Below are 40,753 nucleotides of genomic sequence, written 5' to 3'. Positions count from 1 at the left end.
TCAAACTCTCCATAAAAGAAAATTTGATAAAGCTCTAAATTTACACTGGCATCATAATGATGTCCAAAATTTTGTTTTAACTGTTAAGTTGAAACTGTATTTCATTAACGTTTTGTTGTTCAGTTTTCAAGGTTCACTTTAGTTGCCATCTTCCAACAGCAACTCTTGTATAATAACTCGTTATAGCATTGTTGTCAACAACTTTTTTAAAAGATAATTGTAAGTTGTAAAATCAACAAGACAACTATTATATTATATCAATATACTAAATGGAAGTCAACAATTTTAAATATCATTTAATATATTTCTAACGTCACATCAGCGACTTTTAATATACTACACTCTTATAGAAAAGAAGTCAATACTATTTCTCAAAATTATTCATTTATAAATCAAAATAACGATATTATAAGTTTTTCTTCCTATAGTATTCTTACATTGCCTTTAAAAAAAAAGCGCTTTTTAATTCAAAAAAATCCCCATCAATTGATGATGGGGACGATCTTAAAATTATGAGTAAATTTTTTCATACCATGCTTTAGCTGTTTGAATTTCGGACATCGTTAATTGATGTCCTCTATTTTCCCAATGATCTTGAACATTGGCACCGGCACTTTCTAAAAGTTCCTTTAGTTCAATTGACTCTTGTTGAGGACAAATTGGATCGTTCACACCTGCTGCAATGAAAATATTAATTCCTTCTAGATTTGGTAATTGAATACCTCTTCTCGGAACCATTGGATGGTGCAAAATTGCTCCTTTAAGAGTATCTTGAATATGAAATAGTAAACTCGCAGCTATGTTCGCTCCATTTGAATAACCGATTGCTACAATATTATGACGATCAAATTGATATTTATTAGCAGCATCATCCAAAAATTGATTTAGTTCATTTGTCCGAAAAATTAAATCCTCTTCATCAAAAACACCTTCAGCAAGACGTTTAAAAAACCGAGGCATTCCGTTTTCTAAAACATTCCCTCTAACACTTAATACAGAGGCTTCAGAGTCTATAATATCTGCTATTGGCAGTAAGTCATTTTCGTTCCCACCTGTACCATGCAATAGAAGTAATACAGGTTTATTTGGGTTTGTTCCTTCTTTAAATATATGTCGCATTCAATTTTCTCCTTTATAAACAATCACTTTGGTCTTTTAATAGAAAATATATCACCTAAAGTGGCATAGTTTTGCCCCGCTAAACGGCTAACTGCATCTAAACTACGTTCATCAATATATCTTTTATCCTGATCATAAATTGATTCATCTATATGAAATAACACAACTTCCCCTATAAACAAATCACTTCCAGGGTTTTCTTCATTAAGTAAAGGTAATGCTTGAACAAGTTTACACTCGAACCTTACCTTAGATTCTTTTACACCAGGAACGTTTATCATATCGCTTGGAACTTGAGTCAAATTTGCTATATCAAGCTCACTTTCATTATAAGGTAAGCTAGCTGCCGTTTCGTTCACCTGTTTTACATTGTTTTGGTCAACTATATGCACAACAAACTCTCCATTGTTGTAAATATTGCGAGCTGTATCCTTTAAATTCCCATTTGCTCTTTGTATAGCCACCGAGACTAATGGAGGATTTGAGGAAACAATATTGAAATAGCTAAAGGGCGCTCCATTTACAACGCCTTCATCAGAAATGGTTGTTACAAAGGCGATTGGTCTCGGAATAATCGTGCCTGTTAATATCTTATAATTTTCACGTTCACTATTGTTTTTCGGTTGAATTGAAATCATGTATTTCCCCCTTAATCAATCGGACGTACTTGAATTGGAATAAGTGACATTTCTAATCGGTCACGTAAATGTTCATATTGAGTAGGCAACATGAGTTGACTCCCCATCGTTTCGTAAGATTCATCATGGGCAAATCCAGGTAGGTCAGTTGCAATTTCAAATAAAATTTCACCCGATTCACGGAAATAAATGGCATTAAAATAATTTCGGTCTTTAATTTCAGTTACGTGCTGACCGTGATCCATAGCATACTCTTGCCATTCCATATGCTCTTGATCATCTTTAGCTCGCCATGCTAAATGGTGAACCGTGCCTACCCCCATTGTGCCTCTAACACCTGTAATCATTTTTAAATCAATAATATTTCCAATATCACCTGAAGCTTTAAATCTCGTATAATTTCCTTCTGTCCCTACTAATTCAAGTCCCATTACGTCTACTAAAGTTGACGCAGTTTCTTCTGGACGGGCAGAAAATAAGACTGCCCCGCCAAACCCTTTAATGGCAACATCCTTCGTCACGCCACCAAATGTCCAAGGGTTTAATTCTCCCTGTTCCCGTTCAACAATTTCAAGGTGCAATCCATGGGGATCATCGAATTGAAGAAAAGTTTCTCCAAATCTTTCATTTAATGTATATTCGATTTCAAATTTTGTTAATCTCTCTTTCCAAAACTCCATTGCACCGACAGGAACGGCATAAGTTGTAACCCCTACTTGCCCATCACCAATTTGTCCATTATAAGCGTTAGCCCAAGGGAAAAAAGTAATGATAGAACCTGGTTTTCCACCTTCGTTACCAAAATATAAATGATAAGTACCTGGATCATCAAAATTAATCGTTTTCTTTACTAGACGTAAACCTAGTACCCCAGCATAAAAATCAACATTTTCTTGTGGGTGACCGACGATTGCTGTAATATGATGAATTCCTGTTGTCTGTTTTTTCACTTCAGTTTCCTCCAATTTATGCATAACGTCTGAGCACATCCTTCAAAGGAAATAACTTCAAAGGATTTGCTCAAACTTCATACAACAATATTTTTCAACTTTAAGAGTCCCGCAACAACCTATTAATAGAGACATGTGTATGGATAGTCCATACACATGGTTTCTATTTTATTATCGAATTGTTTTTAAGGCAGTAGACCAAGAAATGACTTGATCTAACATTTGATTTACCGAGTCTGATTGAACAGCTTTAGGTTTGAATTCTGTACCGTTTTCGAAATCAGTGAATAGTGATAAAGCTGGATGTACACGTACGTCAGCAACTAATAACTCACCTAAAATGCCCCGTAAATGTTCCGCAGCACGAGCACCACCTACAGAACCATAAGAAACAATACCTGCCGCTTTATTGTTCCATTGTTCACGAAGTAAATCTAATGCATTTTTAAGAGCACCTGTAATAGAGTGATTATATTCTTGGACGATGAATACAAATCCATCTTGTTTTGCAATCGCTTCAGACCAAGCTGCTACACCAGAATTATCTGCACCAGCTTCACCTAAAAACGGTAATTTATAATCTGCGATATCGATAATTGTATAATTTGCATCGCCACGTTTATCTGCTAACTCTTTTACCCACGCACCTACTTGCGGGCTAACACGACCTTCTCGAGTTGACCCTAAAATAATACCAATATTTAAGTTTGCCATTGTTTCTTCCTCCTTTTGTTCAGTACCAAATAATTTATTTAAAAATCCCATTTCTCTTTTCGTCTCCTTATTCATATTCCTTTTCAAATGTTTTCGTACTACGAACTGTGTCGATAGGTCTTACTAAGCTCTCAATTTGCTCACGTTTTTCTTCAAAGAATGGTGGTAACGATAATTTTTCACCCAGTGTTTCGTATGGTTCATCGCCCATAAATCCAGGACCATCCGTTGCTAATTCAAAAAGAATCGAAGGAGCTACATTCGTATACAAAGAACCAAAGTAATAACGTTCGACATATCCTGAATTCGGTAATTTAAAGCCTTGTAAACGTTGTTGCCAATCATCTAATTCTGCCCGGTCATCCACCCGGAACGCTGTATGATGAACTGTTCCAAAACCTTGTCTCGCTTGTGGAAGAACTGTATTATACTCTACGACAACTTGAGCGCCATTTCCTCCTTCTCCCATTTCAAATAAGTGGAACGAATCTTCTTGAGCGATTTCTCTCATAAAGAATACTTTTTCTAACACTTCTTTAAAGTAGTCAAAGTAGGATGTTCGAACAAATATTGGACCTAATCCAGTGATGGCATATTCTAAAGGAATTGGACCTTTTTGCCATGGAGTTCCAGATGCAACTCCTTCATTAAACTCATCTGAAATAAGTTGGTATGCCTGATCGTCAAAGTCTACGAATGAGATAGTTTTCTTACCAAACTGTTCTTTTATACCAGTATGTTTTACTCCTAGACGATCAAAACGTTTAATCCAATAATCTAATGCAGCATCATCTGGTACACGGAATGAAGTTTTTGAAATTTCATTTGTTCCGTGTACCCCTTTCGGAATACCAGGAAAATCAAAAAATGTCATATCTGTCCCTGGACTACCGACATCATCGGTAAAATATAAATGGTATGTCTTAATATCATCTTGATTGACCGTTTTCTTTACTAACCGAAGTCCTAATGTATAAGTAAAAAATTCATAAATTTTTTCCGCACTACTTGTTATCGCTGTAACGTGATGTAGACCTTTTAATTCATTCATTATAGTTCCTCCAATTTATCTCGAATTCGAGATATTTTTTTTAAAAAATAGAATAGTTTTTTCAAACTATTTTTAGTGTGAATTTCTTTATTTAATTTATTCAAAAAAATTTACGTTTTTATTTTCTTTTTAAAATCTTTAATTCGAGATAATAGTAGCACTTTATTCGATTTATGTCAAACATCACCAAGTACACATTAGTATAACAATGGGTAACCCTTTTGATGGATTACCCATATTGCATACTATTTAAGCAGCAGGGTTAACCTCTAACTCAACTTTAATTTTAATATCTTTACCAACTAGTACACCGCCAGTTTCAAGAGCAGCGTTCCAAGTTAATCCAAATTCTTCACGGTTAATTTTCGCTTCCGCTTCAAATCCATAGACTTCAACGCCCCATGGATTCGTACCTTTACCACCAAATTCTACATCAAATGTTACTGGTTTCGTTACATCTTTTATAGTTAAATCACCCGTTACTTTGTAGTCATCTCCATCTTTTGTGATGCTAGTCGATTTAAAAGTAATTGTAGGAAACTTTTCTGTATCAAAGAAATCTGCTGATTTTAAATGATTATCACGGTCTTCACTGTGAGTATTCACACTTGCAACATCAAATTCAAATGAAATCGATGCAGTTGTTAAATCCGTAAGATCTGCCGCTTCTACATCAGCTGTATAACTATCAAATTGTCCTTTTACTTTTGACACCATCATATGTTTTACTTCAAAACCAACACTTGAGTGAGATTGATCAATTACCCATTTAGCCATTTTTATTTCCCCTTTTTTGTCTCGAATTCGAGATATTATTTTAAAAAAATAATCGGATAACTAGCTCAAATAAAATTTCGAACTAAATTATCTTTAATTCGAGATAAATTTAACATATATCCAAACTAGTTGTCAACGATTTGTTTTAAATTTTTTTAATTCAATAAAAAAGCTGTCTTTAAAAGACAGCCTCTTTACTTCTTCTGTTGTCTTGAATATTTTTCCCACTGTACAAGGGAAGGATATGGGTCGAATGCCCATTCTGTACGACCATTGAACTTGTACATCCCATAATGCAAATGCGGTGGGAATTTACCTGATGTTCCTTCTTTCCCATAACCTGAACTACCAACACCACCGAGCATAGTTCCTGGTTCCACAATATCGCCTATTTTTAAATCTTTATTGAAATAAGAAAGATGGGCGTAATAATGATACGTATTATGATTGTCCCGTATCCCTATACGCCAACCACCAAATTCGTTCCACCCCATTATTTCAACAACACCATAAGATGTTGATAATACAGGTGTACTATATCCTGCAAAAATATCTGTACCTTCATGTATACGTCTTCCGCCCCAGCCTCTATTGGCACCCCATGTTCCTCTATAGCTGTAGTTATATCCACGGACAGGAACAGGGAAAACATGTGTATCTATATTAATCGTATCAAAGTGTTTATATAGTTTAGCAATGGTTAAAATTTGATTTACTACTTGCTCACTTTGATAATATTCCCACAATGCAATTTTAAAATCTTCAACAGTTGGTCCGTATTGACTTAAATAGTTTGACATTGTAAACATAATATCTTCATCATCTTCTGGATTTGCTACACCATCACCATTTCCATCAAGTCCTAAACCACCAAAATATTTTATTGTTAACGGTGAGGTATCATCCGCTAACGGATTAAATGCACCAGCCCAATATTCTTTAGAAAATTGAATAGCTATTATACTGTCTCGTTTTGGTATATCAGGACGTACAGCTTGGATGTTTCTTTCATATTGGTCAATGGCAGCCAAGTGGTACCACGGTACGATGTGATCTTGGAATTGTATATAAATGGCCATTCGCTTGTTCATTATTTCTTCCTGAGATGGTGTTTCTTTTGCACTTCCAACATTCGAAAACATCGCATTAACAACAAAAACAATTAGAATTAAAGGAATTAATCGTCGGACCAAAAAGAAACCTCCTTTCTTCATTAGAATGTCCGAAAAAATTGAATCCATGAGTTTAGGAAATACAGTACTTAGATAAATAATTTGTTCGATTTGTGGAATATTATTTGCAGAAGTTTTTGTCAAATTCCTCAATTTCCGAACAGGAAAATAATACATATGTATGGTAAGATGAGAAAAAATTAATTTTGGGGGAATTATCTCGTGGAAAATTTACAATCGGTTGAACAATTTGAACAACTAAAATCTGAAGGACAAACGATTTTTATGTTTTCGGCGGACTGGTGTAAAGATTGTCGATTCATCGACCCGTTTATGCCATCCATTGAAGAAAAATACGCTTCTGAATATCAATTTATCAAAATAGATCGGGATGAATTCATTGATCTTTGTATCCAATTAGACGTTTTTGGTATCCCAAGTTTTATCGCCTATAAAGATGGTGAGGAAAGCGGACGATTTGTTAGTAAAGATCGAAAAACACAAGAAGAAATTGAGTTATTTATCGATGGTTTAAATTAACAATCATAACTTCTTCGATTGCGGGTATTCTAACATTACAATTAAATTTCACTTCCCTTTGAACGGATTCATTAAGGCAAAAAACAACATCCCCAACGCATTAGGCGAAGGGGATTTTTTGCGGATAGTATTAAATAACACTTCTAATCAACCAAGTAGCAGTCCGGGCTATAATCTCTGTTCTCAATTGCACTAACTCCTCAAATTGATAAAAAAATAATATCTTTTCTTCCTTTACATTGTCCCCCTTTGGTGTTTGCGTTAACACAAAGTGGGCAAATGATTCTGAAAAGTCTTCTTCCGGAGAATACATCGCATATTTTGAAACATAAAAGTCTTCCAATTTACCATGTCCTCCCGATTCCCAAAATTGTTTATAAAAATAGGTTAAATAGGCATCTTTATAAAAACATCCTGAATTTATTAAATAAAGGGACTGGCACCGTTTCTCAGGTACCCAATAGTTCACTTGGGTTTCATTTAATGAAAGGAAATGGGCATATTCATGTAAGTATGTAACAAGGGTTTCGGAGGCAAGTTCAATATCTTTTTGATTCATCCCGAGGGTCCAATACTTACCATACGGGTCATAAAGGGAAACATAAGCGAGGGTATCTCCACTGTCAAACACTTCAAAACGATTAATTTCTTTTCGTTTCGCTTCGGGAATTAACCAACTAAAGCTAGACCATAGGTTTTCATGATAAGTCCTCTCTTCAATGGAAATATTTTGATTAGTATAGATGACTTCCTGGCTATGATCGACATTATAAGTAGTGAGCACCGTTACTCCTTCATTACCAGTTGCAACAGATTCTTCATGAACAAGAGAGCCATAATCGGCTTCAAGACCTTTAATAATACGATTCCCCCATTCAATACAGGAATCATCATCTATACATTGAATCTCTAAGGCACAAATGTCCTCCCCTTCAATGTAAATCTCGTTACTATAGCAAGCATTATCTAGTAATTGAACTTCGTCACCGGAAGCCTCCAATTTTTTTGTATCTCCTTCAGAAACTTCTACAACTGAACTAGCTTCTACTAATGGTTTAGTTTCTATTGTTACAACTGGCTTTACTTCCACTGACTCTTCACAACCTACTAAAAAGAAAGTAAAGGTAACTAAGAGAAAGCGGAGAATTTTCAAAGAAATGCACTCCCCCTACCAAATAATGTCTCTATATATTACGAAACAATTGGAAATGAAATGAATGAATTGAAAAAGTTTTTGTCGCTTTCTTGTTACATTTTCCTTATTTTATCGACAACAAAAAAAGGGGCGTCTATATGTACAGCGCAACCCCTTCTCATCAATATTATATTTTATTAGTTATAACCTCGTTCACCAAAAGGCTTTAACTTTTCTAACCATTTTTGTTGTAATTCCTTCAAAGCTTCTTTTTCATTGAAATATGGGTCCTTCTCATCTTTTTTTAATGATTCTAATACCGTAACCGAAAAGGCATCTTTTCCAAATTGCGTCCAATCCGCTTGGAGCGCTTTGTTTTTAAAAACTTGATTGTCTAAACTAAATTTTACACCGTTAATGGTTTTTAAGTTACGTGTACTGTCAACAAACACTTTTCCATTTACATTGTTTTTAATTTCATACACACCTGCAACAATGGCAACCTCTTGGTATTGTTGCTTTAACTCTTTTTTTCTATCCATCCGTATCACCTACATTCTTTTAATCATGTTACTTCTTCAACCAATACATGCTGCCATCTAATTTCCGATCTAAAAACCCATACTCAATTAAATATCTTCGAATCAATACATAGTCACTGTAAATCATTTTTAATATGTCATTTAGTTTTTTTTCTGTATAAGTTGCATTGGGATTAAGACGGTTCGCAATTGCTCGTAATACTACAATGCGTTGCTTTTCCTTAGGAGGAAATTTCGCTAAAGGACCAGATAACCCTTCCTGAAAATACTTTTCCAATATTTTCGATTGTTCCTCAGTTGTTACCGCATAACGGTCGTCTACCATTGTGGCATGTTTATGAGGCTCCACAAATGCAGGTGCATATTGATCCTTTTCCTTCAACAACTCCATAATAGCTAGAAATGTTTTAGCTTGACGTTCCTTTTCCTTCAACATAAATCGATGATGTCGAATTGTAGAACTACTGCCAATTTCCATTTCTTGTTGAATCTCTTTATCATTTTTACCAGCGTAAAAATGGCGTAGCAACATCGTTTGATGCTCCGTTAAACCAGTTACTTTTTTATCTAATCCGATTAAATAATCAAATACAGAGCCATGATTTTTTTCAATGTGTAAACGAATAAATCGCTCTGCTTCATAGAAAACCTGTTCCTCAGGATATATAATCCCTTTTTCCACTTGTTCTCCGCATAATAAACATGAGTATCTATATTGATCTTCCGTATATCCCCTTTTAATTTCCTCTAAAGATGCATTCCAAAATGGTTCCAACTGGTTCACTTTTTCTCCCCCAATACTAACGTCAAACATAAATGTTTATAAATAGATAAACAAAACTAAAATTCGTTTATATTTATACAAACACTTTAATTGATTGTTTAGTTTTTGTCAATCTAACAAAAAACTTGTAAGGACGAAGAAATCCTTACAAGTTTTTCTACTTTCTTTTAAGTTTAATTTGCGACGATTAGTTTTGATGCAATATATTTGCGTGCTTCTGCAGTAAGTAATTGTAATTCTACAATTTCCCGTTCACCGGCATCATGACTTGTTACAAAGTCAACGAACGTACCACTTAAATTCTCGAAAATACTTACAATTTGATAGCCCTTATCAAAGTAACTATCAATTTTTCTCTTCTCCTCTAAATACTGCATATGCTCTGACACACGTCCACCTCACTTTTTCAATTGAAACTCTATTCCATATGACAAAAGACTTGAACTTTACTTTGCTACTTTATCCATTTTGAAGCGGGCAATGCTCGATTGTCTCTCATTCCATGTCATACTTGGTAAAGGTTGTTTCATTTCCACCATATTGATAGCACCTTCAACTGGACAAACAATCGCACATAAATTACATCCGACACAATCCTCTTCCCGTACTTTCAAATATGGTTCACCTTTTTCATTTTTCAACATGTCAATACATTGATGAGACGTATCTTCACAAGATATATGGCACTTATTACAATTGATGCACACATCGTTGTTAATGCGCGCTACCACTTTGTAATTTAAATCTAAGTCGCCCCAATCGGAATATTTCGGAACCGCTTTTCCGACGATATCCATTATGGAAGTAATTCCTTTTTCATCGAGATAATTGTTTAAGCCATCTATCATATCCTCCACAATGCTAAAACCATGATGCATTGCTGCTGTACATACTTGGACACCGGTAGCCCCCATTAAAATGAATTCAACGGCATCTTGCCAGTTAGAAATTCCACCGATACCAGAAATAGGGACATTAATAAGCGGATTTCTTGCACATTCGCCTACCATATTAAGGGCAATCGGCTTTACAGCGGGACCACAATAGCCTCCATGGGCTCCCTTTCCTGCAACATGGGGGATCGTGTTCCACGTATCCAAATCGACACCCATTAAACTGTTTATTGTATTAATCATACTAACAGCATCGGCTCCACCTTGAACTGCTGCTTCTGCTGTAACGGTAATATCCGTTATGTTAGGAGTGAGTTTGACGATAACAGGTGTTTTTGCTACTTCCTTCACCCAATAGGTTTGTTTTTCAACTAACTCAGGTACTTGCCCAGAAGCAGCTCCCATTCCGCGCTCAGCCATTCCATGGGGGCAACCAAAGTTCAACTCCAACCCGTCAACCCCTACTTCTTCAACCCGCTTTACGATTTCATGCCATTTTTCCTGTTTTGGTTCGACCATAAGGGAAGCAATAATCGCATGATTAGGAAAACGTTTTTTCGTCTCATATATTTCCTTTAAATTTACTTCTAAAGGGCGGTCCGTAATGAGCTCAATATTATTAAATCCCGCTACCCGTTGACCATTAAAGCTGAGGGCTGCAAATCGGGAAGTCGTATTAATAATTGGTTCGCCTAACGTTTTCCAAACAGCCCCTCCCCAACCAGCATCAAAGGCTCTTTGTACTTGGTATCCCGAATTGGTCGGTGGTGCTGAAGCAAGCCAAAAAGGATTGGGTGACTTAATGCCCGCTAAATTGATTCGTAAATCTGCCATTAATAGTTCCTCCTTTATTACGCAATTTCCGATTGCAGCACAAATGAACGGTGAATGGCTTTTGCGACTTCCTTCCCTTGCTGAGCAGCAGTCACAACCATTGCCTCCCCTTGACCATTTCCAAAAACGACATCACCACATGCATAAACTTTTTCTTGAGATGTTTGATAGGTTTCTGGATTTACCTCTACTACACCCTTTGAATGATCTAAACCGAACCTTTCTATTAATTGAATATGTCTCGATTGGCCAATCGCCTTAATGACCACGTCCGTTTCTAAAACAAACTCAGATTGTTGGATAGGAACTGGCTTTTGTCTTCCATCTAGACCTATTTCCCCTAAATCCATTTTTATACACTCTAATCCAACCACTTCATTTTGTTCATTTCCGATAATTTTCGTTGGTGCGGTTAACCATCGAAACTCTACACCATCTTGCTTAGCAAAGTCGTATTCAAACTGATAAGCCGTCATTTCATTTTTCGTTCTACGATAAACAATCTTAACGTTGGCAGCACCTAATCGAACAGCCGTTGTAGCTGCATCAATAGCCGTATTTCCCGCACCTATTATGATGACCTTTTTACCAACTAGCTCATTGGTTGGCTCTTCCATCTTTGTTCTTTTTACAAATTCAATGGCGTCATATACACCCTTTAATGTTTCCCCCTCAATCCCAAGATGGGGGACGTTGCCCATTCCGACGGCTACAACAACTCGATCAAATTGATTTAGAAGTTCCTCTGTCGTAATGTCGATCCCTACAACTGTATTCGTTTTAATGTCGACATTCAGTTGTTTTACTTGTTCCACTTCCCACTGAACAACTTCCGTCGGCAATCGGAATGAAACAATACCATAACGATTTAATCCACCAGCTTCTTTCTCAGCTTCAAAAATAGTTACTTGATAACCTAGTAAACTTAACTCTCTAGCTGCCGATAATCCTGCTGGACCACTGCCGATTATGGCCACTTTTTTACCGTTTCTTTCTCCTACTTCAAACAACGGTTTCCTTTGTTGCATTGCCCAATCCGTTGCATAACGTTGAAGATGACCAATTGAAATCGGTTTCGTTTCGTTATTTAAAACACAAGCTCCTTCACATAACTCTTCCGTTGGACAAACCCGCGCACAACTAGCACCGACAGGATTTGCTTCTAATATCGTTTTAGCTGAACCTTTTAAATTTCCCGATGCAATCTTTTTAATAAATTTAGGAATTTCAATGCTAGTCGGACAAGCCTTTATACAAGGTGCGTCATAGCAATATAAACAACGATTGGCTTCTTCGATAGCTTCCCTTTTCGTTAAACCAGGATGAATTTCTTTAAAATTATCAGTTAGGTTTAAAGAAATTTGCCCTCCAGTAAGTGAACTCATTTAATCCCCCCTAAAGTAAACTCAAGCTTAATTAGGTACTACAGCTTCTTCATCACTTAGTTTTTTTGCCAGTTTGCGTTTAATATATTTACCATAATCAAGGGAACCTACAAATTGCTTGTCTTTTATGACGTATTCGCCCCTTAGTAGCACACTAATCGGCTCACCCGTTACTTCCAAACCTTCAAAGGCGTTATAGTCAACGTTCATATGATGGGTTTGAGCAGAAATCGTTCGTTTTACACTTGGATCAAACAGTACAATATCTGCATCGGACCCAACTGCAATCGTTCCCTTTTGCGGGTATAAACCGAAGATTTTCGCCGCACTCGTTGAAATCATATCGACAAAATCATTTAAAGAAATGCGTCCCTTTGCGACACCCTCTGAATATAAAACAGAAAATCGATCTTCAATAAAGGGACCGCCATTAGGTATTTTAGAGAAATCATTTAATCCTAGTTGTTTTTTACCGTTGAAGTTAAAAGAGCATTGATCGGAGCCAATTGTTTGTAGTTGTTTTGCTTTTAATGCATTCCAAAGAGGTTCTTGGTGAGATATCGGTCTTAATGGTGGTGACCATACATACTTAGCACCTTCAAAATTAGGTTTTTCCAATGCCGTTTGGTCTAATGTTAAATATGGAGGACAAGTTTCACCATAGACGTCATAACCCTTTTCGCGGGCTTTTATAATTTCGTCTACTGCTTCTTTACAAGTTACGTGGACAACATAAAGGGTTGCTCCTGCTACATAAGCTAATTCGATTGCTCGTTTTGTCGCTTCTCCCTCTAATTCAGGAGGACGTGTTAGAGCATGGTAAATGGGTGCTGTATTGCCTGCTAATTTCGCTTGTTCAACGAGTTCATCAATTACTGATCCGTTTTCACAATGAACCATGACAACGGCGCCTGTTTCTTTTCCAATTTTAAAAGCTTTATATAAAGTACGATCCGTTGCTTGGAATTCCTTTGCATAGGCCATAAACACTTTAATAGACGTAATGCCTTCCTTTTCTAAAAGAAGGGGCAGCTCTTTTTCTGTTTCTTCATTTAAATCGCTAATCATTAAATGATACCCATAGTCAATCGCCGCTTTCCCCTTTGATTTTTCGTTCCACTTTTCAATAGCATTCGATAATTTTGTTTCACCTGCCGTTAAGCAAAAGTCTAAAATCGTTGTTGTACCACCAAACGCAGCAGCAATCGTACCTGATTCCCAATCATCATCGGTAACCGTATTATTAAAAGGCATATCTAAATGAGTATGCGGATCGATGCCCCCCGGGAAAACATATTTTCCTGTTGCATCAATTATTTCCGCTTCCGAGTCGATAATCTTCGCGGCAATTTGAGCAATCTTTTCATTTTCAATGAGGATATCCGCTTTATACGTATCAGTTGCTGTTACAATTGTGCCGCCTGTAATAATTTTCTTAGTCATTTACATTTCTCCTTTTCCCATTGTTATTAAACTAAATGAACGCTTCTTTCATCGCAATCTTCGTCTGAAGATTTAAAACGGTTTCTAAAAGAACATCCGCCCCCTTAACACAATCTTCAAAAGTTGTTTCCTCTTCTTCACAATGGCTTTTCCCTTTTATACTTGGAACAAAAATCATTGCCGAAGGAATATAAGACGCCATAAATTGGGCATCATGTCCTGCCCCGCTATATAACCGTTTAGATGAATATCCGTAACCATGGCAAGCTTGTTCAATTTGATTGCAAATGGACGAATCAAAATGGACAGTATCCCGATCCCATAATTTCTCTTTTTCTATCTTGCATTCCCCTGATTCTGCTGGAAGGGAATGAATGATTACTTCTACTTTTCTAATTTTTTCTGGCTGTTTATGACGGGCTTCAATAGTAAACACGACTTTGTCTGGAATAACGGTATGAATATTTGGGGTAACATTCATTCGACCAATAGTATAAACAAGCTCATCGTCAACCTTTGCTAAATCTTCTATAAGCTTTGTTATACATTTATTAGCTAAAAACAAAGGATCGTTTCGCATTTTCATCGGTGTTGTTCCCGCATGATTGGATTCACCAAATATACGAATTTCATAGCAAACCATTCCTAGTACGCCTTCTACAACGCCTATTTCAATTTGCTCCGCTTCAAGAACTGGTCCTTGCTCAATGTGTAGTTCTATATAAGCTGAGGCTTCTTTTAATCGGTTTTCTTCATCTCCCTCATAACCGCTCTTTTGCAAAGCTTGTTTAAAGGTGACTCCATCTTTATCTGTTGATTGCATCATTTTCTGTTTATCAAATTTTTTTGATAAAATTCCTGAACTCATCATAGAAGGTTCGAAACGCGCCCCTTCTTCGTTCGTAAAATTGACAATGGTTAATGGAACATCCAGTTCAATGTCATTCTCCTTAATTGTTTTTATTGCTTCTAATGCCGTAAGAATTCCTAGTACTCCATCAAATCGTCCCCCTTTTACGACAGAGTCAAGGTGAGAACCCATCACAATCGGAGGTAGATCGCTTTTTCCTGGGAGTGTTGCATACATATTCGCCAGATCATCTACCCGAATTTCCAATCCTAACTCTCGACAACATTCGTAAAAGTAATCTCGTGCTTGTACATCTTCTGCAGATAAAGAAAGTCTTGTTACACCGCCGTTTTTAGTAGCTCCAAAGCGACTAAACATAACAATCGATTCCTTTAATCGGGCTTCATTACATTTGTACATCAAACACCCCTCCAATTAACCTACGTTAGTATTAGTAACATATGGATTTATTGTTAATTTTAATGTAAAATTAATTCACAAAATATGGTCAATCGATATAAAAATTTTTGTGCAAATGCACTATTCTAATGTTAAAACTTCTAACAATCTATTTGATGAAAGGAGTTTCATATGGCTACAATAAGCGACTTATTATTAGAACCTGAATTTCGACAGCTTCATTTGATTGCAGGTGAAAAGGGAGTATATAGACAACTATCTGGTATTAATGTTATCGAAAGTGCAGATTTAATTCCCTTTTGCCGTCCAAATGAACTACTTGTCACTACAGGAATTCAAATGAAAAATAATGCCAGTCAATTAGAAGAATTAATAAGCAAGTCCTTTGAAAAGAAAGTGGCAGGTTTTATCATCAATACTGGACCTTACATATCTCAAGTACCATTAACAATCATTCAATTCGCCAATCAAAACCATTTCCCTATCTTTGTGATGGACTGGAACTACCGCATTGCAGATTTACTAAAAAATACCTTCCAATTTATCTCATTAAAACAACAATCGCTTCATGAACAACAAAGTGATGAAAAGCTTTTATACAATCTGATTTTCCGTTATGATCAAAATATTTTTCGAACATCTATCCCACAACAATTAGAGAAACGGGGATTTCCTAAAGGAGCAGAATTAGGAATCATAACTTGTACAACGTCATCTTCCTCCAAAAATAGCATTAATCGTTATACAGCTATTATTTTTTACGAATTTCAAAAACGCTATAATTATTTCCTAACTCTAAAACATAACAATCAACTCATCTTCTTAATAAATCGCCATGAAGTTAAAACAGAACAATTACCTTTTTCTAAAACAGTAGAAAAAATATACGAAAAAGTGGTCGACTTAAATGGACAACTGGATTTAATCATTGGTATGGGGAATTTTTCAGCTTCCTTGGAGAACGTATCTAAAAGTTACAACGAATCATTAACTGTCATCCATCTAGTACAACATCATAAAAATCCTTTTATTCATAAGTACAAAGAAATCGGCACGTATAAAATTATTATGGGTGTTGCAGATCAATCAATTATTAAACAATTTCAACAAGACATGCTTGGCCCCCTTTATATGTATGATCATTTGCATGATACAGATTTTGTTCCATTTTTACGCGTTTTTCTCGAAGAAGGTGGTAGCCCAAATAAAATAAGCCAAAAGCTGTTTATCCATCGAAATACTGTCACTTATAAAATTAAAAAAATAGAATCTTTACTAGATGTGGACTTAAATAATACCTTTACGAGAACAAATTTAAATGTTGCATTGATGATTGAGGATATTTTGAGTCAGAAAAGTTGAATGTAAATAGTGGATTTAGGTTTTATCTATTATATGCCCCTCTGTCTTCCTTAGAATTGTAAATGCCATGAACATGTTAATTTCAGCTATTAGAAACTTATGAATAAATGGGACCTAACGATATAATATTTGTTCCCCCATTATAAAATAATGGATATTTATCATTTTTCATCTTCATAATAGTAAATTTGCGCTAATAATTCCGAGTTTGGAAGAATAATATGAATAACACTAAGTTTACATGGGGGTTTACGGGTGGAAAACGTGAGGGCAATTGCTACTTTTCAGCTAATTGGCGAGGAAGTTTACCGGACAAATGCATTTATTCAATTTGGAACTTCCCGAAAGTCATTAGGTGCCGTTGTGATGTTAAATCCTGGTTCTGCTCATTTAAAAGGTGAGGCAAAGAAAAAACTCATTATGAATGGTTCCCATACCGACGAAACAACATTAGACAATACAATGAAACAACTAGTTCAATTTATGAAAGCTACCCATTCTGAATTAGATGGCAGGCTCCATCTTTACAATTTATTTTATGTACGTAATACAATAGGAATTGAAGCAATTGAGTTATTTGAGCATTTGAAAATAACCGGCAAATATCCAACGATTACTCTCCCTTCTTTACTAGAAATGTCCCAACATCCGTGGATTTTAATCGGTTGGGGAGTTGAAAAAAGAAGCCGATGGAGATTTTTTGAGGAAGAGAAAAAAGAATGGCTCCAATTGATCGAAGATAGCGGAATCCCATACTTCGGTATTCAATCAGATAATAACGAATACTATCACCCATGTCCAAATGGTCCTGCCAAAGCTGAACGACTTCAACAATTAATTGAATCTTTTAACACACACATATCCAATTACCTTCATTAAAAAAGAACTAATATCCCTAAGATAGTGAGATGATCTATCTCTGACCCTTTAAATTCAGTTTGTATTAGAACAAGAAAAGAGCTAGGATTCAATTCCTAGCTCTCTTTTTATTTCATTTTTGCTATTTTTCTCATACGGTCAACTAAAAAGCCACCTTTAAAGGATTTCGGCTCGTAAGAAATAATGAATGCCTTTGGTTCTATTGACTCAACAAGTTCAAAAAGCTCCTTTTCCCGGTTTCGCTTTGCCAAAATCTCATACTTATATCGATCACTATCTCGACCTTCTCCAACAAACGTCGTAATAGCAAATCCATTTATTCTCAAAGTATCGATGAGCTCTTGATTTTTATGTTGCGTATTAATGGTGACATAAACATATCCAATTGCTAATTTGTTTTCAATTTTTGTTCCTAAAAACATGCCTAGTCCAAAACCTACGGCATATACAATCATAGCCAATAAGCTTTGATCTCCATTAAATACTAAAGAAAGTCCAAATACATAAATCAGCATTTCTAATATCCCAAAAACGGCTGCAAACATCGTTAAATTCTTTACTAGAAAAATGGTCCGTAACGTTAATAACGGTACATATACGAGTTGTAACACTAGTATTAACAAAATATTGGTCATTGGAAACGCCTCACTAAAAATTAGAGTTTTACTACTATTCTTTACCCATAATTAAGTATTGTACTCGTGTGAATGAATATGTTCTAGCCTTATTTTCAGCCCATCTTTTAAACAAATTATTGAAAAAAACAGTACTTTAAGTTATTCTATCCACTTTAATTTTCCCTATTTTTCAAAAATCAAACAATGTTAACTTCTATCAGTATGACTTATACACCCAATCACTCTATACTAGTTTTACAACTTAATAATTAAAATTCAATAAAATTTTAAAAAACCCCTTCGAAAAATTCGAAGGAGTTTATGATATTTAATCGTTTATAATGGCCACCGCGCGTACTGGAGAGGCTGTTGCATTTTTTAATTTTAAAGGTAATGCACTAAAAGTGAAATGTTTGTCCTTTGGTAATTGATCTAAGTTAACTAAATTTTCGATGATATAAATAGGTACAGGTAAGATTTTCATATGCACTTCACGCGCCATATTATCATGGGTATCAATATTTGCTAGATCTAATCCGACACATTTTACTTGATTATCAATAAGCCAATCACCTGCACTTGGAGCAAACGCCCCCTCTTCAAAAAATCCTTCTTCTCCCCACTGGCCTGTACGAGTTCGTATTAGTACAATATCATTTTGTTGTACTTCAATTCCCTGTGCTGCTACTGCTTTTTCTAACATGTCATATGTTACTTCATCTTTTGCTTGTTTAAACGGTGTCACATCTAAGCAAACCGCTTCACCGTAACATCGAGTTAAATCCATTTCTGCTGTTGACTGACTGTTCCGTATAAAATGCAAAGGCGCATCAATATGTGTCCCACTATGATCGGACATTTCTAAAAAGCGAGATTCAAAGCCTTCACACGGTTCTACGTAACGATGGCCGGAATTTTCAAAAGTGGATTCTGGTCTTATAACGATTGGCGGATGGGATAAATAGGATTTCAATCCGTCATAAATTTCTAAAGTTAAGTCAATTATTTTCATAAGTAAGCCTCCTACATTGATATAACTACTTTTCCACTGACTTTATTTAATGCCTTTTCAAACCCTTTTGTACATTGGGTAAAGGGTACCTTTTCTGCTATTAACTTTTCAAATGGATATGATGGAATGGCAGCTAATTTTAATACTTCTTCATAATTTCTTCTTGTGATGCCATAGCTTCCATCTATAGAAATTTCACCTCGAACAATTTGATCCATTGCAATTGAGAAAGGGGCAGAGTTAATCCCAACAAGTACTAATTGACCACCACGTTTTAATAATCTCACCGCCATTTGAGGAACCGTCGGATGTCCAGAACAATCAATGATAGCATCGTAGCCTTTAAAATCTTTTGATAAAATTTCTTCTTCCGACATAAAGGTAGATTTTATTCCTATCAATTTTGATAACTTTAATCGATTTTCATCGACAGCTGTACCGAGCATATCTACTTGCTTGTTACCTGAACCGATTAATACAGCTGCTACACCAAACCCGATAGGTCCCGGTCCAACGACTAGTATACGCTTACTATGAAAATGCTCTACTTTTTTTACAGCAGTATAACTTACTGCAAGAGCTTCAGAGATTGCCGCTACACCGTCTGATACGTTTTGATCAATTGGAATAATATTCTTTATATCTACAACCATTAATTGTGCCATTCCACCAGCTTCTCTAAATCCATAACGTAAAGCTTCAATCGGTGTTTTGACTGTTCTAAACTCGTTAAAATCACATCGATTCGTTTCCCCGCGAAGACAAAAGTCACATTGTCCACAGCTTTTATAAGGGTCGATCACTACTCGTTTACTTAAATATTCAGTAGCATTATGGTTACCTACCGCGATTACTTCCCCTACCACTTCATGACCTAAAACTAATGGATAAGTGACCCAATCATATCCCCCATGGCCATCATACATATGTAAGTCACTTCCACAAATTCCAACAGCTTTTACCCGTATTAAACATTCATTGTCTTTTAATTCTGGTACTTCATATTCAACAAACTTCACGTCATGTTTGGCAGCTGAATTTTTTACTAATGCTTTATACTTCATTACGATCCCCCTCTGAGACGACTTCAATCACTCGATTTAAAATGTTGTTCTTCTTTGATTGATAGGCTTGTACATCGATTGTTTCCCAATTATAAAAACCTTTTTTCGTTTTTAACCCTAAAGAACCACTTGCACATTTCTCTTCAAGAATCGGTAAAGGAGTTGGACGATTTTCAAGAGTTGGATATACATATTTCGTAATTGCTAAATGGGTGTCTAATCCATTTATATCTCGCTGCTCAAGGGGCCCCGTATTCGCTAAGCGAATTCCAAGACTCCATTTCGCAATAAAATCCAGTTCCTCCGCAGATACAATTCCCTTTTCGACTAGCGACATCGCTTCCCTAGCAAGGGCGCTTTGAAGTCGATTAGCGACAAATCCTTCGATTTCTTTTTTTAATAAAACAGGCTTCTTTTTCATCGACTTTAATAAAGCCATTACATCCTCAATTCTAGATTGTTCCGTATACTCGCTTGGCACAACTTCCACTAAAGGAGAAATATTGGCTGGCGAGAAAAAATGGGTGCCGATAAGACGACCTTTTTGTTCCATTAATTTTGCTACTTCACTAATTAAATAACTCGAAGTATTTGTACATAACGTAATATTTGGCGGGAAAAGTTGTTCAAGTTTTGCAAATAAATGTTGTTTAGCCTCCAAATTTTCAGGAATCGCCTCGATAATAAAATCTAAATCTTCAATAGTACAAAGTTCATCCAGTATCTGAATATCGGAAAGTCGTATATCGTTCATTAATTCGATTCTTTTCTTTTCAAACGTTTCATAGATTGAAACTTTTACTCCGTGGGCATTAAAATAAGTCGCTAATGCGGTACCCATAAACCCTCCACCAATGACTAATATTTTCATCTATACTCTCCTTCCTACTTAATCAAGCGCAGTAGCCTTAAGACCAACTGCTAAAACACACAAATCTTTAACTTCGTACAGTAAACTTTGATCTGCGCCGAGTTGTAATGCATTCGTTTTATGAATCTCAATGCCCTTTGGATACCCATCACAAATATTAATTGCATATAAAAGCAGTTCTTTTAAAAGACGAGATACTAAACCGTCTCTCAATGAAGTTGTTCGTAGATTGCTATATTTAAGAAGAGTATCCGGTGCATAATCGACTAAATATTGAATCCATTTTGGTAACACATCAAATTCTGTTTGATAGTATTGAATACATTCTTCCTTTGTGGCAAAAGAAGCAATGTTTTCATCGTTCGGTAACGTTGCATTTTCATCAGTTAAGTCAATGGCCTTCGATATCGCCTCAATTCCCGATAACCACGTTGGTATGCCACGAGAAATAATTGCTGCTGCAATTAACTCCGCAATTTCGACTACCCCATTCCCTTTTATTACGGCTGCATCAACAGCCTGAAGCATCTCTTGTTCTTCACGCCTTGCAGCAAACAATCCAACTAATAATAAACATTTTTCCTTAGCTGTTAACCTTCCATCCTGTACAAATTTCAATATAGTTTCTTTCAACAAAAACACCCCTTATTTCTAAAGAAAAGCCCTTGTTACAAAACAAAGGCTTTCCTTTCTTAAAATAAATAAGACCAACATAAAATTGCAGCAATATAGAATACACCTACGAATAACATAATCATTACTAAATATCCCATAATATCTTTTAATTTTAGACGGGATAAAGCTAATGCTGGTAAAATCCAAAACGGTTGAACTATATCATTCCAGGCGTTCCCTAACATAACAGCCATGGAGTTTTGTGCAACGGATGCCCCTAATGATTGGGCAGCATCGATCATAAATGGACCTTGTACTGTCCAATGCCCACCTGCAGAAGGTGCAAAGAAATTAATAAAGAAAGAACTAATTAATCCCCAGAATGATAAAGTATGTTCCGTTGAAATGTTAACGAATAAATGGGCAATCGTATCAACTAAACCAGATGCAGCCATAATCGCCATAATCCCTGCATAAAACGGGAATTGTAAAATGATTCCTGATACTGTTTTAATACCATCATTAATATGTTCCACATAACGAGCAGGTGTACCAAGTAAAAGTATCCCTAAAAATAAAATAATAAAGTTAATAATGTTTAAGTTTAATGTATTTCCGTTTACAAAGTAGAAAATAGAGTAAACGATACCTAATATTCCAATGGTATAAGCTAAAATTTTACTGTTGTTTAGTTTTGTTGCAAACGTATTATCTTCTAGTAATTTAGGCTTTTCCCCTTGAGCTTCAGCATATAAATCCGGATTTATTTCAATAACATTATTCGGATCTTTTGGATGCAACATTGCATTAAAGAACGGTAAAACAATTAATAGGACGATCGTCAGAATAATCATCGGTAAACTAAAAATCGTTTCAGCTAAGTTAATAAGCCCCATTTCCCCTTCTAAGAAATGACCAGGTGTTGAAATTAAAATAGGAATAGAAGCTGATAAACCTAAACCATAAAATGTGAAACCAGAATAAGCTGCTGCAATAATTAAAGGATAGTGAACCCCTTTAACTCGTATAGCTAATTTTTTCGCAATAATCCCACCTACTACTAAACCAAATCCCCAGTTTAAATAACTACCGATGGCACCCACGAGCGTTGCAACGATAACAGCCGTTTTTGGCGATTTTACCTTACTAGCAATTTTGTTCAACAGTTTATCCGTTGCTGGTGCAGTAGCTAGTACATAACCAAATACTAAAATAACAGCCATTTGAGTAGTAAAGGCTAATAAATCCCAAAATCCATCTCCCCAAGCTGTTGTAAGCTTTGTGAATGAAATATCTTCGATTAAAAGAGCTAAAATAAATGTTAGTAATGTTAACCCAATTGCAAATACAAATGGATCTGGCATATATTTCTTCATTAAATTAGTAAAGAAGTTTGTTAACTTTCCCACGATTATTCCCCCTTGAATTTTAAGCGTTTACATTTTCCGATTTGAAAATATCCCCTAGTTATTTTTAAAATTATAAATCTACTAAAAACTTTTATTTCACATGGTAAAATAGTTAAAAATACTCTATTTGGAGGAACCATTATGCAAAACTTATCTACAATACTTGTGACAGCTTATGCAAAAGCTCCTCAAGGCACTTCGATGTATGAAGTGTACAAGCACGCAGGGATTGTTTTAGAAATTGATAAAAAGACTCATAAAATTATCGATGCTGAGTTTACTTTTGTAACAAGACTTGCACAAGACTTTTTCAGACGTATGCTTGTCGGTTTTGACATTACATCCAATATTGATGAATTAGTCTCCCGTGTTGAAGATCATTATGTAACACCATCAACAGGGTCTGTCATTGTTGCTATCAAATCTGCACAAAAACGTTATTTAGAGAAAATCAAAAATAGTTGATGAAAACTGCCAAATGTTAAATTTGGCAGTTTTCAACTATCGTCGAAATTCCTAACCCACCCGCAATACATAAAGTAACTAAACCATAACGTTTACCTGTTCTTTCTAATTCATGAATCAATTTTGTCATTAAAATTGCCCCTGTTGCCCCAATTGGATGACCTAATGCAATGGCTCCTCCGTTTGGATTCACTTTTCCAATATCTAAATTTAACTCTTCCATCACTGCCAATGACTGGGCTGCAAATGCTTCATTTAATTCAATAACGTCAATATCTTCTATTGTTAAATTGGCTTGTTTTAATGCTTTTAACGTTGCAGGTACTGGTCCAATCCCCATAATGGTTGGATCCACCCCAGCAGCAGCCTGTGCAATGATTCTTACTTTCGGTTTTAAGCCTAATTGATCTGCTTTTTCCTTTGACATTACTAATAATGCCGAAGCACCATCATTTCTCCCACTACTATTACCTGCTGTAACAGAACCTTCTTTTCGAAATACAGGTTTCAAAGTTGAAAGTTTTTCAATTGAAGTAAGTCGTGGATGTTCATCGACGGAAAATACCGACGTTGATTTTCTTCCCTTCACTTCATAAGGAACAATTTGATTTTCAAAGTAGCCTTCTGCAATGGCATGATGGGCACGGTCTTGGCTTAATTGCGCAAAGGCATCCTGGTCTTCACGGGAAATGTTATATTTTTCCGCTAAGTTTTCTGCCGTCTCTCCCATCGTATGAATGTTGTAATGATCAGGTTGTGACCCCGGTTGACTTTCTGTATTCGGATCAAGAATTAATCCGTTACCTGCGCCAAAACCATAACGAGCATTGCGAATATAATAAGGAGCTGTACTCATTGACTCTGTTCCACCAGCAATAATGACATCACTCAGCCCTACGGCAATTTGTTGAGCGGCATTATTTATCGATTGTAAGCCTGATCCACATTGACGATGTACCGTATAGGCAGGAACTTCAATAGGTAATTTCGCTCGTAAAGCAGCAACACGAGCTACATTTGATTGATCTGCACTTTGTTTTGCTTGTCCTAATATTACTTCGTCTACTTCACTACAATCGATTCCTGTTCGTTCTACTAGTGCACTTATCACCTTTTCAGCAAGGAAATCCGCTGTTTCATTTTTTAAAGAGCCACCTAATTTCCCAATCGCAGTTCGAACACCGTCGATAATTACTACTTCCTTCATAACGGCTTTCCCCCTAATCTAAGTGAGTTAATAAACTCTGCTTCAGTATTCTTTTCTACTTCTTCAATTGTTACCCCCGGCATTAATTCCGTTAAATGTAATTTTCCATCCAAATATCGGAATACTGCTAATTCAGTAATGATAATATCTACACTTCTATTAGAAGTAATAGGATAAGTACATTCCTTCAACAATTTACTTTTTCCATCTTTAGATGTGTGAGTAGTAGTGACGATTACTTTCTTTGCACCTTCTAGTAAATCCATCGCCCCTCCAACTCCGATAATATTTTTCCCTGGTACTGCCCAGTTTGCGATTTGAGCCTTTCTATCCACTTGGAGTACTCCTAATATAGCAACATCGATATGTCCACCACGAATCATGGCAAAGGAATCCGCACTATTAAAAAAGGATGATCCAATTCCTTCTCCTACCGGTTGCTTTCCAGCATTCACCAAGTTCGGATCCATATTTTCTTCTATTACATCTTCCACCCCGAGCATGCCATTTTCGGTATGGAAGAATACTTTTTTATCCTCTACATACTTTGAAACTAAAGTTGGAATGCCAATTCCTAAATTGATGACCTCTCCCTCTTGTAGTTCCTGTGCTGCCCTTTTTGCAATTAATTCTTGTACTAGGTTAGCCATTGTTAACGACACCATCCTTTGTTAACACCTTTTTAGCAACAATCACACCATCAATAAAAAGATGGGGTGTGACGATTTCATCGCTTTTTAATTGACCAACTTCTACTATTTCATCTACTTCTGCTACAACATATTTAGCTGCTGTCGCCATTATCGGGTTAAAATTCCTTGCTGTTTTGTAGTAAATTAAGTTTCCAAGTGTATCTGCTTTATGTGCTCGAATGATTGCAACATCTGCTTTTAAAGCTTTCTCAAAAACATATTCTTCTCCATCAATTACTTTCGTTTCTTTTCCTTTTGCAAGATCTGTTCCAACGGAAGTTTTTGTGTAATAACCACCAATTCCAGCTCCACCTGCACGAATGGATTCAGCCAATGTTCCTTGGGGCATTAATTCAATTTCAAGCTCCCCCCGTTGATATGCTTCACCAACGTCCCGATTACTAGTGAAATAAGAGCCAATTGCTTTTTTCACCTTTTTTTGTTGAAGCAATTTTCCGAGTCCTTTTCCCTGCTCACCTAAGTTATTGCTTATAATTGTTAAGTCTTTTACATTTAATTCGACTAATGCATCGATTAACGTAAGGGGCGCCCCAACAAGTCCAAAACCGCCAACCATGATCGTCTGGTTGCTTTGAACAGTAGCCAACGCCTCTTTTTCTGTCTTGAAAATTTTCATTGTTGTCATCACCCCGTTATTTCTCTATTAACGCATCACTAATTTCAAACCAAGATGGTATTCCTGCAGTTAATAAGCAGGCATATCCTAATTCAGCTAATTGGGCTTCTTGTACTCCTACCTTTCTTGCCTTTTTAGCCCAAACATCTGTTTCTTCGTTATTTAAAGTAGTTGTATATATCCCTGTCATTAAAATATGTTTCATCTGTGTTGTAACAGAATTTGTTTCGAGCAACTTTGCTTTTAAAGCGTTTACATCTCCACGGTCAAATAGAATTGCCAACTGTTCAAAATAGCTTCTACTTTGATCTGAAGTTGCAAACTGTCCATAAAAACGAATAATCTCTGAACCATTACTTTCATGGGATATTTTGATAGATTTCGCTCCCGTTAACTCTAGGGCATATTCAAAGGATTGCAATCCGATTTGCAACGCTTTTTCACCTCCGTAGTGATATGCCACTACTAAATATTCCGCAAGCTCTTCTAACGTAGCTCCTCCGTCTATCGAACCTTTTGTATGATAAACCATGCTTCGTGCATATAATCTTGCGGCATTCATTCCAACTAATAAAATATCTTTCTCTTTAACTGATAAAGCCCCCGAAGACATTGCAGCACCCCGTAAAGCAGTATAATGTTGTAACATTTCCGGATTGTAGTCGTACATTTTTTGAACCCATCCAGGAATTACACCATAAACTTTTTTAAAGTAATCAAGTCCTAGTGACACGTATATTCCCCCTTAGAAAATAAAAAATGGCTACACTCCTCCCGACATCATAAAACCTTTGTCGTTTTGAGGAATGCAGCCAACTATTCGAATCGGTTATGAAAGGAAAGTTCGTTTCCTTACGCCTCTTCGATAGGCCATTCAATATGATTTGATATAATGTTTGCATAATTTTCGCTAAATTTCAACTCTTTTTTACAAATTTTTTAAAAATTGAACAATCGCTTTATTAACTTCAGGTCGATTAGAAAATACTAATGTATAATGGTTACTCGGAGATGTGAACTTATGAATATTTTTAACAAATTGTAAAGTTTTACTGTAATGCTCTGCTAAAAATAAGGCAGGATTTGTTCCGATATTACCTTCCGAGTGAATTAATAAAATCGGACAATATATGTTCGAAAAGACTTGGGATGGTTCATAGTCAAAGAAACTTTCTAAGTCTTGACGAATTTTTGCTTCATCAGATTTATTTTTCCAGTATCCATCTACCTTTCCAATTTCATAATGACCAACACTTTCAAGATGATCTGTCCATTCCACACCGAGACGACCATATATCCCTTTAATCTCATCTATGTAACTTTGCGCACTTTCATATAACTTACTAATGCGTCCTAATGAAGGTTCAATAATGTTTCGTTGATGGTCAGTAGCAGTTGCTGCACCATCCAATAAGATTACACCTTTTACGTCTGAGCGTTTACTTGCAACGTTTGCCATTATAAAAGCCCCCATTGAATAACCCATCAAAATTGGATTTTCAATTTCCAACTGTTCTAAAAGAACAAGAATATCCTTTGTATGTTGTTCAATACTTGTATTTTCGGGAGCTTGCCCACTATTTCCGCGCCCTTTTAAATCGACCGAAATAAAACGATAATCCCCTTTTAACAATTGTGCATAATAATGCATTTGTTTGTGATTACCCGTTAAACCATGTACGGCTACAATTGTTCCTTGAGTTCCAGGATAATCTGCATAAAATAATTCTCCCCCGTTCACATTCACTACATTTGTTTCCACATCTACCCCTCCTCAACATTTAGAATCATTTTTACACCCAATGTTTTTAATTGTCAAATTTCATATTTATCAACTTTTTGTTATATTGATATAATTATAAACCGGATTATAAATCGTTCAAATTCACCCTTCAGCAGAAAATGTCATATATCAAAAAAATACTATTTTAAGTTATTTCGAAAAAAGTAGGAATCCAGACGATGTCGAATTCCTACATATTCAAACAATTAAACAGTCTCTACTAACTCTTTTTTTATTTCTTCTATTTGACCAATATGGCGTAGCTCATGGTAACCGACAAGAGATATCCATTGTTTTATAGATAATACTCCAAATCGACGATGTTCCATTGTCCTTTCGTTTAAATCATCTTCACTTAAATTTTGAATCACTTTTTCCAATGAATCTCTAGATTGCGATAGTTTCGTTTTTAATCCCTCTAATGTTTGAAACTTATTCGATGGATTTAAAATTTCCGGAGCAGTTACTTTTTTAGTCCGATCGGCAACCATTTGAACGGGAAATGATCCTGGTTCTTCGAATTCACTTTGGTTCAAAGCATGATGAATTAATCTAATGACATTTTCCTCCATCAAATGTAAATGTTCTAGTACTTGTGCAATACTCCATTTTCCTTCTTCCACTACTTCGTTTAATTGTGCATCTGTTAAACCTACTACACTATTCCAAACTTCTTCTCGAGCTTTTTTTATTTCCATTTCCATCCTCCTCAAGTACAAACGGTCTCTTATTCACTTATTCTATTTATCTCTCATTTAGAACCTTATAGTCAAATTAAAAAGTGAGACGTGTGAACATCTCACTTTTGAAATGGGGTATTCTGTTCTTTTAGGAGGTGGGTGAATAGAGAATGTTAATTAAAAGCATTGGAAGAATAATATTCGATTTCGGTTGATAGAATCATACACCCAACCTCTCGTTCCTCTCCATCGGAATCCAATTATTTGGTTTCCAAAGGCAATCATAGGGAAGAACCAAAAACTATTACCGTTTCTTAGCCAAATAAAAGTATTTCGGAAGAAACACCGTCTAATTCCACCTATTCCACCTCTGCTAGCGAATTCTTGTTGTTGGAATGAAGTCATTTGTGGTGTAAAACTTGGTGGTGGTGCCGTTGGAGCTTGAAGTTGGCCTGGACCTCCTCCTGGGAATCCACCTCCCGGGAACCCTGGAAATTCTCCTGGGCCACCGCCACCTGGGAATCCCGGAAATCCTCCTCCCGGAATTCCTGGGAAACCTCCTGGAAATGATTGACGTTGTGGGGACTCATCATTAAAATCAATAGGACGCACTGCAAAATCCTCCCTTCTTTTATGAGCTAACATTAATTTATGTAGGAATAAAAGGTAGGCTTAGGTTGAGTATCATGAGTCAACAATTTTCTTTGAAAACTTTTTCCAATTAGCTTGTCTAATTTCTATATAGTCAATCACCTATCCTTTAAAAAATCCCCTTTTGTATACTTACGAATATTATCCATTTTCTTGAATATGTTTTAACGACATGCTTTTTCTTTCCCTTACACTAAACTATTTTGGCTGAACAACTTAGAAGGAGCTGAATTTTATTCTTCAATTTGTCATTCCAAAAGAAAAATATAGCCTATGTCTCGTGAATCCAAGTAAAAAGGATGTTCATGACGTCTATTTAAAGTATTTTGGGCATGTAGTAAAGGGGTCTATTTACTATGACTTTCAACCAACCTATATGCAAACGGAAATTCTTTTTGGAGAAAGTTACGCAATTCTCGAAGAATATAACCAACGGGATTTGGATTTAGATACTACCTTTCACTACGAGGTGCTCTATGTATCCGATGAAGGCCTTATTCTAAAGAAGTTTTATCGAAAAAAATTAGAAAATATAAAATCCCTCGAATCTCATCCATTATTCCAATCTGCTATTTGGATGATAGAGGAGAGAACAAGTGAGTATATTAATACGGAGGATATAATCCAGATTGTTTCAAAAGATGTTTATGCAGCAAAAGTACCTACCAACAACAGTACTTATCACTATTTAATGAAAAAAAGCGAGCTATTTGAACCGTTTTTTAAAGACTTATATAACGAAATGGAAAGCTATTATAATGGAGATAAACGTCACTCTATCGAAAAATGGGATTTCGCAGAATTTTTACAAACAGAATATGGTGTTCAATTTGAACACTCTGAAGGGGTTGACATCATTCTATCCAACTGTTTAGGAATGATGCGTAAATTGAATATAACGAAAGAAGAAATGGCTGAGTATTTTTGTAAATATATTTTGTAACCTAGCAACAATGCTAAAGTAGTATTAGAAAGGTGTTCTAATACTACTTTTTTGATATCCTTTTTTAATCCCTCTAGCTTTTTACTCCTAAAAAATCGGAACTCTTTTTTTATTTCCCACTACTTTTTATTTGAAATTGAATAATAATGTGACCTTTTTCCTCATAAATTAAATAAGAAAAAGAAACTATGATAAAAAAGGAGGATATAGAAATTTTTTACATCTTACTATTCATAACAGGAATTTGTTTAATACTGGCATTAAAAAAGAAGCAATTTAAGCTATTAACCATTCCTTTTATTGCAATTGCTCTCTACATAGTAGCGGAAATTATTATGATTCCCCTCCCACTTTTAGACACTGTTAAATTTATATTCAGCCTTCAATAACTATGCAAATTTGACTATTCCTCTTTAAAATTTACCTACAACAAATCATCCCTTATTTTTAAAAACACCTTTTCTAAAGGAATAAAATTTAATTATTTTTCCTTTGTCTTTTACAGTGAAGTGAAAATAAAATTCTCCAATAAAAAGGAAGTGGGAAAGTATTTAATAGAAACTTTTAAATCCTTAAATTATCCTTGCAACAATTATTTGGGGAATTTAATCCACAGGGGTGAAAAGGTGAAAAAAATTGATAAAAACATTGCAGATGCCTATTTTCGTGAAAAAAACATTTATATGGTGATCTATTTCATCATCTGGGCTCTTGTTTCTTATGGCATCGTGTTAATAGCAGAGCCATTAAGTAATATTTACTTTAATGGTTTTCCGTTTCACTATTTTATGGGGGCACAAGGAGCTCTAGCAGTATTTATTATTTTATTGTTTGTGAATGCCATCGTTGGGGATAAAATTGACAAAAAATATGGAATTGATCATAGGAAAAACGAAGAAATTGGGAGCAATAGTACAGTAAATCATTAAAGAAGGTAGTTCATTTAAAGGGGGATAGTTATTGGATACACAATTTATTGTATCGCTTGCGATTATTTTAGCGACCTTCGCCTTGTATATTTACATCGCTGTTTATAACAAAGCAAAAGCAACATCGGATTTCTATGTGGCGAGCCGCGGTGTGCCTCCTATTTGGAATGGGATGGCAATTGGTGCCGATTGGATGAGTGCAGCTTCCTTCATTGGTATGGCTGGTACGATTATGGTGCTTGGCTATGATGGTTTAGCTTATATTATGGGGTGGACTGGTGGCTATTTATTATTAACCTTCTTACTCGCTCCACAATTACGAAAGTCTGGTAGTTACACCGTTCCTGAATTTATTGGGGATCGATTTAAAAGTAATACAGCCCTTGTAATAGCAGCAATTTGTACGATGATTATCAGTTTTACTTATTCTATCGGTCAACTTTCAGGTTCAGGAGTGGTCATTGGACGACTTTTTGAAATTGATGCGAAGCTTGGAACTATGATTGGCGTTGTTTTAATTGCGGTTTATGCAGCCTTCGGAGGAATGAAAGGGATTACATGGACCCAAGTAGCTCAATATCTTGTATTAATTATTGCCTACTTAGTACCTGTTATCTTTATGTCCCTTCAAATTACCGGAAATCCACTCCCTTGGTTATCGTACGGTGAAATTGTTGGAAAGTTAGGCGAATTGGATCGGGAACTCGGTCTTTCCGAATATTTTGCTCCCTTTGAAAAAGGAACGAAATGGCAATTTCTTGCTCTAATGTTTACATTAATGGCTGGTACAGCTGGTCTTCCTCACGTTATCGCTCGTTTCTATACTGTATCAACGATGAAAGCAGCTCGATGGTCAGGAGCTTGGGCGCTATTATTTATCGGATTATTATACTTCTCTGCACCTGCCTATGCTGCGTTTTCTCGTTTTATTCTTATGACACAGGTTGCTGGAAGTAAAATTTCTGAACTTCCTGCTTGGACAAAAACATGGGTGGATACGGGGTTATTAAAAGTAGCTGATACTAGCGGCAACGGTATACTTGAATGGACCGAATTAGTAATTGCAAACGATATTGTCGTAATGGCTACACCAGAAATTGCAAATCTAGGTGCTTTTGTTATTGGTTTAGTAGCCGCTGGTGCAATGGCTGCAGCATTATCTACAGCTGGTGGATTGTTAATCGCTATTTCTTCTGCCTTTGCCCACGATATTTATTATCGAATTTTAAAACCGACGGCAACAGATCAACAACGTTTAAAAGTTGGACGTATTACAATTGTTGTGGCTACTCTTTTAGCTGGCTTAATCGCCTTAAATCCTCCAGGGGCTATAACGCAAATTGTGGCCTGGGCATTTGCACTCGCTACAGGAACATTCTTCCCAGCATTAGTACTAGGTGTTTGGTGGAAACGTTCAAATGCTCAAGGTTTAATAGCTGGATTACTTGTTGGACTTGGTGTCACACTAGCTTACATCTTCGCTGCCAAGTATGGTGGATTTACAATTCTAGGCATTATTGATACTGGTGCCGGTATTTTCGGAGCCATTGCTGCCTTTGCTACGAACATCATCGTTTCCCTTGCTACAAAGCCACCTTCCCAAGAAATACAAGATTCAGTTATTAACCTTCGCTATCCAGAGCAAATGACTTATAAAGACGGTGAAGTATTCATGAAAGAATAAACTATAATAGCCAAGTATCACACCATTTTGTGAATGCTTGGCTATTTTTTAATTGTCCAGTTTGTGTCTAATCTTTTTTTAATTATTTTTTTCTTCTTATAAAAACGAAACTTACGAATATGGAATTCGTATAATAAATATCAGTACATTTTTCTAGCTTAAATTTCTATTTAGAAAGGAATGATTCGATGTTAGATAAAATTTTAAAAGGTTTATTAGGCGGAAATCATGGCCACGGTCATCGTCGTCGTTATTCAAGTAGTAGTCGCAAACATTATTCTCATAAACATAATTATTATGGTCATAAACACTATAAAAAAGGTTACAAACGTAGTTCAAGAAGTTTCTTCAGTTCCCGTAGCTTTTTCAGTAGCTAATGTTCGATTACTTTTCTGAAAAGAAATATGACCAAATTGTAAAAGACTATATCAATCAACAAACAGCATACCATTTTATCGAAATGATTGGCTTAGGTTCTTATGGTGTTGCCTATTTAATTGAAGACGCTGTTACAAGGGAGAAATTTGTTCTAAAAAGAATGAAGGCAAAGCATATTCGTAAGGAAAAACTACGAAATAAGTTTTTCCAAGAAATTAATATGTTAAAAGATATCGATTTCTTTAACGTCCCTTCCGTTTTATTTCACGGAGAAATTCAAAAGTTACCTTACTATATAATGGAGTATGTAGATGGGCAAACCTTTGAACAAGTAATTTTTAAAAATGGTATGCGCTTTTCTATAGAACAATCACTTCAAATAACAAAGAAACTTCTTGAAATTGTTATTAAATTTCATAAAAAAGGAATCGTTCATCGAGATTTACGTATTCCTAATATTTTGTTAAAAGATAATCAAATATATATTATTGATTTCGGCTTAGCTACTTACATGAAAGAAGATGTAAATCTAAAGGAAATTAATAATCCTAAGCGTGCCGAAAATTATATTAGTGATCTTTACTTTATTGGTCATTTTCTTCTGTTCTTACTATATTCAACCTATACTCCGATGAAAAAAAAGGAACGTAGTTGGCAAGAAGAATTAGAGCTACCCCCACAAGTAACAGAATATATTGAACGATTGCTTTTAATTCGTTCACCATTTAGTAGTACCGAAGATGCATTAGTATCCATTCCTTTAATAGCCCAACTACAAAGCTAACTAAGTTTTGAAAAGTACTACCTTTTTATTTCAAAAATTTTCAAAAACTTGTATTCATAAGTATTTGCTCCTCATTTTTTGTCTATCCTTTTAGGAGAAACAAAGGAGGAAACCACAAATGCTAAAATTTGAATCCGAACTTGAAGGGAAACAAGTAGAATTTGGCTCTTTGCGGGATAATATTAAACGCTACGGATTTTGTTTAGGTAGCTATTGGGATTATGATCAAGGTTTTTTTGATACAATTTTATACAAAAAAGATGAAGAAACAATATACTTGCGTCTTCCCTTTGTAGTAACAAGCGGGATGCTTGATTCAAGTAAGGCACGTATTCAATTTCAAACTCCCTATGTTATTAAACACGTTGTAAACCTTGGTTTAGATTTTGATGAAAGTTCTTTACTGGAGGCAACTGGTTTTAGTCAATTCCAAGATCCAGTAGATAAAGATGCTGAAATTCAACATAAACATAAATGGGTTGAAGCTGGAGAACAGGTTGTTAACAAAGTCCTTCAATATATTAATTAAAAAACACTCTATAAGAAAAATGAGCAATCATTTTTCCTATAGAGTGTTTTGGGTTTCTTATCCATTATTCACTTCAAAACAAAATCTAAAGGCTCTACTCATTGTAGTAGGAACGACAGACGCATGATTTTCATCCATCGTGATAAATAACTGTTGATGTATGCTAGTAGGTAGCTCTTTATAAAAACGTACAGCATCCTCCACCATAAATCCTTCCCTCACCCCTACTATCATGTAAAGGGGACCATTGTTCAAACACCTTCTGTTTCTATACATTACTCTTTTCACTTTAAGTATAGTCCTTTTAAAAAAAGAATCCACCTAAAAAGCGGATTCTCCAATCGTTTAACTATATTGATGTTGATGTAAACGGGCAAAAATTCCATTGTCCGCTATTAATTCATTGTAGGACCCATCTTCTTCAATGCCTTTTGGCGTAACAACAATTACCCGGTCCGCATCTTTAATTGTAGCAAGACGGTGGGCAATGACAAGGGTAGTACGATTTTCAGCCAGTTCTGCCAAAGATTCTTGAATTATTTTTTCCGTTTCAGTATCCAGTGCAGAAGTCGCTTCATCTAAAATTAATATCGGTGGATTTTTTAAAAACATTCGCGCAATGGCAAGACGTTGTTTTTGTCCTCCTGAAAGTTTTAAACCACGCTCTCCAATTTGTGTTTCAAGACCTTCTGATAAACCTTGAACGAACTCTTCCAAATGGGCTTTTTTCAAGGCATTTTGAATTTCTTCCTCGGTCGCGTCCCGTTTTCCATATGCGATATTTTCTCGAATCGTCCCTGTAAATAGGAATACATCTTGCTGTACAATCCCAATTTGCTCGCGTAATGAACGTTTTGTCATATCTCGAATATCGATGCCATCTATCGATATAGAACCACTCTGCACATCATAAAAACGTGGTATTAACGAACAAATCGTAGTTTTTCCTGCTCCCGATGGGCCGACAAATGCCGTCATTTCACCTGCTTTTAACTCAAAGGATATATTGTCTAAAATCGTTTTATCCTCTTCATAACCAAATGTAACATTTTCAAACTTAATGTCACCGTGTAAATAAGGTACGTCGATAGCACCTGCTTTATCCTGTACTTCAGGTTGTTCACTTAATAATTCTTGGAATCGTTTAAAACCAGCCATCCCTTTCGGATATAACTCAAGTAACGCACTAATTTTATCGATTGGCTTAATTAACACATTTGTGTAAAGAACAAAGCTTACCAATTCCCCATAGGATAACTGGTTATTAAAGCTTAACCATGCCCCCACAACTAATACGACTAAAGTTAATAGTCGCGTCATCATGTAAATACCAGAATGGGTACCTGCCATCACTTTATAGCCAAATAACTTTGCTTTTTTAAATAATCCATTTTGTTCACGGAAACGTTCCATTTCAAAAGCTTCGTTTGTAAAGGATTGTACTACTCGAATACCGGAGACACTGTCTTCCACACGACCGTTTACTTCGGCAATTTTGCCATACATTTCCTTCCAAGCTGCATTCATTTTCTTATTGCTAAAGGTTACGATCCAAACTAAAAATGGTACGGCAACTAATGCTACTAATGCTAAAGTCGAATTAACATTGAACATAATTGCAAATGCCCCGATAAACGTCATAACGGCGATGAAAAAATCTTCTGGACCATGGTGAGCAAATTCTCCAATATCGAATAAGTCGTTTGTAATTCGGCTCATTAGATGGCCTGTTTTATGATTATCAAAGAAACGGAATGATTGTTTTTGGAGGTGATTGAATAAATCCTGACGCATGTCCGTTTCAATATTGATACCTAATTTATGACCTAAATAGTTTACGATAAAGTTTAAAACTGTGCTTAATGCATAAACAAGTAATAATAAAATACTTACTTTTACAATTGTCCCCCACTCATTCGTAGGTAATAATGTATCGATAAACCATTGAACAGCAATTGGGAAAGCTAATTCCAAAATCGCTACAATGATTGCACTTGTAAAGTCAACGATAAATAAACGCCTATGTGGTTTATAATACGAAAAAAACTTTGAAAGCATAGATGTCTCCTCTCATTTCGGTTTGCGAAGTATTTTCCCACTATTTTATCTTATATGCAGTTGAAATGTTAGGCTTAATTTAAATTTATTTTAAGTTCAATATTTTCACTAACTGCTCATTTAAAACGTTAGCCTTTTGTTGAAAGCCTTCTTTATACCATTGAATGATCATTCCTAAAATAGCATTTGCTTGATAGGATGCGTAAAAATTCGGATCAATACCCTCATTTACTTGAAAATGCTCTTTAGCATCTTCTGTAAATAACCGTTTCGTCTCTTCGAATAGTAAATAGTAATAAGTTAAAGGCACATTTTTAGAAAAGACAATACGATAAAACTCTTTATATTTTTCAATATGATGGAAAATTCGTATCGTCGATGGATCCAATTCACTTGTTTTTATTTTTACAACATGGCGATATGGTTCTTGATAGGAGTTAGCCAAATCCTCCATCATTTCCCTAAAATATTCTTCAAATAAATCGCCAACTTGAGAATAGTGCAAATAAAATGTTCCCCTATTAACTTTTGCATTTCTACATATTTCAGAAATTGAAATAGATTCTAACGGTTTATTTTTTAATAAAGTAAGCAATGCTGTATGAAGAGCTTCCTTTGTTTTTATAATCCGTAAATCGACTTGACTCAAAATTTATTTCACCTCTTTATAAACAAAATATTTAATATGTGTTCATTAATGAACAGTATACATGTTTTTGCTTATTGAAAGCGTTTACTTAATATATTTATAATATTTATTGTACAGATGTTCAATAAATTCAGGGAGGATTTTACTATGAGATTGCAAGATAAAGTAGCGATTGTAACTGGTGCAGCATCAGGTATGGGAAAAGCAATTGCAGAAGGTTATGCAAATGAAGGTGCAAAAGTCGTTGTATCAGATTACAATTTCGAAGGTGCAAAAGCTGTTGCAGATGCAATTAACGTAAATGGTGGCGTTGCTATCGCTAATCGTACAAACGTTGCTGAATTAGCAGATTTGGAAAATTTATTCAAAGAGACAAAAGACGCCTTTGGTAAATTAGATATTATAGTAAATAATGCAGGAATCATGGATGGTATGGAGCCTGTAGGTGAAATCTCTGATGAAAAATGGGATCGGGTATTTGCGGTTAATACTACTGGTGTTATGCGTGCGATGCGTATTGCAACGAACATTTTCTTAGAACAAGGCTACGGTGTAATTGTTAATAATATTTCTGCAGGTGGTTTACGAGGAGCTCGTGCTGGTGCAGCTTATACTGCTTCTAAACACGCTGTAACTGGTTTAACAAAAAATACTGCCTATATGTATGCTAATTCTGGAATCCGTTGCAACGGGATTGCTCCAGGAGGAGTAGCTACAAATATTAGCGCTTCCATGACAAACGTCTCTGAATTTGGTGCTGGTCGTCAAATGACTGGTAATGCGACAATGCCGCGAGTTGGTCAACCAGAAGAAATTGCTCAATTAGCGACTTTCTTAGGTTCTGATGAATCAAGCTTCGTCAACGGCCAAGTAATTGCTGCCGATGCTGGTTGGCTAGCTTACTAAGCACAACAAAATAAAGCTTTTGAGTGTAGAAAAGGTGATTTTCACTTTATCTACACTCTTTTTATTTTACTTATTATCCAACGACTCTAAATACCGATATAGGGTTGATTTACTGATTCCAGTTTCATTTTTAATATCGTGCAATGAATATTTCCCTGAATGATACATTAAAATTGCTTTTTGAATGCTTTCACCCGACTTTTTAGGACGACCAATTATTTTTCCTTGTTCTTTAGCATGTGCTAGTCCAATCGTTGTTGACTGTTTTACAATATCTTGCTGAAATTCTAGTATAACATCCATTATTTCTTGCAAAGAAAAGTCCAATTTCCCTTTACTTTCAATACCCTCTTTTAAAAAACGAATTGTTACCTTGTCTTTTTCACATATTTTTAATAGTTCCATCAAATGCCGTGTTGTATCAGCCAATGCAAACATTCGTTCAACAATAATCGTATCTCCTTCTTGAAGTAACATAAGCATTTGCTCAAGGGCAATCCGTTTTTTGGGGGATCCATGTTGTTCACGGAAAATTTCATTACAACCTTTTAGTACATGTAACTGATTTTCACATTGGATATCATTATAAAGGGGTCTAATATAACCGTAGATCATTTTATCACTCCTAAATAAATTCCCAAAAAGGTTCCATTTTAGGAATAGAGGTGTTATGATAATCAAAGATTTTTTTCTAAAACTTCAAACAAAGCAAATTGTTATGTAAAGGAGAATACCATGCAAAGTTTAAAACAACAATGGTTTGGTAACGTGCGTGGCGATATTTTATCAGGAATTGTCGTAGCACTCGCACTCATTCCAGAAGCAATCGCCTTTTCCATTATAGCAGGCGTGGATCCTATGGTAGGGCTTTATGCATCGTTTACGATGGCTGTTACGATTGCATTCGCCGGTGGACGACCGGGAATGATTTCTGCAGCAACAGGCGCTATGGCCCTTGTTATGGTTCCATTAGTTCGGGACTACGGATTACAGTATTTATTTGCAGCAGCAATTTTAACAGGATTAATACAAATACTTTTTGGTGTTTTCAAAATTGCTAAGTTAATGAAATTTATTCCGAATGCTGTCATGATTGGCTTCGTCAATTCATTAGCTATATTAATTTTTATGGCCCAAGTACCGCATTTTATCGGCATTTCAACAATGACATATGTATTCGTCGGTATAACACTTCTTCTTGTCTATACGTTACCACGTTTCATAAAAGTCATTCCCGCTCCCCTTATTGCAATCATTCTTTTAACGTTTATTGCGATTTTTGGAGGCGTTGAACTAAGAACAATCGGGGATTTAGGATCCATAACGCAAACTTTACCATCCTTCCTCATACCTAATGTTCCTTTTAATTTTGAAACATTACAGATTATTTTCCCGTTCTCATTATCCCTTGCTATTGTAGGTTTAGTAGAGTCATTATTAACTTCCCAAATTGTCGATGATATGACTGGTACGGAAAGTAATAAAAATAGAGAAGCTCGCGGTCAAGGGATTGCCAATATCGTCACTGGGTTCTTTGGAGGGATGGCAGGTTGTGCTATGATCGGTCAATCCGTTATTAATGTCAAGTCCGGTGGTCGCGGTCGTCTATCCACACTAGTAGCGGGCTTATTTTTAATCTTTTTAATTATCGTTCTCGGAGATTTAGTAGTTAAAATTCCAATGCCAGTACTTGTTGGAATTATGATTATGGTGAGTATCGGAACCTTTGATTGGAGCTCCTTTAAATATTTAGTAAAAGCTCCTAGAACGGATGTCATAGTCATGCTAACAACTGTCGTCATTGTTGTTTGGACTCATGATTTATCAAAAGGTGTTATAGCAGGGGTCATTTTAAGTGCGATTTTCTTCGTTGTAAAAATTTCTACAGTAAAAATTAAACAAGAAGGTAATCAATTCATTGTATATGGTCAGCTATTCTTCGCCTCAACCGAATCTTTTATTGACTACTTTAAAAAGGTCGAAATTACAAATAACCAGATTCAACTTGATTTCTCAAATAGTCGAATTTGGGATGATTCTGGTGTTGGTGCATTATTGAAAGTGGAAGATTTATTAAGAGAAAAAGGGATTCAAGTTGAAGTGATCGAATTAGATGCTTCAAGTAAAAAAGTCATCTCAAAATTACAAGGAATGTCATCATCTCATTAAAGGGGGATTCGCATGTATAAACAGATTTTATTAGCAGCGGATGGTTCTGAAAATGCTGTCCGCGCAACAAAAGAGGCGATAAAAATTGCTTCTTTTCATAAAGATTCTATCATTGATGTAGTTTATGTTGTAGACTTCGAAAAGACGAAGGTAGAAGTATTACATTCCTCATCTAGCGAAGCATTAAACCTAGAACGACGTAAAAAATTATCCAAAATAGAACATCTGTTACGCGAATCAAATATTTCTTATAAGGTGATTATTCTACATGGCACACCAGGACTTGAGATTGTAAAATATGCCAACGAGCAACAAGTTGATTTAGTCGTTATTGGTAGCCGAGGCTTAAACAGCTTACAAGAGATGGTACTAGGTAGTGTTAGTCATAAAGTAATGAAACGAGTAAATTGCCCAGCATTAATAGTAAAATAAATTTCAAAAGGGCGTCTCCAATAGTAAAGTGTACCCTTTGTAAAGGACATTTTTAAAAAAGGCTTTTAAGCAACTTGAAGAAGATGGTGACTGTATTGTGC

44 protein-coding genes are annotated in these 40,753 nt (G+C 35.6%); 12 read left to right on the top strand and 32 right to left on the bottom strand.

Annotated features, from left to right (window positions below; translation table 11 throughout):
* Positions 1 to 510 precede the first annotated feature (510 nt).
* The 7 genes from ACH0B5_RS12290 to ACH0B5_RS12260 all read right to left on the bottom strand — a co-directional run bounded on the left by ACH0B5_RS12290 (position 511) and on the right by ACH0B5_RS12260 (position 6,442).
* The gene (locus tag ACH0B5_RS12290) at positions 511 to 1,119 is read right to left on the bottom strand and encodes an alpha/beta hydrolase (protein ID WP_122972035.1); all 609 of its coding nucleotides are present in this window, start codon (positions 1,117 to 1,119) and stop codon (positions 511 to 513) included.
* A gap of 23 nt (positions 1,120 to 1,142) precedes the next feature.
* Entirely contained in the window at positions 1,143 to 1,757 is a 615-nt protein-coding gene (locus ACH0B5_RS12285) for a flavin reductase family protein (RefSeq protein WP_122972034.1), read from the bottom strand.
* Positions 1,758 to 1,768: 11 nt separating this feature from the next.
* Positions 1,769 to 2,707, bottom strand: coding sequence for a ring-cleaving dioxygenase (locus tag ACH0B5_RS12280; RefSeq protein ID WP_122972033.1), 939 nt, complete (start codon positions 2,705 to 2,707; stop codon positions 1,769 to 1,771).
* A gap of 171 nt (positions 2,708 to 2,878) precedes the next feature.
* Positions 2,879 to 3,472, bottom strand: coding sequence for an NADPH-dependent FMN reductase (locus ACH0B5_RS12275; RefSeq protein ID WP_122972032.1), 594 nt, complete (start codon positions 3,470 to 3,472; stop codon positions 2,879 to 2,881).
* 16 nt (positions 3,473 to 3,488) lie between these two features.
* A complete protein-coding gene (locus ACH0B5_RS12270; RefSeq protein ID WP_122972031.1) occupies positions 3,489 to 4,472 on the bottom strand; it encodes a ring-cleaving dioxygenase in 984 nt (327 codons plus the stop codon).
* A 249-nt stretch (positions 4,473 to 4,721) separates the two neighbouring features.
* The gene (locus ACH0B5_RS12265; RefSeq protein ID WP_122972030.1) at positions 4,722 to 5,249 is read right to left on the bottom strand and encodes a YceI family protein; all 528 of its coding nucleotides are present in this window, start codon (positions 5,247 to 5,249) and stop codon (positions 4,722 to 4,724) included.
* A 194-nt stretch (positions 5,250 to 5,443) separates the two neighbouring features.
* Entirely contained in the window at positions 5,444 to 6,442 is a 999-nt protein-coding gene (locus ACH0B5_RS12260) for a M23 family metallopeptidase (protein WP_406927882.1), read from the bottom strand.
* A gap of 201 nt (positions 6,443 to 6,643) precedes the next feature.
* Here ACH0B5_RS12260 and ACH0B5_RS12255 point away from each other — a divergent pair, with 201 nt between their 5' ends.
* Positions 6,644 to 6,961, top strand: a complete 318-nt coding sequence (locus tag ACH0B5_RS12255; RefSeq protein ID WP_122972029.1) for a thioredoxin family protein — start codon at positions 6,644 to 6,646, stop codon at positions 6,959 to 6,961.
* A 130-nt stretch (positions 6,962 to 7,091) separates the two neighbouring features.
* Here ACH0B5_RS12255 and ACH0B5_RS12250 read toward each other — a convergent pair whose 3' ends face one another.
* The 8 genes from ACH0B5_RS12250 to ACH0B5_RS12215 form a co-directional block, all read right to left on the bottom strand.
* Entirely contained in the window at positions 7,092 to 8,114 is a 1,023-nt protein-coding gene (locus tag ACH0B5_RS12250; RefSeq protein ID WP_122972028.1) for a hypothetical protein, read from the bottom strand.
* A 179-nt stretch (positions 8,115 to 8,293) separates the two neighbouring features.
* Positions 8,294 to 8,638, bottom strand: a complete 345-nt coding sequence (locus tag ACH0B5_RS12245; protein ID WP_122972027.1) for a GIY-YIG nuclease family protein — start codon at positions 8,636 to 8,638, stop codon at positions 8,294 to 8,296.
* A 28-nt stretch (positions 8,639 to 8,666) separates the two neighbouring features.
* Entirely contained in the window at positions 8,667 to 9,422 is a 756-nt protein-coding gene (locus tag ACH0B5_RS12240) for a DUF2087 domain-containing protein (RefSeq protein WP_241559310.1), read from the bottom strand.
* A 173-nt stretch (positions 9,423 to 9,595) separates the two neighbouring features.
* Entirely contained in the window at positions 9,596 to 9,811 is a 216-nt protein-coding gene (locus ACH0B5_RS12235; protein ID WP_122972025.1) for a hypothetical protein, read from the bottom strand.
* A 57-nt stretch (positions 9,812 to 9,868) separates the two neighbouring features.
* On the bottom strand, positions 9,869 to 11,149 hold the full coding sequence (gene preA / locus ACH0B5_RS12230) for an NAD-dependent dihydropyrimidine dehydrogenase subunit PreA (protein WP_122972024.1): 1,281 nt from the start codon (positions 11,147 to 11,149) through the stop codon (positions 9,869 to 9,871).
* Between the two features lie 17 nt (positions 11,150 to 11,166).
* Positions 11,167 to 12,534: an NAD(P)-dependent oxidoreductase gene (locus tag ACH0B5_RS12225; protein WP_122972023.1), complete on the bottom strand. Its 1,368-nt coding sequence runs from the start codon at positions 12,532 to 12,534 to the stop codon at positions 11,167 to 11,169.
* Between the two features lie 27 nt (positions 12,535 to 12,561).
* Positions 12,562 to 13,977, bottom strand: coding sequence for a dihydropyrimidinase (gene hydA / locus ACH0B5_RS12220; RefSeq protein WP_406927881.1), 1,416 nt, complete (start codon positions 13,975 to 13,977; stop codon positions 12,562 to 12,564).
* 31 nt (positions 13,978 to 14,008) lie between these two features.
* On the bottom strand, positions 14,009 to 15,247 hold the full coding sequence (locus tag ACH0B5_RS12215; RefSeq protein ID WP_122972021.1) for a Zn-dependent hydrolase: 1,239 nt from the start codon (positions 15,245 to 15,247) through the stop codon (positions 14,009 to 14,011).
* Positions 15,248 to 15,418: 171 nt separating this feature from the next.
* Here ACH0B5_RS12215 and ACH0B5_RS12210 point away from each other — a divergent pair, with 171 nt between their 5' ends.
* Together ACH0B5_RS12210 and ACH0B5_RS12205 are read left to right on the top strand one after the other, a co-directional pair.
* On the top strand, positions 15,419 to 16,609 hold the full coding sequence (locus tag ACH0B5_RS12210) for a PucR family transcriptional regulator (RefSeq protein WP_122972020.1): 1,191 nt from the start codon (positions 15,419 to 15,421) through the stop codon (positions 16,607 to 16,609).
* Positions 16,610 to 16,864: 255 nt separating this feature from the next.
* A complete protein-coding gene (locus ACH0B5_RS12205; RefSeq protein ID WP_122972019.1) occupies positions 16,865 to 17,488 on the top strand; it encodes a DUF1643 domain-containing protein in 624 nt (207 codons plus the stop codon).
* Between the two features lie 107 nt (positions 17,489 to 17,595).
* Here ACH0B5_RS12205 and ACH0B5_RS12200 read toward each other — a convergent pair whose 3' ends face one another.
* The 6 genes from ACH0B5_RS12200 to ACH0B5_RS12175 all read right to left on the bottom strand — a co-directional run bounded on the left by ACH0B5_RS12200 (position 17,596) and on the right by ACH0B5_RS12175 (position 23,076).
* Positions 17,596 to 18,123: a DUF2179 domain-containing protein gene (locus ACH0B5_RS12200; RefSeq protein WP_122972018.1), complete on the bottom strand. Its 528-nt coding sequence runs from the start codon at positions 18,121 to 18,123 to the stop codon at positions 17,596 to 17,598.
* 310 nt (positions 18,124 to 18,433) lie between these two features.
* Positions 18,434 to 19,117: a cyclase family protein gene (locus ACH0B5_RS12195; protein ID WP_122972017.1), complete on the bottom strand. Its 684-nt coding sequence runs from the start codon at positions 19,115 to 19,117 to the stop codon at positions 18,434 to 18,436.
* 11 nt (positions 19,118 to 19,128) lie between these two features.
* Positions 19,129 to 20,181, bottom strand: coding sequence for a zinc-dependent alcohol dehydrogenase (locus tag ACH0B5_RS12190; protein ID WP_406927880.1), 1,053 nt, complete (start codon positions 20,179 to 20,181; stop codon positions 19,129 to 19,131).
* Complete coding sequence (locus ACH0B5_RS12185) at positions 20,171 to 21,052, bottom strand: 3-hydroxyacyl-CoA dehydrogenase NAD-binding domain-containing protein (protein WP_122972015.1); 882 nt, start codon at positions 21,050 to 21,052, stop codon at positions 20,171 to 20,173. The genes ACH0B5_RS12190 and ACH0B5_RS12185 overlap by 11 nt, the downstream gene beginning before the upstream one ends.
* Before the next feature lie 18 nt (positions 21,053 to 21,070).
* Entirely contained in the window at positions 21,071 to 21,685 is a 615-nt protein-coding gene (locus tag ACH0B5_RS12180; protein ID WP_406927879.1) for a hypothetical protein, read from the bottom strand.
* Positions 21,686 to 21,744: 59 nt separating this feature from the next.
* The gene (locus tag ACH0B5_RS12175) at positions 21,745 to 23,076 is read right to left on the bottom strand and encodes a short-chain fatty acid transporter (protein WP_122972013.1); all 1,332 of its coding nucleotides are present in this window, start codon (positions 23,074 to 23,076) and stop codon (positions 21,745 to 21,747) included.
* Between the two features lie 141 nt (positions 23,077 to 23,217).
* Here ACH0B5_RS12175 and ACH0B5_RS12170 point away from each other — a divergent pair, with 141 nt between their 5' ends.
* Complete coding sequence (locus ACH0B5_RS12170; RefSeq protein WP_122972012.1) at positions 23,218 to 23,541, top strand: DUF3870 domain-containing protein; 324 nt, start codon at positions 23,218 to 23,220, stop codon at positions 23,539 to 23,541.
* A gap of 16 nt (positions 23,542 to 23,557) precedes the next feature.
* Here ACH0B5_RS12170 and ACH0B5_RS12165 read toward each other — a convergent pair whose 3' ends face one another.
* The 7 genes from ACH0B5_RS12165 to ACH0B5_RS12135 all read right to left on the bottom strand — a co-directional run bounded on the left by ACH0B5_RS12165 (position 23,558) and on the right by ACH0B5_RS12135 (position 29,152).
* On the bottom strand, positions 23,558 to 24,748 hold the full coding sequence (locus ACH0B5_RS12165) for a thiolase family protein (RefSeq protein ID WP_122972011.1): 1,191 nt from the start codon (positions 24,746 to 24,748) through the stop codon (positions 23,558 to 23,560).
* Entirely contained in the window at positions 24,745 to 25,398 is a 654-nt protein-coding gene (locus tag ACH0B5_RS12160) for a 3-oxoacid CoA-transferase subunit B (protein WP_122972010.1), read from the bottom strand. Before ACH0B5_RS12160 ends, ACH0B5_RS12165 begins: the two co-directional genes overlap by 4 nt.
* Complete coding sequence (locus ACH0B5_RS12155) at positions 25,391 to 26,077, bottom strand: CoA transferase subunit A (RefSeq protein ID WP_341361470.1); 687 nt, start codon at positions 26,075 to 26,077, stop codon at positions 25,391 to 25,393. Before ACH0B5_RS12155 ends, ACH0B5_RS12160 begins: the two co-directional genes overlap by 8 nt.
* Positions 26,078 to 26,093: 16 nt before the next feature.
* On the bottom strand, positions 26,094 to 26,810 hold the full coding sequence (locus ACH0B5_RS12150; protein WP_122972008.1) for a carboxymuconolactone decarboxylase family protein: 717 nt from the start codon (positions 26,808 to 26,810) through the stop codon (positions 26,094 to 26,096).
* A gap of 195 nt (positions 26,811 to 27,005) precedes the next feature.
* On the bottom strand, positions 27,006 to 27,839 hold the full coding sequence (locus ACH0B5_RS12145) for an alpha/beta fold hydrolase (protein ID WP_406927878.1): 834 nt from the start codon (positions 27,837 to 27,839) through the stop codon (positions 27,006 to 27,008).
* Between the two features lie 227 nt (positions 27,840 to 28,066).
* Positions 28,067 to 28,558: a DinB family protein gene (locus tag ACH0B5_RS12140; RefSeq protein ID WP_158599697.1), complete on the bottom strand. Its 492-nt coding sequence runs from the start codon at positions 28,556 to 28,558 to the stop codon at positions 28,067 to 28,069.
* Between the two features lie 159 nt (positions 28,559 to 28,717).
* Positions 28,718 to 29,152 (bottom strand): hypothetical protein, encoded by a 435-nt coding sequence (locus tag ACH0B5_RS12135; RefSeq protein WP_338322897.1) that lies wholly within the window; start codon positions 29,150 to 29,152, stop codon positions 28,718 to 28,720.
* A gap of 319 nt (positions 29,153 to 29,471) precedes the next feature.
* On the opposite strand from ACH0B5_RS12135, the gene ACH0B5_RS12130 reads away from it, so the two are divergent.
* From ACH0B5_RS12130 to ACH0B5_RS12110, 5 genes are all read left to right on the top strand, one after another.
* Positions 29,472 to 30,134: a hypothetical protein gene (locus tag ACH0B5_RS12130; RefSeq protein WP_148037820.1), complete on the top strand. Its 663-nt coding sequence runs from the start codon at positions 29,472 to 29,474 to the stop codon at positions 30,132 to 30,134.
* Positions 30,135 to 30,760: 626 nt separating this feature from the next.
* Entirely contained in the window at positions 30,761 to 31,063 is a 303-nt protein-coding gene (locus tag ACH0B5_RS12125; protein WP_122972003.1) for a DUF4212 domain-containing protein, read from the top strand.
* Between the two features lie 31 nt (positions 31,064 to 31,094).
* Positions 31,095 to 32,747 carry a sodium:solute symporter family protein gene (locus ACH0B5_RS12120; protein ID WP_122972002.1) on the top strand — a complete coding sequence of 551 codons (1,653 nt, stop codon included), beginning with the start codon at positions 31,095 to 31,097 and terminating at the stop codon, positions 32,745 to 32,747.
* Between the two features lie 376 nt (positions 32,748 to 33,123).
* The gene (locus ACH0B5_RS12115) at positions 33,124 to 33,909 is read left to right on the top strand and encodes a serine/threonine protein kinase (protein ID WP_122972000.1); all 786 of its coding nucleotides are present in this window, start codon (positions 33,124 to 33,126) and stop codon (positions 33,907 to 33,909) included.
* A gap of 118 nt (positions 33,910 to 34,027) precedes the next feature.
* Positions 34,028 to 34,438: a YugN family protein gene (locus ACH0B5_RS12110; protein WP_122971999.1), complete on the top strand. Its 411-nt coding sequence runs from the start codon at positions 34,028 to 34,030 to the stop codon at positions 34,436 to 34,438.
* A 57-nt stretch (positions 34,439 to 34,495) separates the two neighbouring features.
* Here the strand turns inward: ACH0B5_RS12110 and ACH0B5_RS12105 are convergent, their stop codons facing one another.
* The 3 genes from ACH0B5_RS12105 to ACH0B5_RS12095 all read right to left on the bottom strand — a co-directional run bounded on the left by ACH0B5_RS12105 (position 34,496) and on the right by ACH0B5_RS12095 (position 37,145).
* Positions 34,496 to 34,642: a hypothetical protein gene (locus ACH0B5_RS12105; RefSeq protein WP_206613376.1), complete on the bottom strand. Its 147-nt coding sequence runs from the start codon at positions 34,640 to 34,642 to the stop codon at positions 34,496 to 34,498.
* 141 nt (positions 34,643 to 34,783) lie between these two features.
* Entirely contained in the window at positions 34,784 to 36,496 is a 1,713-nt protein-coding gene (locus tag ACH0B5_RS12100; protein WP_122971997.1) for an ABC transporter ATP-binding protein, read from the bottom strand.
* 85 nt (positions 36,497 to 36,581) lie between these two features.
* The gene (locus tag ACH0B5_RS12095; RefSeq protein ID WP_122971996.1) at positions 36,582 to 37,145 is read right to left on the bottom strand and encodes a TetR-like C-terminal domain-containing protein; all 564 of its coding nucleotides are present in this window, start codon (positions 37,143 to 37,145) and stop codon (positions 36,582 to 36,584) included.
* Between the two features lie 147 nt (positions 37,146 to 37,292).
* Here ACH0B5_RS12095 and ACH0B5_RS12090 point away from each other — a divergent pair, with 147 nt between their 5' ends.
* Positions 37,293 to 38,051: an SDR family oxidoreductase gene (locus ACH0B5_RS12090; RefSeq protein ID WP_406927877.1), complete on the top strand. Its 759-nt coding sequence runs from the start codon at positions 37,293 to 37,295 to the stop codon at positions 38,049 to 38,051.
* A gap of 66 nt (positions 38,052 to 38,117) precedes the next feature.
* Here ACH0B5_RS12090 and ACH0B5_RS12085 read toward each other — a convergent pair whose 3' ends face one another.
* A complete protein-coding gene (locus ACH0B5_RS12085; RefSeq protein ID WP_122971994.1) occupies positions 38,118 to 38,666 on the bottom strand; it encodes a recombinase family protein in 549 nt (182 codons plus the stop codon).
* Between the two features lie 120 nt (positions 38,667 to 38,786).
* Between ACH0B5_RS12085 and ACH0B5_RS12080 the strand changes: the two genes are divergently transcribed.
* Together ACH0B5_RS12080 and ACH0B5_RS12075 are read left to right on the top strand one after the other, a co-directional pair.
* Positions 38,787 to 40,220 carry a SulP family inorganic anion transporter gene (locus tag ACH0B5_RS12080; RefSeq protein ID WP_122971993.1) on the top strand — a complete coding sequence of 478 codons (1,434 nt, stop codon included), beginning with the start codon at positions 38,787 to 38,789 and terminating at the stop codon, positions 40,218 to 40,220.
* A gap of 12 nt (positions 40,221 to 40,232) precedes the next feature.
* Positions 40,233 to 40,652, top strand: coding sequence for a universal stress protein (locus ACH0B5_RS12075; RefSeq protein ID WP_122971992.1), 420 nt, complete (start codon positions 40,233 to 40,235; stop codon positions 40,650 to 40,652).
* The last annotated feature ends 101 nt before the right edge of the window (positions 40,653 to 40,753 follow it).

This window comes from Ureibacillus sp. 179-F W5.1 NHS, from assembly GCF_045369345.1.
GTDB lineage: Bacteria > Bacillota > Bacilli > Bacillales_A > Planococcaceae > Ureibacillus > Ureibacillus halotolerans.
The sequence above is the reverse complement of the archived record's forward strand: the minus strand, read 5'-3'. Positions and strand labels throughout refer to the sequence as shown.

Excerpts from the sequence above, each read along its gene's own strand:
- ACH0B5_RS12290 (WP_122972035.1), bottom strand. The coding sequence starts at position 1,119 with ATGCGACATATATTTAAAGAAGGAACAAACCCAAATAAACCTGTATTA.
- ACH0B5_RS12285 (WP_122972034.1), bottom strand. The coding sequence starts at position 1,757 with ATGATTTCAATTCAACCGAAAAACAATAGTGAACGTGAAAATTATAAG.
- ACH0B5_RS12275 (WP_122972032.1), bottom strand. The coding sequence starts at position 3,472 with ATGGGATTTTTAAATAAATTATTTGGTACTGAACAAAAGGAGGAAGAA.
- ACH0B5_RS12270 (WP_122972031.1), bottom strand. The coding sequence starts at position 4,472 with ATGAATGAATTAAAAGGTCTACATCACGTTACAGCGATAACAAGTAGT.
- ACH0B5_RS12265 (WP_122972030.1), bottom strand. The coding sequence starts at position 5,249 with ATGGCTAAATGGGTAATTGATCAATCTCACTCAAGTGTTGGTTTTGAA.
- ACH0B5_RS12245 (WP_122972027.1), bottom strand. The coding sequence starts at position 8,638 with ATGGATAGAAAAAAAGAGTTAAAGCAACAATACCAAGAGGTTGCCATT.
- preA (WP_122972024.1), bottom strand. The coding sequence starts at position 11,149 with ATGGCAGATTTACGAATCAATTTAGCGGGCATTAAGTCACCCAATCCT.
- ACH0B5_RS12225 (WP_122972023.1), bottom strand. The coding sequence starts at position 12,534 with ATGAGTTCACTTACTGGAGGGCAAATTTCTTTAAACCTAACTGATAAT.
- hydA (WP_406927881.1), bottom strand. The coding sequence starts at position 13,977 with ATGACTAAGAAAATTATTACAGGCGGCACAATTGTAACAGCAACTGAT.
- ACH0B5_RS12215 (WP_122972021.1), bottom strand. The coding sequence starts at position 15,247 with ATGTACAAATGTAATGAAGCCCGATTAAAGGAATCGATTGTTATGTTT.
- ACH0B5_RS12210 (WP_122972020.1), top strand. The coding sequence starts at position 15,419 with ATGGCTACAATAAGCGACTTATTATTAGAACCTGAATTTCGACAGCTT.
- ACH0B5_RS12200 (WP_122972018.1), bottom strand. The coding sequence starts at position 18,123 with ATGACCAATATTTTGTTAATACTAGTGTTACAACTCGTATATGTACCG.
- ACH0B5_RS12195 (WP_122972017.1), bottom strand. The coding sequence starts at position 19,117 with ATGAAAATAATTGACTTAACTTTAGAAATTTATGACGGATTGAAATCC.
- ACH0B5_RS12190 (WP_406927880.1), bottom strand. The coding sequence starts at position 20,181 with ATGAAGTATAAAGCATTAGTAAAAAATTCAGCTGCCAAACATGACGTG.
- ACH0B5_RS12185 (WP_122972015.1), bottom strand. The coding sequence starts at position 21,052 with ATGAAAATATTAGTCATTGGTGGAGGGTTTATGGGTACCGCATTAGCG.
- ACH0B5_RS12170 (WP_122972012.1), top strand. The coding sequence starts at position 23,218 with ATGCAAAACTTATCTACAATACTTGTGACAGCTTATGCAAAAGCTCCT.
- ACH0B5_RS12165 (WP_122972011.1), bottom strand. The coding sequence starts at position 24,748 with ATGAAGGAAGTAGTAATTATCGACGGTGTTCGAACTGCGATTGGGAAA.
- ACH0B5_RS12160 (WP_122972010.1), bottom strand. The coding sequence starts at position 25,398 with ATGGCTAACCTAGTACAAGAATTAATTGCAAAAAGGGCAGCACAGGAA.
- ACH0B5_RS12155 (WP_341361470.1), bottom strand. The coding sequence starts at position 26,077 with ATGAAAATTTTCAAGACAGAAAAAGAGGCGTTGGCTACTGTTCAAAGC.
- ACH0B5_RS12140 (WP_158599697.1), bottom strand. The coding sequence starts at position 28,558 with ATGGAAATAAAAAAAGCTCGAGAAGAAGTTTGGAATAGTGTAGTAGGT.
- ACH0B5_RS12115 (WP_122972000.1), top strand. The coding sequence starts at position 33,124 with ATGTTCGATTACTTTTCTGAAAAGAAATATGACCAAATTGTAAAAGAC.
- ACH0B5_RS12110 (WP_122971999.1), top strand. The coding sequence starts at position 34,028 with ATGCTAAAATTTGAATCCGAACTTGAAGGGAAACAAGTAGAATTTGGC.
- ACH0B5_RS12100 (WP_122971997.1), bottom strand. The coding sequence starts at position 36,496 with ATGCTTTCAAAGTTTTTTTCGTATTATAAACCACATAGGCGTTTATTT.
- ACH0B5_RS12090 (WP_406927877.1), top strand. The coding sequence starts at position 37,293 with ATGAGATTGCAAGATAAAGTAGCGATTGTAACTGGTGCAGCATCAGGT.
- ACH0B5_RS12085 (WP_122971994.1), bottom strand. The coding sequence starts at position 38,666 with ATGATCTACGGTTATATTAGACCCCTTTATAATGATATCCAATGTGAA.
- ACH0B5_RS12080 (WP_122971993.1), top strand. The coding sequence starts at position 38,787 with ATGCAAAGTTTAAAACAACAATGGTTTGGTAACGTGCGTGGCGATATT.
- ACH0B5_RS12075 (WP_122971992.1), top strand. The coding sequence starts at position 40,233 with ATGTATAAACAGATTTTATTAGCAGCGGATGGTTCTGAAAATGCTGTC.